Genomic DNA, 56033 nt, shown 5'->3' with positions numbered 1-56033 from the left:
GTCTCTTCGTCCACGCTATCGGGGTCAAGTTTGCCGCTGGCGACATCTTGGGCCAAGCGGTGCGTGGCGCGGGCCACCTCATCGCGGCCGCCATAATTGAGCGCGATGGTTAGATTGATGCGGGTGTTATGGGCGGTATGGGCCTCAAGCTCTCCCATGAGTTTGATCAGCTTGTCATCCAGCCGGTCGCGATCCCCAATGAACCGCACCCGCGCGCCATAGTCGCTAAGGCTGCGCATTTCCTTGGAAATATAGCGCCGAAACAGGGACATAAGCCCCGCCACTTCGACCTGCGTGCGCTTCCAATTCTCGGTCGAGAAGGCAAAGATCGTCAGATACTCCACCCCCACATCGGGGCAGCATTCGACGATCTCGCGCACGCGTTTGGCGCCGGCGTGATGCCCAAAAAGCCGGGGCCGCCCGCGTTGGGTGGCCCAACGGCCATTGCCGTCCATGATGATCGCCACATGGCGTGGCCCGCCGGGTATCGTTTGGGGCTGAATTTCGGCGGTGCTCATGTCTCGACCTTTTTCTTTCAAGTTCTGTTTCCCTGCGTCTTGGCGGGGTCAGACTTGCATGATTTCGGCCTGTTTCGTCTCAAGCTGTTCATCAATGAGCGTAATGAAACGGTTGGTCAGATCCTGCACTTCGCCTTCCCAGATTTTCTGGTCGTCCTCTGACATGGCGCCGTCGTTCTTGGCCTTCTTGATCTGGTCCATCCCGTCGCGGCGGATGTTGCGGATCGAGACGCGCGCGTGTTCGGCGTATTGGCCCGCGACCTTGGTCAACTGGGTGCGGCGCTCTTCGTTCAGCTCGGGGATCGGCAGCATGATGATGGTGCCGTTCAGCTGCGGGTTGATGCCCAGTCCGCTTTCGCGGATGGCCTTCTCAACCTTGCCAACGAGACCCTTGTCCCAGACGTTGATCGTGACCATGCGCGGCTCTGGCACGTTGACGGTGCCGACTTGGTTCACCGGGGTCATCTGGCCGTAAGCCTCGACCATCACCGGCTCCAGCATGGAGGCCGAGCCACGCCCCGTGCGCAGCGATGCGAACTCGGTCCGAAGCGACGCAATCGCGCCGTTCATCCGCCGTTCAAGATCATCGGTATCGAGCATAAATTCGTCTGACATGGCGAGCCTGCTTGTTGTTTCCTTGCGTTACGGCTTTCTAACGGTGGCGCGGCGCTTTCACAACTGCCCATTGTTGCGCCACCATACGCGCCCCGCGCCCCTGTTGTGAGAGACGCGGGCGGCATCAGGTCAATCGCCCCGCCGTGGGGCGATGCCTTGGAATGCGGGCGGAGTTACCCGACGCGGGTATAGGTGCCCTGCCCCGCCAAGATGCCTTGGAAGCCGCCCGGCTCATCCAGCGAGAAGACGATGATCGGCAGGTTGTTGTCCCGCGCCAGCGCGATGGCAGAGGCGTCCATCACGCCGAGCCGCTTTTGCAGCACGTCGTCATAGCTCACCAGATCATAGCGTTTCGCATCGTCGAACTTGGCCGGGTCCTTGTCATAAACACCGTCGACTTTGGTGCCCTTGAAGATCGCCTCGCAGGACATCTCATTGGCGCGCAGGGTCGCGGCGGTGTCGGTGGTGAAATAGGGGTTGCCGGTGCCCGCGGCAAAAATGCAGACCCGCTTCTTCTCAAGGTGGCGCACGGCGCGGCGGCGGATATAGGGCTCGGCCACTTCGTTCATGGTGATGGCGCTGATCACGCGGGTGTGGATGCCCAAGCCTTCGAGCGCCGATTGCATCGCCAGCGCGTTCATCACGGTGGCGAGCATCCCCATGTAATCCGCCGTGGTCCGCTCCATCCCCTGCGCCGAGCCTTGCAGGCCGCGGAAGATGTTGCCGCCGCCGATCACCATGCAGATCTCGACGCCCAGACTGTGCACCGATTGCACCTCACGGGCGATGCGTTCGACGGTTGGCGGATGCAGACCATAGCCGAGGTCACCCATCAGCGCCTCCCCGGAAATCTTTAGCATCACGCGGTTAAAGGAGACTTGGGGGGTGTCTTGGGACATCGGGCACACCTTACTATTTCACCAACCGGGGGAGATTTAAGCCTTGCGGCGGTGAAGGGTTTTCATTTCGCGCCAAAATGTCGCAAATACGCCCAAGGTTCAATGCGGGACGTAAGGAAGACGCAAAGAAATGCCGGATATTCCCAAGGCCCAGATGGACGCCCTGTTGCAGGGTTTGCCGCCCGAACGGCCGGTGTTGATCGCCGGGCCGACCGCCAGTGGCAAATCCGCCCTTGCCCTCGCCATTGCCGAGGCGCAGGGCGGTGTCATCGTCAATGCCGATGCCAGTCAGGTCTACGCCCCCTTGCGCATCATCAGCGCCCGCCCCTCGCCCGAGGAAGAGGCCCGCGCGCCGCATCTGCTTTATGGTCATCTGGCCGAAGACGCGCCCTATTCCACCGGCCATTGGCTGCGCGAGGTGGCCCCGCTGTTGGGCGGCGACCAGCGGGTGATCATCACCGGGGGCACCGGGCTCTACTTCTCTGCCCTGACGCAGGGGCTGGCCGAGATTCCGGCCACCCCGGTAGAGGTACGCGCCCAAGGCGACGAGATGGCACTCGAAGACCTGTTGGCCGGGCTGGATGCCGAGACCGCCGCAGGCATCGACCAACGCAACCGCGCGCGGGTGCAGCGCGCTTGGGAAGTGTGGCAGGCCACTGGGCGCGGCCTGTCGGACTGGCAGCGCGACACCGGCGCACCGCTTTTGCCGCTGGCGGATTGTCTGCCGATCGTCTTCGATGTCGAGCGGGATTGGCTGAACGCCCGCATCGCGCAGCGCTTTGACCTGATGCTCGAGCAAGGCGCCTTGGAAGAGGTCGCCGCCCTTCGCCCGCGCTATGACCCATCCCTGCCCGCCCATCGCGCCATCGGCGTGCCGGAACTGATCCGCCACCTCGACGGCGACTGGCCGCTGCACCGCGCCCGCGAGGCCGCCGTCGTCGCCACCCGACGTTTCGCCAAGCGGCAGCGCACTTGGATGCGCAGTAAGATGGCAGATTGGCAGCGGGTGACGCCGGAATAGCCGCCGAGCGGGCGGAATTTCTTGCGTTATCCCAACCCTCCGCTAGCCTGACGTTGAAGATTACCCTTGTAAGGTTTCCATTTCTCAACGAAAGCGCCCCGTGCCCGTGACAGAGATTCAGACCCAGACCTTGGCCCAGCTTTCGGCGGGGCAAGACTGGCGGCTGACCCTCGCGCACGACTGCGACCACCATCTTTTGATCTGGATCACCCGGGGCCAAGGGCGGCTGCTGCTCGATGGCCAACGCCGCGGCATCAGCCCGCATAACGCGCTTTGGATACCGGCGCGGTCGCTCTTCGCGCTGGAGCTGGGCTATCAATGTCTGGGCCATGCGGTGCTGATCCCCAAAGACAGTGACGAAAGCCTGCCCGAGACCCCGCGCCAATTGCGGATCCGCGACGGGGCCGCGCAATCGGAGATCGCAACCCTCATCGAACAGATCCAACGGGAGGTCCAACAGGCCCGCCCCCTGCACCAAGATGCGCTCAAAGCGCAGGTGGCGCTGATGTCGGTCTGGCTGCGCCGCCAGATCATGGCAGAGGCGCATACCGCCCCCCGGCCCAAGGCAGGCGACAGGCTCAGCGCGCGCTTCTGCGCCTTGGTCACGCAAGGCGCCCCCAAGGGCACCAGCATGGCCGAACACGCCGCAGCTCTTGGCGTGACCCCAACCCATCTGACCCGCGCCGTGAAGGCAGCTACCGGCAAATCCGCCGCTGACCTTCTGACCGAGCGCAGTTGCCATGCCGCCCGTCGCCTGTTGGCCGAGACCAATCACACAGCTGCCGAGATCGCCGCCACTTTGGGCTTCGGCTCTGCCGCCTATTTCACCCGTTTCATGCAACAGCACAGCGGCCTGCCCCCCAGCAAACTGCGCTGAGAGCCGGGCCGAAATGTCGTTTTCAGACCCTCAGGATGTCGCAAAAACTCATCCAAACTCCTCAGCCGAATGTTGACGCGCGGGTGATTTCCGTGCCTCATGGCTGAACCGCTCCGCACAGGGGCGGGGCAATGAACAAGCGCAGGCCGCCAGAAAGACCGCCAAAAGGTCTTCGGCACCCCAGCGCCACAAGGCAGAAAAACCTGCCACGCACAGAACCGGCGCCCCCAAGGCGCCGCACGAATTAAAAAGGCCAAAAGGCCGCATCGTCGGGCCAAGTCACCGCCCGACCCTGCTACAGGGGACCACATGGGACTATTCATTTTGCGCCGGCTGGGTGTGATGTTGCTGACGGCGCTCTGCCTGACGTTCATCGTTTTCTGGCTGACCAATCTCTATCCGAACCTCGAAAAACTCGCCAAGACACAAGGCAACTTCCGCATGTCGGACGAGGCCGTGGCCAGCTACCTCGAAGACCGCGGCTATTTGCAGCCCACGGTCGACAAGTTCGGCGAATGGCTGGGCGTGCTACCCGGCTGGGTCACCGAAGGCGACACGCCCGAGGAAACCTTTGGCCGCTGTTTCGCCCCCGGCACCCCGGTGGAAGAGCGCCCCACCCGCTGCGGCATCCTGCAAGGCGATTGGGGTTTCTCGACCGTCTTCAAAGAACCCGTGGGCGAGACGGTGCTCACCCGTCTGGCACTCACCGCCAAGCTGATGTTCTGGGTGCTGGTGCTGATGGTCCCCTCGGCGCTGATCGTCGGCGTGCTGGCGGGGATGCGCGAAGGCTCCAAGCTCGACCGCTCGCTCTCCACCTTCTCCATCGCCACCACGGCAACGCCTGAATATGTCTCGGGCGTGATCTTCATCGCGGTGCTGGCCTCCTCGCGCTTTGGCCTGTCGCCGCTGTTGGCCGACTGGGGCTGGATCGACAGCAAGACACTGTTTCTGGGCTCGGCCACTTCCGCCATGAAAGACGCGAACTTCTGGAACTTCTTCCTGCCGGTGCTGACCATCTCGCTCTACGGCATGGGCTATATCGCGCGGATGACGCGGGCCTCGATGACCGAGGTGATGACCGCGCAATATATCCGCACCGCGCGGCTTAAGGGCGTGAAATTCTCAGAGATCGTGCTGAAACACGCGCTGCGCAACGCGCTCATTGCGCCCTTCACCGTCATCATGCTGCAAATCCCGTGGCTCTTGAACGGCGTGGTGATCGTCGAGACCCTGTTTAACTACAAGGGCTTCGGCTGGCTGCTGGTGCAGGCGGCGGCCAATAACGACATCGAACTGCTGCTCGCGGTCTCGGTCGTGTCGGTGATCGTCGTCCTCGTGACGCAGCTGATCTCGGACATCGGCTATGTTTTCCTCAACCCGCGCATTCGCATTTCTTAACGGAGCTTGGACATGGAACCTTTGACATGGACCGGGTCGCTTGCGGGGCTCAATATCATCTTCCTCGGTCTCGCGGTGCTTCTGGCCTTGGCCGTGGCGGTGCAGATCGTCGTTTCCTTCTTTCCCGCCAGTGAGGCACGTCAGATCAACCCGGACGGCACCGTCGCCCGGCAAGGCGGGCTGGCGGGCGGGGTGAACCGGGCGGTGATCCTGCTCTTTGCGCTGCTGATCCTCGTCCTGCTGATCTATATCATCGCAGGCGCCTTCATGGGGCCACAGGCGGGCATCATCGGCGGCATGTCGCAGCAGATGCTGCCCGTGTGGATCGCGCTGATCCTGACCTTCGCGCTCTCCATCCACTTCAAGCGGCGGCTCGGCCTTTACGGCAAGCTGTTTGACAGCACCGTCGGCATGATCGGTTTCGCCATCGTCATGTTCTGGGTCTACACCGGTATCTTCGGCGGGCTGTTCGATCTGTTGGTGACGCATGACAGCCTCAGCCAGACCTCGGGGATGAAAAACAAACTGCCCGGCACGCCCCTGCGCAGCCCGGATGAAGGCGAATACCCTTGGTTCCTTTTGGGCGGTGACAACCTTGCCCGCGATGTCTTCTCTCGGCTGATCAAAGGGTCTTGGGTCGTGGTGCAGATCGCGCCGATGGCGACGCTCTTTGCCTTTATGGTGGGGATCACGCTGGGCCTGCCTGCGGGATACTATGGCGGGCGGTTGGATACGGTGCTGAGCTTTCTGGCGAACCTGATCCTCGCCTTCCCGGTGATCCTGCTGTTCTACCTGCTGGTCACGCCCGAGATCGTGCTGACCGGCATCCCGAACTACATGGCGGTGTTCCTATTCATCTTCCCGCTGATCTTCCTCGCCGTGCTGTTGAACGCGCGCTACTACACGCAACCTTCGTTCCGCACGCCGCTTCTGATCGTGGTGCTTGGGGTGGTCGGCTGGCTCTACCTGTCGCTGGTCTCCACCGACGGGGCGATCGTGGCGACGGACAGCTACCGCATTCCGGGCCTGCCGAGCATGATCGACCTCTTCGACATCGACCCCGGCGTGCTGGTGGTCTTCGTCTCGGTGGTCTTCGTGAACTCGCCCACGGTGTTCCGCATCGTGCGCGGCTTGGCACTCGACATCAAAACCCGCGACTACGTCGCCGCCGCCCAGACCCGTGGCGAAGGCCCGTGGTATATCATGCTGTGGGAAATCCTGCCCAATGCGCGCGGGCCGCTGATCGTCGATTTCTGCTTGCGCATCGGTTATACTACGATCCTTCTGGGCACGCTGGGCTTCTTCGGCCTCGGGCTGGAGAGCGAGAGCCCCGATTGGGGCAGCACGATCAACGCGGGCCGCCGCCTGCTGTCGCTCTACCCGCATGCTGCTATTGCGCCTGCGCTGGCGCTGCTGAGCCTCGTGCTGGGTCTGAACCTCTTGGCCGATGGCCTGCGCGAAGAATCCCTGCGCGACTAAGAAACATCCTCCGGGGGGCCAGCCCTCCCGGCCCCTTTTGATCGCCCGACCGGGAGAGCCAAATGCCAAAGACTGATTACGACGGTCCCATTCTTGAGATCAACAACCTGTCGATCTCCTTCTTCACCCGCCTGCGGGAGATTCCCGCCGTGATGGATTTCTCGGTCAACGTCCAACCCGGAGAGGCCGTGGGGCTGGTGGGCGAAAGCGGCTGCGGCAAATCCACCGTGGCGTTGGGCGTGATGCAGGATCTGGGTCGCAATGGCCGGATCGTCGGCGGCTCCATCAAATTCAAAGGCCGCGACCTGAGCGAGATGAGCACAGAAGAGCTACGCGACATACGCGGCAGCGAGATCGCGATGATCTACCAAGAACCGATGGCGAGCCTCAATCCCGCCATGCGGATCGGCAAACAATTGATGGAAGTGCCGATGATCCATGCCGGCATGTCCGAAAAGGAAGCCTACGCGCGCGCCTTGCAAGTGGTCACGGACGTAAAGCTGCCGGACCCCGAGCGCATCCTGAAGGCCTATCCGCACCAGCTTTCGGGCGGCCAGCAGCAACGTATCGTCATCGCCATGGCGCTGATGTCCGAACCCTCGCTCTTGATCCTCGATGAGCCGACCACCGCGCTCGACGTGACCGTCGAGGCGGCGGTGGTGGAACTGGTGAAGGATCTGGGCAAGAAATACGGCACCTCGATGCTCTTCATCTCGCACAACCTCGGACTGGTGCTGGAAACCTGCGACCGGATCTGCGTGATGTACTCGGGCGAAGCGGTCGAGAAAGGCTCGATCGAGGATGTCTTTGACGAGATGCAGCATCCCTATACGCAGGCGCTGTTCCGTTCGATCCCGCTGCCGGGGGCGGATAAAAACGCGCGGCCCCTGAAGGCCATCCCGGGCAATTTCCCCCTGCCCCATGAACGCCCGCCGGGCTGTAACTTCGGCCCGCGCTGCGACTATTTCGTCCCCGGCCGCTGCGACGCCGCGCCGATCCCGATGGAGAGCGTGCCCGGCAACGACCGGCATGAGACCCGCTGCATTCGGTTTCAAGAGATCGACTGGCAAGCGCCCTTGGAGCTGGCCGAGGTCAAGGAAAAGAGCGATGTCGGTGAGGTCGTCCTCAAAATGGACAAGCTCAAGAAATACTACCAAGTCGCGGCCAATGCCATGTTCGGCGGCGGCAATACCAAAGTAGTCAAAGCCAATGAAACCCTCAGCTTCGAGGCCCATGAAAGTGAAACCCTCGCCATCGTGGGCGAGTCGGGCTGTGGCAAGTCCACATTCGCCAAGGTGCTGATGGGGCTAGAGACGGCGACCGAGGGGCATATCTACCTCGACGGGCAGGACATCGGCGGCGTGCCGATTGATGACCGCACGACCAAGAATGTCGCCGATGTGCAGATGGTGTTTCAAAACCCCTTCGACACGCTCAACCCCTCAATGACCGTGGGGCGGCAGATCATCCGCGCCTTGGAGATTTTTCGCATCGGCAAGAATGAGAAAGAGCGCCGCCAGCGCATGCTGGAACTGCTCGACCTGGTGAAACTGCCGCGCGAATTCGCAGGCCGGATGCCGCGCCAACTGTCGGGCGGGCAAAAGCAACGCGTCGGCATCGCCCGCGCCTTTGCCGGGGATGCGCGGATCGTGGTGGCGGATGAGCCGGTCTCGGCCCTTGATGTGAGCGTGCAGGCCGCCGTCACCGACCTGCTGATGGAAATCCAGCGCGAGCAGAAGACGACGCTTTTGTTCATCTCCCACGATCTTTCTATCGTGCGCTATCTCTCGGACCGGGTGATGGTGATGTATCTGGGCCATGTGGTCGAACTGGGCGACACCGATCAGGTTTTCGCCCCGCCCTATCACCCCTATACCGAAGCGCTGCTGAGCGCGGTGCCGATTGCCGATACCAAGGTGAAAAAGAAACACATCGTGCTGGAAGGCGACGTGCCGTCGGCGATGAACCCGCCCCCGGGCTGCCCCTTCCAGACGCGCTGCCGGTGGAAGTCGCAGGTGCCCGGCGATCTGTGCGAACGCGAGGTGCCGCCGATGGTGACCATGGCCGAAGGGCATCAGATCAAATGCCACCTCTCGGCCCAGCAATTCGCCGAGATGGAGCCGGTGATTGAGACAGGCACGGCGGCGGAATGAAAAAGGCGCGGTTCCGAAGAACCACGCCTCATGCCTCAGGCTATCTAAGGGGGAACGGCCTGAGGTTATGACGATCCGGCCAGCATGGCCAAATCAAACCCGGATTTAGGGATCAACGGGCGAACCGGCAGTGTTCACATTGGCCAAACCTTCGGCCACGACATCCGCGAAGGTCGAGACGAGCGCCACGTAGAATTCAGTTTCGGACGGCTGCACGTTGACATAGCCTTCGGGCGCGATCTCATCGCCGCTATAGGCCGAAATCATGACCGGGAAGCTCAGGCCAGCGTTGTCGCCGGTGGGGCTTGTAATATCAACAACGCCTTCCAACTCGTTGAATTCCTTGCTGTCGGGCAGCATGGTCGCGCCGTTCAGAGAGATTTTGCGGATGTCGATCTTGATCTGCGGATCGGAGCCATCGCTGCTCATCGGCACGCGCTCTGCCACTTCGGCGCGCAGGTCTTCTTCCAGATCAGGATAGAAATCCATGGCATTGCTGTCAGCCGCGGCGGCGACAGAGGATTCGACGTCGATTTTCGAGACCATGATCTTGTCATCGGCGAAGGCAGAGCCGCTCAGCGCGATAACGCTTACACCAGCGGCAAGGGCGATGTTTTTCATATTCGTCAGCATGTCGTTCTCCTTTGATCTTTCCTCTCTGCGGCGAGAATGCCCCGCTGCAAAGTTTCTGATCAGAGAACACCACGATTGCCCCGGCGGTTCCCAAGAGGGCCGATGCCAGAGGGGCTTACGGGGGTGCAAATAGGCGGACAAACGCCCAAGCGCAGCGCTCACCCCATAAATATCAATGACTTAACTGCCCGTGATCACTTTAACGTAATTGCGGGTTTCCTTGTAGGGCGGGATGCCCCCGTATTTCTTCACCGCCCCCGGCCCCGCGTTATAGGCGGCCAGCGCCAGCTCCCAACTGCCGAAAGCGCGGTACTGCATCTTGAGGTAACGCGCCCCGCCTTCGAGGTTTTGCACCGGATCGGCGGGATCGACACGCAGCGCCCGCGCGGTCTGCGGCATCAACTGCGCCAGCCCCATCGCCCCCTTGTGCGACAGCGCCTTAGGGTTCCACCCGCTTTCCTGCTGCACCAGCCGCAAAAACAGATCGACCGGGATGCCGTGGCGCGTGGCCGCGGCGCGGGCATGGGTTAGAAAGGCCCCTTTGTAAGACCCGTTGTATTTCGGCACGTCCCATTTCGTCGGGGTGACAACCTTGGGCGGTTGCAGCCGCACGGAGGCGGAATATTGTTTGGATGCCCGATTATCGAGGATGCTTTTCTGCGAAGCGAACAGCCCCGCACGGTTCTTGCTGGCGAACATATCGGCAGCCGCTGGCGCTGCCCCCATCGCGATCATCCCGGCTGCCGTCAAACCCACCGCGGCCAGACCGGCCAAAAGTCCCGTCTTTCGCATATCTGCCCCCTACCGTTGCATTGCGCGCAGTATACTTAAATACGCCCCTTCTACCAGCCCCCGAAATCCCGGCCATTTCGCGGGCCGTGGCGATGGGCGGCGGGATGGAAAGCCGGTGTCATCCGGCGAACAAGCACGATATAAACAGCCGAATTGGGCGCGCTCGGATTCGCGCCCGACGCAATGACACAGCAATGACAAACGAGGGGGCAAGATGGCCGGCTCAGTGAACAAAGTGATCCTTATCGGCAACCTCGGGCGCGACCCCGAGGTGCGGTCGTTCCAGAACGGCGGCAAAGTGTGCAACCTGCGCATCGCCACCTCGGAGACATGGAAAGACCGCAACACCGGTGAGCGCCGCGAGAAGACCGAATGGCATTCGGTGGCGATCTTTCAAGAAGGGCTCGTCCGCGTGGCCGAGCAATACCTCAAGAAGGGCTCCAAAGTGTATATCGAGGGCCAGTTGCAGACCCGCAAATGGCAGGACCAATCGGGCGCAGACCGCTATAGCACCGAAGTCGTGCTGCAAGGCTTCGGCGGCACGCTGACCATGCTCGACGGTCCCGGCGGCGGCTCCGGCGGCGGCGGTGGTGGCGGCGGCTACGGTGGTGGCGGCGGTGGCGGCAACGACTACGGCTATGACAGCGGCCCGTCCTCTTCGGGCGGCGGTGGCGGCGGCGGTAGCCGTGACCTCGATGATGAGATCCCGTTCTGATTTAGACTATTGGGTGGGGCGCTGGAGCGCCCTGCCCGCCTTGAGCGACGGCTCAAGATTACCACCCAGCCCGGAATCAAGCCGAAGGCGCCGGGCCATCGCCTGCCCGCCCCACCGGGTAGGCGATGGCCCTCGGCTAGACAGCAGCCTCGCGCAGAGACACCTCTCAGGCCAACTGATCCGAAAATTACCTAGCCCGAATTTTAACTGCAGGCGATGGCCCTTTACGCGAAGCCGTAGCCTTGGGGCTTCAGCCGAGCGCATCCCGCAGCAGCCCAAGCACCTCGGCGTTCTCCACCTCGGCCCCCGCAAAGGCCTGCCCGATGCCGCGTGCCAGAACAAAGCGCAAACGGCCATCGACCACCTTCTTGTCTTGCCCCATCAGCCGCAGCAGTTCCTCGGCCTCGGGCAGATCGCCGGGAATGTCGCGCAGGTCGGTCTTCATGCCCATCTGCACCAAATGGGCGCGCAGACGGCTCGGGTCTTCCTGCGGGCAAAGCCCCAGCCGCGCGGAAAGCTCAAAGGCCAGCGCACAGCCAATCGCCACCCCTTCGCCATGCAGCAGCCGGTCGGAATAGCCCGTCGCGGCCTCAAGCGCATGGCCGAATGTATGGCCAAGGTTCAAAAGCGCACGGTCGCCCTGCTCTGTCTCGTCGCGCTCCACAATATCGGCTTTCATCTGAACCGACCGGCGCACCGCTTCGATCCGGGCGGCCATATCGCCCGCCGCAAGGGCCGGGCCCTTCGCCTCCAGCCAATCAAAGAACGCCGCATCGCCGAGCAGCCCGTATTTCACCACCTCGCCATAACCGGCAAGGAAATCCCGCTTGGGCATGGTGCCCAACACCTCGGTATCCGCCAACACGAGGCTGGGCTGGTGGAAGGCCCCGATCAGGTTCTTGCCTTGGCGCGCGTTGATCCCGGTCTTGCCGCCCACCGAACTGTCGACCTGCGCCAAAAGAGAGGTGGGGATCTGCACGAAACGCACCCCGCGCCGCAGCACGGCGGCGGCGAAACCCACCAGATCACCGATCACCCCGCCACCAAAGGCCACAACGATATCGCCGCGCTCCACCTGCTCATCAAGCAGCCAGTCCACGCAGCGTTGAAGATTGGCCCAATCCTTGGTCCCCTCTCCGGGGGCGAGTTCCAGCGCAGACATCGCGATGCCCTCGGCGGCCAATCCCTCCCGCAGAGATTGCAGATGCAGTGCGGCGACGCGGCTTTCGGTGATGACGGCCACCCGCTTGCGGCGCAGCAGCGGCGCGATCAGCGCGCCGGCATCCCCCAGCAAGCCCGCCCCGATAACCACGTCATACTCCCGCCCCGGCAGGGCGACGGAAACTGTCTCACGCATCCAATCTCTCCAAAACATCGGGCCTTGTCAGCAGCTTGTCGATCACCCGGTTGGCCATGGCGTCAATCGACAGGCGCGGGTCGCAGCGCACCGAAAGATCCGCCAACCGGTAAAGCGGCACCCGGTCGCGATAAAGCGCGGCCAGCGTGGCCTTGGGATCAGCCGTGCGGAGCAGCGGACGGCTGTCTTTGTAGCGCACCCGGTTCCACAGCAGGTCCAAATCCGCATCGAGCCAAAGCGCCACACCGTAAGCTGCGATATTGTCGCGGTTCACCTCGGCCAGAAAGGCGCCACCGCCGGTCGACAGGATGCAGCGTTCCTCGGCCAAAAGCCGCGCGATCACCTCGGTCTCGCGTTTGCGAAAGAACGGCTCGCCGTCGCGGGTAAAAATCTCGGGCACGCTGAGATTGGCCGCTGCTTCGATCTCCGCATCGCTGTCCAGAAAAGGCGCGCCCAGTTTGGCCGAGACCGCACGTCCCACCGCCGTCTTGCCCGCGCCCATCATGCCAACCAGCGCCACCGTCTTGTTCAGACGGTAGCGGGGCGGCGTTTCTTCGCCATTGGTCATGCTGTGCTTAATTCCGCTCATTTTTCTCTGAATGACGTGATCTTGCCGAAAAGGCCATATATAGTTTGGCAAAATAGCAGAATTCCGGGCAGGCATAAATCATGGGTAAACTTTTTAAGCTTTTGATATTTCTATTGATTGTCGGCTTCATCGGTCTCGTAGGCTATGCCTATGTCGGGCCTTTCTTTGGCGTGGATTTTTCGCCCGAACAGATTGAGACGCGCCAGCCTGTCACGCTGACAGCGGATTGAGCGGCGTGGCAAACGCCCTGTCCAAAGGCAAACGGGCCCTTTGTGCTGCGTTGATTTGCTCGGTCAGCGCCACGGCCCTGCTGGCCGAATCCGAAGAAGACCGCAATCTGGGCCGCGAATCGCGACAGGCGGCTCAGCAGCAAGAACAGCCCCCCGCGGCCAATGATCAGCCGCTTTCGGTGATCGACTGGCTGGGCGCGCAATCGCCGCCCGAAAACCGGCCAAAACGCCCGCCCAACCCGGGCCGGGTGCCGGAACCGCCCGTGGCCGACAGCGCCCTGCCGCCGCCCGTGCAGGTCACGCCCTTGGGCGATGGCGCGCCGCGCCGCATCGGGCTGGTGCCCGGCTCGGTCACCGGACTGCGCGGAGACATCTGGCTGGGCAGCGACGCCAGCGCGCTGATCGACCGTATCCGCGACCTGCCCGACCTGCATCTGCCCGCCGCGCAGGCGCTGCTCTACACCGTGCTTCTGGCCGAGGCGCAGGCCCCGCAGGGCGAGGCGCGCAACGGCGATCTTTTGGCGCTGGCGCGGGGCGAAAAGCTGATGGAGCTTGGCGCCCTCGACCCGGCGCTGTCGCTGATCGAACAGGCTGGGGTAACCACCTCGACCGCGCATTTCGACCTGTGGATGCAGCTTTCCCTGCTCACCGGGACCGAACATCGCGTCTGCGAGCGGTTGGTGAAATCGCCGCATCTGACCCGCGACTATGGCACCCGGATTTTCTGCAACGCCCGCGCCGGCAATTGGGAGAACGCGGCCCTGACCTTTGGCTCGGCCCAAGCGCTTGGGCTGCTGCCCGAGGCGCAGCTCGAACTCTTTGACCGTTTCCTGAACCCGGATTTCTACGAAGGGGCCGAACCGCTGCGCGTCCCGCGCCAGATGGACCCGATGACCTTCCGCCTGTTTGAAACCATTGGCGAGCCCTTGCCCTCTAACATCTTGCCGCGTGCTTATGCGGTGGCCGATCTGCGCGACATCGCCGGATGGAAGGCCCAGCTTGAGGCCGCCGAGCGGCTGACCCGCGCGGGCGCCCTGCCCGACAACCTGCTGCTGGGGCTTTATACCGACCGTCAGCCCGCCGCCTCTGGCGGGGTCTGGGACCGGGTTGCGGCGCTGCAACGGTTTGAAACGGCTCTGCGCACCGGCAGCGCCGAGGCGGTGGCCAAGACCCTGCCGCCCGCTTGGGAGGCGATGCGCGAAGCCTCTCTCGAAGTGGCCTTTGCCACACTCTTTGCCGAACCGCTCTCGACCATCCCGCTGGCGGGCCGTCCCGCGCGTCTGGCGCGGGATGTGGCGCTGCTGTCGCCCAATTACGAGGCCGCTGCGGCGCGGGTGATCGGCAAGTCCCCCGAGGACGAATTGCTGCGCGCCGTCGCCGTTGGCGATGCGCCCAAAGGCCCCGCTCCGGATGCGCCTTTGGCCGCTGCGGTTCACGATGCTTTCGCCGATCCCACCCCCCGCACCGACCTAATGGCGCTGGCGCGGGCCAAGGAGCTGGGCATGGCAATTTTGCGCCTACTGTCGCTCTTGCATGACGGGGCGAGTGGTGACACATCGGCGCTCCGCGACGCCCTAGCCACCCTACGCGCCCTCGGATTGGAAGACACCGCCCGACGTGCCGCCTTGCAGATTGTATTGCTCCAGCAATGATGATGTCCCAGACCCCGACCTTCCATTGGATCTCCAGCTTTCTGGAGGCCGCCGCCGCCGAACAGGGTGCCGCCACCAACACGCAGCTGGCCTATGGCCGCGACCTGAAGGATTTCGATTCCTTTCTCGCGCAGCGCAACCATGACTTCCTGACCGCCAGCCGCGGCGAGGTCGAAGATTACCTTGTCTATTGCGACGCGCAGGGGCTGGCCAAATCCACCCGTGCGCGGCGTTTGTCGGCGATCAAACAGCTTTACCGTTTCGCCTTTGAGGAAGGCCTGCGCGAAGACAACCCAGCGGTGCAAATCGCCGGGCCGGGGCAGGACAAACGCCTGCCCAAGATCCTGTCCGAGGAAGAGGTCGACCGGCTGCTTGATGCCGCGCGCAACTCTGGCCGGTCGCTGGCCGATCAACTGCGCAACACCTGCCTGATGGAGTTGCTTTATGCCACCGGCATGCGGGTCAGTGAATTGGTCAGCCTGCCGGTCAGCGCCGCGCGGGGCGATCCGCGCCTGCTGCTGATCGCAGGCAAGGGTGGGCGCGAGCGGCTGGTCCCCCTGTCAGAGCCCGCGCGCGACGCGCTGGCGGCATGGCTCGTGGTGCGCGACAAGGCGGATGAGGCGGCCCAAGCCAAGGGCAAACCGCCCGCGCTGCACCTCTTCCCGTCCCGCGGGGCGACGGGGCATTTGACGCGGCATAGGTTCTATCTGCTGATCAAGGAATTCGCCGTGACCGGCGGCGTGCCGCCCGAGAAAGTCACGCCCCACACCCTGCGCCATGCCTTTGCCACGCATCTGCTGGCCAATGGCGCGGACCTACGGGCGATCCAGACCATGCTGGGCCACGCCGATGTCGCCACGACCGAGATCTATACACATGTCTTGGAAGAGCGCCTCTCGGACCTCGTGCTGGAGCGTCACCCCCTCGCCAAGGACGGCACCCGCAATTCCGGCGGCAACACGTCTTCCGAAGGCCAGTAACCGCTTTGTAGCGCGTCTGCATAGGCGCGCGGCAAGCCTGCCTTGGCCATATCGGCCACGGCCCCGGCCACATCGTAGCTCAGCCGGTGAAAGCCCACCTCGCCCCCGTCGAGCAGCGCCACCCGAGTCTGCTGGCCGCCGTCATGGGGCGGCATGCCGATCACGCCTGCGTTGATCCAACGCCCGCGCGCTGTCTCGCGGATGAAGGGCAGACCGGAGTGGCCCGCGATGATGTGATCGACGGGGCCTGCGATGTCTTCCAGCGCCTGCCATTCTTCGTCAAACACCGCCGCCGCACTCTCAGACCAGATGAACCGCGCCACATCGCGCACCCCGCCGTGGATCACGCCATAGCGCTGGCCCTGATGGCGGAACACCGCCACATCCGGCAGCCGACCCATCCAGTCTTTCGCGCCCGCGTCCAACTGGCCTGCCGCGTGGGCATACCACGCGCCCGAAAGCATGTCGCAACTGCTGCCCGGCGCGAAGCCGCAGCCGCAATCCTCGGCCCCGCTGGCCAGTTGCACTTCGCAATTGCCTGCCACCACCGCGCAGCCAAGCGCCCGGATTGCCGCCACGCATTCGCGCGGCGCGCCGCAATAGGCAACAATGTCGCCGGTGCAGATCATCTGCCCCCCGTCGATGCCCCGCGCCGCGGCGAAAGCCGCCAGCGCCTCGACCGCCTGAAGGTTGGAATAGGGCCCGCCAAAAAGCAGCAACGGCCCGTCCAAAACCCCAAGCTCCGCGCAGTTGATTTTCGCCTGCATCGCACCACCCTGCCCCGTTGCAACCCTTGAATGACGCAGCCCCTGCGCCCATAACATTCGCAACACATAATGGATGGATTTAGACCTCATGGAAACGGGCCCCGCCCTTTTTGACACCGCTTTCTGGATCAGCACCGGAATTATCCTGTTTCTCCTTGTCCTGTCGGGCTTCTTCTCAGGCTCCGAAACCGCCCTGACCGCCGCCTCGCGCGGCAAGCTGCGCGCGCAGGCCGACAAGGGCGCAAGCGGCGCGATCCGCGCGCTCAAGATCACCGAGGATAATGAGCGGCTGATCGGCTCGGTCCTTTTGGGCAATAACTTGGTCAACATCCTTGCCGCCTCCATGGCGACAGCGCTCTTCACCCGGCTCTTCGGTGAAAGCGGCGTGGCGCTGGCGACGCTGGTGATGACGCTTCTGGTGCTCGTCTTTGCCGAGGTGCTGCCCAAGACCTATGCCATCACCAATGCCGAAACGGCGGCGGCGCTGGTCTCGCGCCCGATTAGCATCGTGGTGCTTATCTTCTCGCCGGTGGTGACGGCGGTGCGCTATTTCGTGCGCGGCGTGCTGCGGCTTTTCGGCGTGCAGATCGACCCCGACAGCAACATTCTGGCGGTGCGCGAGGAAATCGCCGGGGCGCTGCAACTGGGCCATTCCGAAGGCGTCGTCGAAAAGGAAGACCGCGACCGTATTCTGGGCGCGCTCGACCTGCGCGAACGCGCGGTCGAAGAGGTCATGCTGCACCGTTCGGGGATCGAGATGATCGACGCGGATTCAGACCCGACCGACATCATGGAGAAATGCCTGCAATCGAACCACACCCGCCTGCCGGTCTTTCGCGATGACCCTGAAAACATCATCGGCGTGATCCATGCCAAGGACCTGTTGCGCGCCATGTACAAGCTGATCGGCGGGCCCAACGGCGATGCCGCAGCGCTCAACGGGTTCAACGTGGCCGATGTGGTGATGAAACCCTATTTTGTGCCCGAAACCTCGACCCTGGACGAACAGATGCGCCAGTTCCTGCGCCGTCGCACGCATTTTGCGCTGGTGGTAGATGAATATGGCTCGCTCCAAGGGCTGATCACGCTCGAAGACATTCTCGAAGAAATTGTGGGCGAGATCACGGATGAGTTTGACCCCGATGCGGATCACCCGCTCAAGCAATCAGACGACGGGCATCTGATGGTCGAAGGCGCGATGACGATCCGCGACCTCAACCGCGCCACCGATTGGTCCCTGCCCGATGACGAGGCCAATACCGTGGCCGGGCTGGTGATCCATGAGGCGCAGATGATCCCCACCGTGGGGCAGGTCTTCTCCTTCCACAACTTCCGCTTTGAGGTGATCGAACGGGACGGCAACCGGATCACCCAGCTCAAGATCCGCCCCCTCTGATCCGGCTCAGGCCGGGGTTTCCACCGCTGCCTGCACGTCCTTGCAGGCGGCGGACCAGATGCGCGCCCGGTCGGGGCCGAAAGGCACCTCTTCAAATGCCCGGCGCAGGTGATCCTCTGCCGCGTCACGGGCGGCGGCAGACAGGCCGAGATCGGGGTGCTGCATCAGCCCTGTCAGCACCTCTTGCAAGACCATCTGCACATCGACGACCGAGGCGCCATCGCGCGCCAGCGCACCAAACCCGTCTTCGATCAGCGCGTCCGCTGGGATCGGCGGGATATGCAGGTTTGGCAGTGCGACCTTGCCGCCCGGTTTGGCCTCATCCGAGTAATAGGACAGCACGCGCCCGATGCGGGTGATCACGTCAATCGCCGTGCCGCCATCGTTGATCCCCGGCGACAGCGCCTTGGAGGCAACCTCGCCCAGCACCCGCAGGCCGAAACGCGGGTCTTGGTCGAAGGTGCGCAGATCGCCCAGTTGCACGGTCTCCAAAACCTTTTGCTCTAGACTGTCCCAATCATGTTCCGCGTCCTGCGGGCTGCCCCGCCGGGTGACCATGACCAGAGGCTCACCGACAAAGACGAAATCACCGATCCGCCGGGGCATATAGATCGCGACCCCATGGTCGCGCGCCTGCTGGTCCAGCGCCTCGGGGTAGATATGTTGGATATAGCCGCTCTCAGGGGCAAAGATCGGGCGGGCCTCATCGGGCACCGGACCGGTCAGGGGATGGCCGCCCATGCAGGGCGTCTTTAGACGCTCCTTGAACAATGAAGTGGTCACCGCCTCGATCTGGCGGGTGGTGTCGATCAGGCTGCCGAAGCTTTGCAGATGCAGCACCCAGCGGATCAGGAAGATCACGATGATCGCCAGCACCAGTACCGTGGTCAGGAACAGCACGAAAGAGCGTTCATCGACATAGATGCCCAACTCGCGCATGATGATCGCCACCAGCGCATAGACATAGGCGCCGATAAAGACCGCCAGCGTGTTCTGCGTGGTGCGGTCCTGAATGATCAGACGATGCGCCCGTGGCGTGAATTGCGCCGAGGAGGCCCGGTAGACCGTCACCATGATCGTGATCGAAAAAATGGTGACCGCCAGCATCGCATCGGCGATGATCTGCAACAGACGATCCGCCGCTTCGCCGGTCAACCTCGTGGCGACTTCCTTGGGCACCAAGGGCTCAAAAAGCTGAGTCAGCCCGAGAGCGACAAAGGCCAGCAGCCCCATAAAGACCACCCGCACCCAAAGTTTGCGTGAATATTCGCGGGCTTTGCGAAACAGCGTATGCGGGATCAGGTCTTTGATGTTCATGGGCCAAGGGTAGCACGAAAAAGCGCCCTGCCAACGGCGGCTTAGCGGGAATTTGCAGTCCGGCGCGGTGTAAAAAAGCTCTTATCCTCGCCCCCCGTGCCCGGTAGGTTGGGCGGCATGACGATAGCCTCTCTGCCCGTGATCCTCCTCGCCGCCGGTGCTTCCACTCGGATGCGGGGGCGTGACAAATTGATGGAAGACATCGGCGGTGAGCCCTTGCTGCGCCGTCAGGCACGACTGGCGCGGGGCATTGGCCCGGTCACCGTCGCCCTGCCGCCCCCGCCGCACCCGCGCTACACAGCGCTCAGCGGGTTGGACATCACGCCGCTGCCCGTTCCCGAGGCCGCAGAGGGCATGGCCGCCAGCCTGCGCCGCGCCTTTGCCGCCCTGCCGTTGGACACGCCCGCCGCCATGGTGCTGCTGGCGGACATGCCCGCGCTTGAGGCCCGCGATCTTGCCCGCCTCGCGGCTGCGGTGAACCTGACGGGCGAGACTCTGATCTGGCGCGCGAGCACGGCGGACGGCAAGCCCGGGCACCCCATCATCTTTGCCGCCGCGCTTTTCGATCAGTTGAAACAGCTGCGCGGCGATGACGGGGGCCGCGCGGTTGTGCGCGCTGCCGCAGACCGGATGCAGCTTGTGCCCCTGCCCGACCAGCGCGCACGGCGCGACCTCGACACGCCCGAGGACTGGGCAGCGTGGCGCGCAGAGCAGGAATGACCCGCAGATGAAAAAAAGGGGCGGTCGCCCGCCCCGTTTTCAAACTGTGTCACGCTCGGCTCTTGCCGGATTACTTCACCAGCAGGCTGGCCTCGTGCTTTTTCAGCGAACGACGCGCGGCGGTGTAGCCTTCGATCCCGTCCTTTGTCGCCAGTTCGGGGAACAGTTCAAAGATTTCCTGACGCTGCTCTTCACCGATACCGGCCAGCGACATGTCACCGGGCTGGAAGCTCTCGGTCCATGTCCCGTCGGAGAGGATCACCTCGTGACGGTCGAACATCACATGGATGTAGCTGGTGCCCGAAACCTCGACCACATCGATGCCTTCCATCCCGGTCAGATGTTTCGCCGCGACGAGCACCTCACGCTCTTCGAAGTAGAGCGCGGTCTTCTCGTTGGCGACCAAGACGCGGTGGTTGGGGCTGACCATCATGTCACGCTCGGGCAGATCATTGCCAAGCGCTCCCTTGCGGATCAGCACCGGCTTGAGATGCGCGGCCATTTCGAACTCGGCCCCGGTCATCTCACGCGCGCCGACCCAGCGGATCGTCTGGATGCCATTGTCGCGGGTGATGACCCGGTCACCGACCTGAAGCGCCTCGACCGGCACCTCACCGCGCGGTGTGGCGATCTTGGTCCCCGGTGTGAAACAGGGGATCACATTCTCGATCTCGACGAAGTTCAAACGCCCGGCATCGCTGCCATCTTGGTTGAAGTAGTCAACGAAACCGTCTTCGCGATCGTCGGAGGTATAGGTAATCTCCAGACGGCCACCTTCGGGGGCAGAGCCGCGCAGGTCGAGCGTGTCGTAATCCACGCCCGCGCTGCCACCGTCGACGTCATCGCCCGCGTTGACGTTGACGAAGCTGTCTTGATCGGCACCGCCGGTCATCACGTCGACGCCTGCGCCACCGTCGAGCAGATCGTCACCCCGACCGCCTTGCAGTTCGTCGTCGCCTTCGCCGCCCATCAGCGTGTCATTCTCACCGCCACCGTCGAGCAGGTCATCGCCTTCGCCGCCGACCAGCAGGTCGTCGTCCCGGTTGCCGCGCAGGGTGTCGTCGCCGGTGCCGCCGTCAAGCTCGTCATTGCCCTGACCGCCCGAGAGGCTGTCATCGCCCTGACCGCCCAGCAGCGTGTCGTCGCCGGTGTTGCCCGAGATGACGTCATCGTCGATCTGGCCGTCGATATAGTCATCGCCCGAGCCGCCGCGCAGCATATCCGCATCGTCGGCGCCATAGATCACGTCATTGCCCGCGCCACCGTCGACCGTGTCCATCCCGTTGTTCGGGTTGCGGTCGGGGGTGAAGGGGTTGGACGCGTCCTCTTCGTCGGGGATGTCGAGCACGTCGAGACCCAGATCGGGGTCGTTGCCCGCATAGATCGTATCGTTGCCAGCGCCGCCGAGCAGGCTGTCGTTGCCCTCGCCGCCGACGATCCGGTCGTCGCCGTCACCGCCGTCGACGATATCGTCGTCGATGCCAGCGTTGATCACGTCATCGCCGGTGCCGCCGGTGATGGTGTCGCGGTCATCGCCGGTGCTGATCGTGTCATTGCCCGCCCCGCCATCGACAGAGTCGCGGTCATTCTCTGGGTCGGCGTCGGGGTCAAAGCCCAGATCGTCGCTGTCGCTTTCCGGGTAGCCCAGATCGGGGGCGAGGTCATCGCTGCCGGTGGTGATCATGTCATCACCCTCACCGCCCTCGACCACGTCAGAGCCTGCGCCCGCCTCGACGATATCATCGCCGTCGCCCGCCAGAATTGTGTCGTCGCCGTCACCCGCGCGAACATAGTCGTCGTCGCCTTCGGCATCGGGCAGGATCGCGTCGTCATTGTCGATCATGTCGCCATCGGGGTCGCCGGTATAGGCGGTGTCGATCAAGTCTGCGCCCGCTGTGCCGTCGACATAGCCGTCACGGGTCGAACCGCCGTCGCCCACCGTCACGGTCACCGAGCCTTCGTCGGTCAGGCCGTCGGGGTCTGCCACGGTATAGGTGATCGTCGCGTCACCGGTGAAATCGTCATTGGCGACAAAGGTGATGGTGCCATCGTCATTGATGGTCACGGTGCCATCATCACTCGACGCATCTGTCACGCTCAGGGTGTCGCCGTCGACATCGGTGTCATTGTCCAGAACCGGGATCACGACCGGATCGGTGCCGGTGGTGTCGGCGGTATCGTCATTGGCGACGGGGGCGTCGTTCACCGGGTTCACGGTGACATTCACGGTGCCGGTGTCGGTGCCGCCATTGCCGTCATCCACGGTATAGGTGATCGTGGTCTCGCCGTTGAAATCCGGGTCCGGCGTGAAGGTCAACGTGCCATCGTCATTGATGACGACCGGGCCCGCCGGGCAGGTTGCCATGGTGACGGTCAGCGTGTCGCCATCGCTGTCGCTGTCATTGCCCAGCACGTCGACGGTGCCAGAGGTGTCTTCGTCGATCTCAAGCACATCGTCTTCGGCCACGGGCGCGTCATTGCTGCCGCCTTGGGGCTGGCCATCGTCGAAAACCAGATTGTCGATCGCGCCCGAGCCTTCGAAACGCACTTCGAAACGCGACACGCCATCGATGTTGAACTGAACGAAACGCTCACCGCCATCGCCGGTGGGCTGCACATAATGGTTTTGGATCACATCGCCATTGTCATCGTAAAAGATGACACGGGTGCCTTCCCCGCCGGTCTCTTCGATGTCTTTGAAGGTCACGCCCTTCATGCGCACCATGTCATCGAAGTCAAAAAACAGGCTGCCGCCGCCGGCGTTGTCGTCCGGGTCGCTCTGGTCGCCGTCTTCGGAGACGATCAACAGCCCCTCAAGCGTGTCGGAGGCCAGATCGCTATCGCCGCCCGTGGGGTTGCTGCTGTCAAAGATCATCGCATCGCCGGAGCCGCCGCTGGCCGAAACCGTAACGCCCAGGTCCGCATATTCGTCGTCAATGATGGTGCCTGCGCTGAACGCATTGAAATCAAGTGTTCTAATCATTGTGAAATCTCCTGAGCGGTGTTGCACGCGGCGCGCAACGCGGCCGTCTTGGAAGTGGATGCTTTTTCAATTTGAGGAATGGAGCGCCGAACGGCAGAGCGGTCGAACCGGGCATTTCTTGCCCCGCAGAAGGCCAGTGGCAGGGCCTGTCGCTTGTGTATCATCTCGTCTCTCCCTCCGTTCACACGCGCCCCGCTGGCAGAAATCCAGATCGAGCGGCACGCATCCTGCGCAACGAAGGGGAAGAGCCGGAACATGGCCCACAGCCGAGGCGCGGTGCGCTTCGGTATGTTGTGTTTACGGTCGCAAACTTGCGGCGTACCCACATTTCCCGCATCCCTGATGCGCTTAATGCGGCCGCCCCCGTGACCTACAGACTTCTATGCCCCCCAGTTGGGCACCTATAGGAATAGCCCTCCTATACGAATGGACAAAGCAAAAAATGTTTGAAAATTGCCGGAACCAAATGAAGTTTTGCCGCAATTCAGGTGGTTTAGCGCGACTTTTGGGCGCGATTGTTTCCAGCGCACCCCGCGCCGGAATCCCGATTCGCCATAGGATTAAGGTGAATTAACGCTTGCGCAGGACGGCTGCGCCGATCCCTCGGTCAAGACTGTTTCGCATTGTGCGACAATGCCGCCGCAAATCAGCCGCATCTGCGCCGCCTTGTTTTCGACATTCTTTTTGATTGCTTGTTCACCGGCTGGAACCAATCGCCCGCAAACCTGCGGAACTGGTGACGAAACCACGGGCGACCCGCCTTATTCCCGCCGAATCGATTCCTCGCGGCATTGAGCGCCCGCCGGGGCGAAAGCCGCGCGCGTTACGGGCGAGTCATGGTGAGCGCTCCGCCCCTCACCTCGCGCCAAGATTGACCGCGGAGAAAATGCAATTGCCACCCGCGAAGGCCACCCAAACAACCGCCCCATTCTGTTCGATCCGCCGCGCCAAAATGCGCCAAATCCGACCCTCAAAACGACATTTCAGATGCTGCAAACGACACCGCGCCGGGCGGGCGGAAACCTCAGCCATAGTAGGCTCTGCGCCCTGCACATGCGGCAGGGTGTCGCACCCCTATTTCACCCTATTGCAAAGCCCGCTCGGGTGGACCAAATGCGCGGCATGTTGATGTATGCTGTTCATAAGAGGCGCCCGCGCAAACCGGGCACGCTGCTGAACCGCCGGTAACCCCGGTCGAACAGGCCGATCCGCCTGTTTAGACCATCGGGGTTCCAACTGACTTTCCGGATCACACTCGGGATGAAACCCACACAACCGACCCGGCCCGGCCTTCTGGCACTGACCGTCGTCTCTTGCGGATCCTTCCCACTTCGACCTTTTTGATATGGAGCATGCCATGCATTTCCGCCTGCTGAAAAACACCAACCAGATCGCCGGGATGCCCGGAACCGCCTTTAACGGCAGCATCGGTCAAGTCGCCAATGCCGAAGGGCTGGCCCTTGTCGCCATGCTGCGCCGTGCGCTGCGCGACACCGCACGTCGCTGGGAGCGTAACCGCACGCTGTCGACCTTGAACGCGATGGACGACCGTCTGCTTCAGGATATCGGGCTGAACCGCAAAGACATCCCCCAGCACATCCGCGACATGGAAAGTTTTTCCCGCCGCTGAATGCTCTGGCCCGTGCCCCGCGTGAGGGGCCGTGCCGACCCTTAAAAATATGGCGTTCTGCATGGGAACGCCGCATATAGCGGCATCGCGTCAGGCCCGGCGCGGTGCCCGTTCTTGCGTCTTGCGCCCGGCAATCGTGTTGCACAGGGGCGCATGATTTGTTTTCATATCTCCAGCAAACCCGCCCATCGAAAGCTGCCGCGCCTATCGCGCGACCGGCTCCTTCTTGATGGAAAGGGGCAAAGATCAGCGGTGCGCGGCTGCGCGACACTGCGGATACAATAGAGGAGATATCACTATGAAACGCTATTTGCTTGGCACGGCCTTTGCCGTTGCAACCCCGATGGCCGCCGCCGCACAGGACTGTGGCGAAGTCTCGATCGCGGAAATGAACTGGGCTTCGGCGCAGATCGTCACCGCCGTCACCGAATTCCTGCTGACACAGGGCTATTCCTGCGACGTCACCGTGGTGCCTTCGGACACCACTCCCGCCGTGACCTCCCTGTCCGAGAACAACGAGCCGGACATCGTGCCCGAACTTTGGCCGAACTCCGCCGGTGACGCTTACAAAAAGCTGAAAGCGGACGGCAAGATTGTTGAACTCACCTCCGTGCTCGATCCCGGTGGCGTCGAAGGCTGGTGGATCCCCACCTATCTGGCCGAAGAGCACCCCGAGCTGAAGACCATCGAAGGCATCTTGGAAAACCCCGAACTGGTCGGCGGTATGTTCAACAACTGCCCCGATGGCTGGGGCTGCCGCGTGGTGAGCGACAACCTCGCGCGGGCCTATGACCTCGAAGGCAACGGCATCGAAGTCTTTAACCACGGCTCGGGTGAGACGATGGTGACCTCGATGGCGTCGGCTTATGAGAGCCAAGAGCCTTGGTTCGGCTACTATTGGGCGCCCACCACCCCGCTTGGCAAATACGACATGACCAGCGTCGATCTGGGCGAATATGACGAAGCCGCGCATAACGCCAACCAGAACGCCGACACGCCGGACCCCAAACCTTCGGCCTTCCCGACCGCGCCGGTGCTGACCGTCATGACCAAGGATTTCCACGACGAGAACCCCGAGATCGCGGAGTTCATCGGCAATGTGACCTTCAAGACCGACGAGATGAGCAAGCTGCTGGCTTGGCAGGGTGAAAACAACGCCTCCAACGAGGAAGCGGCGGTGTATTTCCTGCAAAACAACAAGGACGTCTGGGCCGAATGGCTGAGCGATGACGCCCGTGGCAACCTGTCCAAGCTGCTTGAGCAGTAAGACAGACTGACCGAAACGACGGGCGGGGAACTCATCAGGGTTTCCCGCCCTGCTGTTTCCGGCGGCGGAACCTGCGTCTTTTCACACCGACTGCGCCATGGCCCCGGCCCCGCGCAGTTCCTTTGCAAGGACATGGGTTCACCCTGCCGCCCCCTGCATCGGGCAGCCGACGACACGCAAGCGGCGCGTTCCACCGGCCCCCTCCCGAGAGACAAGACGGCCTTTGACGGCCGGGAAAGCGACAGATGGCAACTTACGATAACCTATTTGACAGCCTCGGCCTGCGCGACTGGTGCGGCGATGATCAGGGCGGCGGGCTCAGCTCCATGGCCGACCTCATGGGACAGGCCGGCGGCGACGCCGACACGACGCTCTGGGACACGCCCTTCCCCTCGCTCGACGCGCTGCACGACAGCTGCGAGGCGATCCCGCAATCGCGCGACCTGACCCAAGGCCTCGAACAGGGGTTCCTGTCGATCAAGGACAGTCTGAAGGTGGTGGTCGACCCGCTCACCCAACCCTTGAGCTGGGCGCTGGAGAACGCGCTTTGGCTCATGCAGTCGGTGCCGTGGTTCGTGATGATCCCGCTTCTGATGGCGATCACCTATGCCGTGGGCCGCTCGCTGAAGCTGGTGGGGCTGGTGGCGCTGGTCTTCGGTTTCCTCGCCTTCATCGACTTCTACGACCACACCATGCAGACGCTGGCGATCATCTTTGTCTGCGCCTTCATCTGCGTGCTTCTGGGTGTCCCCATCGGCATCGCCATGTCGCGCAGCGACAGGGTGCAACGCTCGATGATCCCGGTGCTGGACATGCTCCAGACCCTGCCGCCCTTCGTCTATCTCATCCCGCTCATTTTCCTGTTCTCGGTGACCGAGCCCAAGCTCTACGGTATCGCCATCATCCTTTATGCCATCGTGCCGGTGGTGCGCCTGACGGACCTCGGGATCCGTCTGGTCGACAAAGACGTGATCGAGGCCGCCGACGCCTTCGGCATGACCAACCGCCAGAAGCTCTTCAAGGTGCAGATCCCGCTGGCGCTGCCCAACATCATGGCTGGTGTGAACCAGACCATCATGATGAGCCTTGCCATGGTCGTGATCGCCTCGCTGGTCTCTGCCCCGGGTCTCGGCGTGCTGGTGCTGCGCGGCATTCGCAGCCTTGAATTGGGCGTGGGCCTCCTGTCGGGTCTCGGCATCGTGCTTCTTGCGATCATCCTCGACCGGGTCACCAAAGCCGCGCTTGCGCGGATCAACGCGGCGCAGAAGTGAGGCCAGACATGACAGACGACATCAAGATTTCCGTCCGCAACCTCTATAAGATCTTCGGCGACGACCCCAAAATGGCGCTGGAGAAAGTCCGCGGCGGCATGTCCAAGGCCGAACTTCAGGCCGAAACCGGCCATGTGTTGGGCCTCAATGACATCAACGTGGACATGCCTGCGGGCAAGACGACGGTGATCATGGGGCTCTCGGGCTCGGGCAAATCAACGCTGATCCGACACCTCAACCGGCTGATCGACCCCACGGCGGGCGAGGTCATCGTGAACGGCGAGAACATCCTTGACTATAACGAGCGTCGCCTGCGCCAGTTGCGCAAGCACGACATGTCGATGGTGTTCCAAAAGTTCGCCCTGCTGCCGCACCGCACGGTGCTGGAAAACACCGGGCTGAGCTGGGAGATCGAAGGCAAGAACCGCAGCAAATACGCGGCTGAAGCCACCAAATGGCTCAACCGCGTCGGGCTGGAGGGTCAGGGAGAGCAATATCCAGCGCAGCTTTCGGGCGGGATGCAGCAACGTGTGGGCATCGCCCGCGCGCTCACCTCAAACTCAGACGTGATGTTGATGGACGAGGCTTTCTCGGCACTCGACCCGCTGATCCGCACCGACATGCAGGATCTGCTGATCGAATTGCAGGAAGAACTGCATAAGACCGTGATCTTCATCACCCACGATCTGGATGAGGCGCTGAAACTGGCGGACCATCTGGTGATCCTCAAGGACGGCTTCATCGTCCAACAGGGCGAGCCGCAGCATATCCTGCTGAACCCCAACGATCCCTATATCGAAGCCTTTGTCAGCGACATCAACCGCGCGAGGGTGCTGCGCGTCCGCTCTGTCATGGAAAAGACCGATGTACCGCCCACGGAGGTCGCTGGTGAGGTTGATTTCGACGACACGCTGGAAAGCATCATTGCCGTTTCCGGCGGGGATACCACCAACAACTACCGCGTCATGCGCGAAGGCAAACAGGTTGGCGTGCTGCATATGCGCGATCTGGTGCGCGCGCTGGTGCCGCGTCACCCCGGCGAGGCGGCGTAATAACCTCGCGGCAACCTGACAGCCGCAAGACAAGACCAAGAAAGGGGCAGCACCCGGCCAAAGCGCCGTTGCTGCCCTTTTTGCAGGCGACCCTTACGTTTCGTCGCGAGAGCCTGCTTAAAAACAGCTACTTACGCGCCATTTCATTCTGTAAAACGGCGCTTTACCGCCGATCAAACTCCCTGCGTCCTATTGACACTCACCCCCACGATTGGCCTATGGGGGGTGAAATAAATACTGGGGTTCAAGATGCCGCAATCTGCTACGGCCAATATTCTGACTGTTCTCGACACCGATTTCAAAGGTATCATCGAGGAGTGGCTGGGAACGCAGGTCAAAGAAGGCGTAAAGCGTTCTGACCTGTTCTCCGATGCGGAGAGCCGTAACCAGAACCGCGAATTGCTCAAAGCCTTCTCCAAAGGTGTGCGCGATGGGGTCACCGGCGAGGATTTCGACTTTGACGATACCCAATGGGACGATCTGCGCGCCGTTCTGACCGATGTCAGCCGCGAGCGGGTCAACCGGGGCGTGACCCCGACCGAGATGGCGACCTTTGTGCTAGCGTTGAAAACGCCGCTGTTCAAACGGCTTGAGACGATGCTGGACAGCGACCATGCGATGCTGATCCGCGACGTGATGCTGGTCACCCGTTTGGTCGATGCCTTTGCCATCTACACGAATGAGATATTCATTCTCGAGCGCGAACAGATCATAGACCGCCAGCGCCAAGAGATGTTGGAGCTTTCAACGCCGGTCGTCGAACTTTGGGACCGCGTTTTGACCCTGCCACTGATCGGCACGCTGGATTCCGCCCGCGCCCAAGAGGTGATGGAGAACCTGCTGCAAACCATTCTGGAGCGGCAGGCCGAAGTGGTCATCATGGACATCACCGGCGTCGGCACCGTCGACACGCAAGTGGCGCAACACCTGCTGCGCGCCGCCGCCGCCGTGCGTCTGATGGGGGCGGAATGTATCATCAGCGGCATCAGCCCGATGATCGCCCAGACCATGGTGCAGCTTGGCATCGACGTGGGCACCGTCTCGACCCGGTCGAGCATCCGTACCGCCCTGTCGGATGCGCTGATGACCGTCGGCTATGTGATCAAGAAGACCGAGGGCCAATAAGGTGGCCGGTGTCACGTCGATTAATCTGGTCGAACATGCGCTCCTCGTTTCGATACAGGATGACATCACGGACACGGAGATTTTGGAGCTTCAGGATCGGCTGTCGAACAAGATATCCCAGAATCGCATCGATGGGGTGATCCTCGATATCTCGGCGCTTGAGATTGTGGACACTTTCGTTGGGCGGGTGATTGCGCAGTTGGCGGGGATCTCTCGCCTGCTGGCGGCGGATACCTATGTGGTCGGCATGCGCCCCACGGTGGCGGTCACGCTGGTTGAGCTTGGCATGTACTTGCCAGAAATCCGCACCGCCTTGAGCCTGACCCATGCCCTCACCCAGCTACGACGCGTTTGACGAAAAGGACCTTGGGGCGCAGGTTCTTCTCTCTCAGTTCAAACTAAAGACCAGCGGCGACGCGGTTACAGTGCGCCAAGCCGTGGCGCGCTATATGAAAGAACACGGCGCCTCGGCGCTGAATGTCACACGCTTCGCCACCGCCGTGAGTGAAATCGCGCGCAATGCGATCGTTCACGCTGGCGGCGGCGAATTTTCCATCTATGTCGATCCAAGGGCCAAGCGGCTGAGCGTGGTCTGTTGGGACAAGGGACCGGGGATCGAGGACGTGGCACTGGCCCTCACGGACGGCTATACCTCGGGCGGCGGGCTTGGCCGGGGCTTGGGCGGCGCGCAGCGGCTGGCTCAGAAGTTTGAAATTCGCACCGCCGTGGGCGGGGGCACCAGCGTGTTGATGAGTGTGAACCTATGATACAATGGGTCGAAGTGCAGGACCAAAGCGCCATCGCCGTGGTGCGCCGCGCCGCGCGCCGTCTGGCGGCGGAACACGGCTGGCCCAAACACCGGACCGATGAATTGGCCATTGTCGCCACCGAAGCCACCACCAACATCCTGCGCTACGCCGAAAAAGGCCGCGCCCTGATCACCGCCCCGCCGGAGGGCAAGGGCGACAGGATCGTGATGATCTTCACCGACCGCGGCCCCGGCATCAGCGATATGGATCACATGTTTCAGGACGGCATGAGCAGCGGTGGCTCCGCTGGGCTGGGCCTCGGGGCGATCCGCCGTCTGTCGAATGATTTCGATATTTTTAGCGGGCCCGAGGTGGGCACCACCATCGTTTGCACTTTTGTCAAAAACAGCACCCCCTGCCCGACCCATGGGGTCGAGGCCGTGGGCCTGCGGGTCTGTCACCCGAACGAAACGGAATGTGGCGACGATTACCTGCTGCGCAAGACGCCCAAAGCCACTGATATCCTGCTGTGCGACGGTTTGGGCCATGGCCCCGAGGCCGCAGCCGCAACGCTGGAGGTGACTGACGCCGTCAAAGCCACCCGCAGTTTCAACAGCGAGCCGGGCGCGGTGATGCATGAGGTGACCGAGCAACTGATCGGCAAACGCGGGGCGGTGGCAGCGCTTGTGCATATCGCGCAGCCGCAGATGGTGCTGCGCTATGCCGCTTTGGGCAATATCGCCACGCTGCGGGTCCGCGACGGTGAGGTCAAACGCGTGCCGGTGCGCGACGGGCGGATCGGCGCCCGCGCCACGCGGGGCTATGAAGAAAGCTTTGACCTTCAGCCGGGGGATCTGATGATCCTGCACAGCGACGGCTTGAAAACCCTGCGCGACAGCTATCTTCCACAGGGTCTATTGTGGAAATCTCCGCTTTTGATCGCTGGCTACCTGCTCGACCGGGCATTTCGCGGGCGTGACGACGCCTCCATCGTGGTCATACGCATTGCACGGGACGCGGACTGATGAAAGCAACCAATCTCACCTCGGTGAACCTTGAAAAGGGCGGCGATATCGCAGCCCTGCGCCAGATCGCCCTGACCCTGACCGAAGCCATGCGCTTTACCTCATTCGAGCGGACGCGCACCGTGACCGCCGCCGTGGAACTGGGCCGCAATGCGATAGAGCACGGCCAGAAAGGCCGCGCGCGCTTTTCGCTGACGGATATCAACGGCAAGCCCGCCCTTGGCCTGACGGTGATCGATCAGGGCCGTGGGATCGAAGAGGACAAGCTCGACCCCAACCGCGCCATCGTGTCGGAGACGGGCATGGGGCTGGGCCTGCGGGGCGTGCAGCGGATCGCGGCGCGTTTTGATGTGGACACCGGGCAAGAAGGCACGCGGATTCATGCGGAATTCCTGTTGCCCGAACCGCAATCCGCCGTCGAACAGATCAAGGCCGATGCCATGGCGGCTTTGGAGGCCTATAACGCCAAAGACCCGACCGCGGCATTGACCGAACAGAACCGCGAACTTAGCGAGGGCATCGCCGACCGCGACCTCTTGATGCAGGAGCTTCATCACCGCACGGGCAACAACCTTGCCCTGATCGTGGCGCTGATCCGGATGAGCAAGACCCAAGCCAAAGAGGATGAGACCCGCCAAGTGTTGCGCGAGTTGGAGACCCGCGTCGGCTCGCTCTCCAAGGCGCATGAGCTGATGCAACGCTCAACCGACAGCACCGACCTTGATCTGGCGGATATGCTGGATGAAGTCGCGAAAAACGCCGAACGCGCCTTTACCGGAGATCGTCAGAGCATCGCGATCAAGCTAATTTGCCCCAGCCTCAAGATGGACAACAAATTGGCCGTCGACATCGGGCTGATCGTGGGGGAGTTGATCACCAACGCCTATAAACACGCCTTCAAGGGGCGCGACAAAGGGGTGATCACCATCGAAGTCACGCAAGAGGATGACGAAGGTCTGACGCTCAAGGTCTATGACGATGGCGTCGGCCTGCCCGATGACGCCAAACGGCCCGAGAGGTCGGATTCGCTGGGCTGGCGCATGATCCGCACGCTGACCTTCCAGCACGAAGCGACGCTGAAGGTCGAAGGCCAAGACGGGCTTTGCGTCGAAATCAGCTTCCCGGCGCAGGGCTGAGCACACACCCTGCCCGCCCACCGGTTTCGGGCCGCCGCGCCCGTCTTTTTGATCAAAAATCACCTCTGAACTTTTCCGCCCCGTAAAATTGTCCTAGGCATATCGGGAGCCGGCGATTCCCGGACACTTCTAGGCGGCAAGAAAGACGCGCGCCTGGCCAATAACGGAGACAGAGCATGATCGAAAAACGTGATTTCTATATCGACGGCAAATGGGTCGCCCCGCTTGAGGGCAGTGAACATAAGGTCATCAACCCCTCGACCGAAGAACCCTGCACCGTGATCTCGCTCGGCGGGCCAAAGGACGTGGACGCTGCCGTGGCCGCGGCCAAGGCCGCCCTGCCCGCGTGGATGGCCACCGCCCCCGAAGAGCGCGTCGCGCTGATGGAGAAACTGGCCGAGGTCTATAAATCCCGGACCGAGGATATGGCCCAAGCGATCAGCACCGAGATGGGCGCACCCATCGAGATGGCGCGCAGTTCCCAATGGGGGGCGGGTTACACCCACCTGAAGAACTTCATCAAAGCGGCGAAAGATTTCAAATTCGTAAAGCCATTGGGTGATCACGCGCCGAACGACCGGATCATTCACGAAGCGGTTGGCGTCGTGGCGATGATCACGCCGTGGAACTGGCCGATGAACCAAGTGATGCTGAAAGTCGGCGCCGCTGTTGCCGCGGGCTGCACCATGGTGCTGAAACCGTCTGAGGAAAGCCCGCTGAGCGCGGTGATCTTTGCCGAGATGATGGATGAGGCAGGCTTCCCCGCCGGTGTCTTCAACCTTGTGAACGGCGACGGCGCGACCGTGGGCACCGCCCTGACCGGCCATGAGGATGTGGATATGGTGAGCTTCACCGGCTCCACCCGCGCCGGCATCGCGATTTCCAAGAACGCGGCGGATACGCTGAAGAAGGTCCATCTGGAGCTTGGCGGCAAAGGCGCGAACCTTGTCTTCGCCGATGCCGATGACAAGGCCGTCAAACGCGGCGTGCTGCATATGATGAACAACACCGGCCAAAGCTGTAATGCCCCCAGCCGGATGATGGTCGAGGCCAGCGTCTATGACCAAGCGGTCGAGACGGCAGCCGAAGTGGCCAATAAGGTCGAAGTCGGCCCCGCCAGCGAAGAGGGCCGCCACATCGGTCCCGTCGTGAACGAAGCGCAATGGGGCAAAATTCAAGACCTGATCCAGAAGGGCATCGACGAAGGCGCGCGTCTGGTCGCCGGTGGCACCGGTCGGCCCGAACATCTGAACCGTGGTTTCTATGTCAAACCCACGGTCTTCGCCGATGTGACGCCCGATATGACCATCGCCCGCGAAGAGATCTTTGGCCCCGTGCTTTCGATCATGAAGTTCGAGAGCGAAGATCAAGCCGTTGAGATGGCCAATGACACGGTCTATGGCCTGACCAACTATGTTCAATCCAGCGATGGCACCCGCCGGAACCGTCTGGCGACCAAGCTGCGTTCGGGCATGGTTGAGATGAACGGCGAGAGCCGTGGCGCAGGTGCGCCCTTCGGCGGCATGAAACGTTCGGGCAACGGGCGCGAAGGCGGCGTTTGGGGGATCGAGGACTTCTGCGAAATCAAAGCGGTTTCCGGCTGGTCCAACGACTGATCGCTTTTTAGCGTGAGTATGTTGCGGCAGGGCCAAGATTGGCCCTGCCGTTTGCATTTGGCGGTCAGATCGCCTTTTGGTTTACCCGTTTGGAAAGCTCCTCGGCGCTTTCCTTACGCTCGCTATAACGGTCGAGCAGATAATCCTTATTGTCGCGGGTCAGCAGGGTGAATTTCACCAACTCCTCCATCACATCGACCACGCGGTCATAGAAGGGTGAGGGTTTCATACGGTCATCCTCGTCAAACTCCAAGAAAGCTTTGGGGGTCGAGGATTGGTTGGGAATGGTCAGCAGCCGCATCCAGCGGCCCAAAATGCGCAACTGGTTCACCGCGTTGAAACTTTGCGAGCCGCCGCTGACCTGCATCACCGCCAAAGTCTTGCCTTGGGTCGGGCGCACCCCGCCGAGCGACAGGGGGATCCAGTCGATCTGGGTTTTCATGATCCCCGTCATCGCGCCGTGGCGTTCGGGCGAACACCAGACCATGCCTTCGGACCATGACACCAGATCGCGCAGTTCCTGCACCTTGGGATGCTGAGGCGCGGCATCGTCGGGCAGCGGCAGGCCCGTGGGGTTGAAGGTGCGCGTCTCGGCCCCGAGACGGGTGAGGATGCGGGCGGCCTCTTCGGTCATCAGGCGGCTGAAGGACCGCGGGCGGAGCGAGCCGTAGAGCAGCAGAATGCGCGGGCCGTGGGTGGCGCGCTCGGGCGACAGGAGGCGTGTGTCGTCGATGGGGTTGAAGTGGTCTTCTTCGATATTTGGCGTATCGGTCACGGGAATTTCCTTAGGCGGCAGAGGGTTATCGGGCGTGGTTCATTTGGCGGCGGGGAACCAATGCTGTGTGCGGTTGGCAAAGCCTACGAGGGAGAGCATGACCGGCACTTCGACCAGGACGCCCACGACGGTGGCCAAAGCCGCGCCCGACCCCAGCCCAAAGAGGCTGATCGCCACGGCGACGGCCAGTTCAAAGAAGTTCGACGTGCCGATCAAGGCGCAGGGGGCGGCCACGTTGAAGGGAATGCCCCAAGCCCGCGCGGCGCCATAGGCGATGAAGAAGATGCCGTAGGATTGCAGCAACAGCGGTACGGCAATCAGCGCGATCACAAGCGGGCGGTCGAGGATCACCTCGCCCTGAAAGCCAAAGAGCAACACGACCGTCAGCAGAAGCCCCATAATGGCAAAGGGCTGCACCCGAGCCTTGAAAGCGTCGACCGCCGCCTCACCGCCCTTAGCTACCAACCGCCCGCGGGTAAGGTAGCCGGCCAGCAGCGGCAGCATGACGTAAAGGCCGACCGAGATCAGCAGCGTGTCCCAAGGCACGGTGATGTCGGTCACGCCCAAGAGGAAAGCCACGATCGGCGCGAAGGCGAAGACCATGATCACATCGTTCACGCTGACCTGCACCAGCGTATAGGTCGCGTCGCCGCGGGTGAGGTTGGACCAGACAAAGACCATGGCGGTACAGGGCGCGGCCCCCAAGAGGATCACCCCCGCCAGATAGGCCTGCGCGTCATCGGGCGGGATCAGCCCGGCAAAGACATGATTGAAGAACAGCACCCCAAGCGCAGCCATGGTGAAGGGTTTGATCAGCCAGTTGACCACCAGCGTCACCACCAGCCCTTTGGGCTTGTCCCCCACCTGCCGCAGTGCGCCGAAATCGACGCCGACCATCATCGGAAAGACCATGGCCCAGATCAGCACCGCCACCGGCAGGTTGACCGAAGCGACTTCGAGCGCCGCCAGCGCGCCAAAGATGCCGGGAAAGAGATTGCCCAGCAAAAGCCCCGCCCCGATGGCCAGCGCCACCCAGAGCGAAAGCCAGCGTTCAAAGGCCCCAAGGCCAGCGGTTGCGGGATCAGCGGTATCGGTCATGGCGGTCTTTCGTGTTGGGGGTTCGGGGGTTAGCAGCAGGTCAACTCATCCAGCAGCGGTTGGCACAGTTCAGGCTGGCCGCCGCAGCAGTCTTCCAAGAGAAAGCCCAGCAGCGCGCGCAGCCCGTTCATATCGGCGAAATATCGAATGCTGCGCCCTTCGCGCTTGCTGCGGATCAGCCCCGCGCGGGCCAGCACCGAGAGGTTGGCCGACATCGTATTCTGCCGCACGTCGAGCACGACGCCGATCTCGCCTGCGGACATGCCTTTGCCGCCCGCTTTGATCAGCAGGCGAAAGACGTCCAGTCGGGTCTGTTGACCTAAGGCGGCGAAGGCTTGAAGGGCGTTCTCATTATCCATATATCATGAATTATTGATATAATATCGCACGGTCAACCCCGCCCCGCCAATCTTTGTGCAACGAAGCGCCGCCCCGTGCGTTAATCTCGCGCCCCCCGCAGGCTTGATAGGGAAGAGATAGGATGCTTGATTGGATTGCAGAGAATTCCGGCACGTTGCAAGTGGCAGTGAGCCTTTTTACGGCAGTGGTCTGGCTCGCCTATCTGCATATCCTATGGCTCAACTTCCGGCGGCAGCGGCAGCCGGTGATCCTGATCAACCGCTCTATCGCGCGGGATGAGAATGCCCATTGTTTCGTGACGAATATGGGGGCCGAGCCGATTTACCTGCTGGAGGTCATGGCGCGGGTCGTGACGGAGGAGAAAACCTATCACGTCAAGGTCACCGAACGCGAAGAGGTGGCACTGAACGATGTGGAGAACCCCCTGACCCGCACCAATCAGGGGCCGATCAAAAGCGGTGATTTCATCGACATCGGCAGCTTTCTGGACCTATTGCGTCGCGCCGAGACGCGCATCGGGACCGAGGGGCTTTTTGACAAGGTCCGGCAGATGGACCTCACGGTCGCTGCCGCGGATGGGCATACCACAAGGCTGATCGCCGCGCGGCATGAGTTCCGGGCGGAATGGAAAGACGGCAAACCCTATTTCGTGCCGGAGCGGATCATGGCGCGTCAGATCCGCAATGTCTTTCAACGGCGCAAGATCACCACGATGCTGGAAGAGCAGATCGAATAGCGCCTCGTGGGGGCTACAGCCGCTCCAGCCCTTCGGCGATTTCGCGGGCAATGGCATGAGCGTCGATCCCCTCCCGCTCGGCCGAGACGCGCAGGCCCAAAAGATCGCTCTGATAGCGCCGGGCCAGCGCCTTTGGATCATGCGCCGCGCCGATCTCCCCGTCTCGCTGCATCTGCGCGAAAAGCGCCGCGAATTGCTCTTCCATCCCCATAAGATGCGCGCTGGCCCGTTTCGCCAACGGGTGGCCATGGGCCTGAAGCTCCAGCAGCGTTTTGGACAGCATGCAGGCTTTCGCCGGAGCCTCCTCCCGACAGATCGCCAGTTCGGGATAGCGTTTCAGCGCCGCCATCGGACCGTGCGCTGCGACCAATTCGGCCAGACGCCCGGCCCCATCTTCGGCATATTTGTCCAAAGCGATTTCAAACAGCGCCTCTTTCGATCCGAAGGCCGCGTAGAAACTGCCGGGCTTCATCTTCAGCACCGCTTCGAGGTCTTTCAGCGACGTGCCCGCCCAGCCCTGACGCCAGAACAGATCGCGGGCGCGGTCGATCAACTCGGCTCGGTCGTGGTTCGGTTTGCGAGGCATGTGATCACCATATGTTGAACGGTCACTCAAATATATACTTGAGTGATCGCTCAAGAAAGCCTAAATGACGGATATCGACGATTTACAAAGGTAGAAACCATGACATTCCCGTCCCACGACCAAAACACCGCGCCCGAAGCCTCCAAGCCGCTGCTGGAAGAATCGCAAAAGGCCTTTGGCCGCCTGCCGGGTCTGCACAAGGTGCTGGCCGAAAGCCCGCAGGCCTATGAAGGCTATCAGGTGCTGCACAAGCTCTTCACCGAGACCGAGTTCGACGCCGAAGAGCTGACCGTTGTTTGGCAGTCGATCAACGTCGAGAACGAGTGCCATTACTGCGTGCCCGCCCACACCGGCATCGCCAAGATGATGAAGGTCTCGGACGAGATCAGCGACGCGCTGCGTAATGAAACGGCCCTGCCGACGCCCAAACTCGAAGCGCTGCGGACCTTTACCGTGCAAATGGTGCGCAACCGCGGCTTCGTTTCCGACGCACAGATGCAGGCGTTTTTCGACGCAGGCTATGGCCACCGCGCGGTGCTGGACGTGATCCTCGGCATGGCGCAGAAAACCATCTCCAACTACGTCAACCACGTTGCCGAAACCCCGGTGGATGAGGTTTTCCAGCCGCTGGCATGGAAGCGCGGCGCCAAGAAGCTCGACGTATAATTTAAAGGCGCGCCCATAGAGGCGCGCCTTTTTCCACCAGCGTTTAGGCCCGCCGTCCTTTACCGGGCAGTCTTCCAACGGTCGAGCGTGAGGGTCACCATCGCCTCATCAAGGTTCACCGTCACCTCGCCGTCTTGGATCATCACCTGAAGCTTCATCGCCCGGCTGGCCAGTTCCGCCAGCGCCTTGGTGTCACCCTCGGCCAGGTTCACCACGTCCAGATTGTCAAAACGGGTGGTGCCGTTCTTGACCTTATCCCACCAGACCTCCGCCGTTTTGCCGCCATAGGGGTAGACCACGACCTTCGCCGCCTTGTTGCAGGACTGGCGCAGGACCTTCTCACTCGGCAAGCCGAGCGTGATCCAAACGTCCAACTCGCCGCTCAGACTCTTCTGCCAGATGTCCGGCTCATCATCCGTAGAGAGGCCCTTGGTCATCTCCAGATGCTCATGGGCGTTAAGGGCAAAGGCCACCAGCCGCACCATCAGGCGCTCATCGGTTTCCGAAGGGTGTTTGGCGATGGTCAGCTTATGGGTCTCATAATAATGACGATCCATGTCCGAAACCGAAAGCTCGACTTTGTAGATGGTGGCATTCTGCGCCATGATATGTCTCGTTTTCCAAGGTAGGCGCTGCCTACGCGTTTGGGCCGACCGGGGAAAGGGAATTTTCACTGGGCTCTGCGCGGGTCCGGCGGGTAAAAACCCGCCAATTTTGCGCAAAATTGACGCTATTTGGCCCGGTGCAGCGCCCAAAAGGCCAAGCATCTTCGCCAGCGCGCCGTTGTGCGGCGGGGGAAGTCATCCTACCCTACCTGCATGATCGACCGTCGCACGCTTCTCTGGGCCCTCGGCTCTACCGCTTTGACTGCGACAGCGGCGTTTTCGCGAGAGGCGGGTGGCGCCCTACGCGGGTTCAACCTGATCGAGACGCCGAACGCCCCCTTCGGCAGCCCCGCCGCCGCCCAAAGCATCACGCGGCTACGTGACACAGGCGCGACGGCGGCGACGGTGATCCCCTTCCTGTGGCAGCCTTCACCCAGCTCCAGCGCCATCGTTATGGGGGATGCACTGCCCCATGACAGGATCGCCGCCGGGATCGCGCAGCTGCACGCCGCGGGGCTCGCCGCCATCGTCAAGCCCCATGTTTGGGTGCCCGAAAGCTGGGCCGGCGCGATAGCCCCCGAGCCGGACAGCGCAGACGCATGGCATGCCGCCTATGCAGAGGTTCTACGCGCCATTGCCGTCACGGCAGAGCGCAACGGCGCCGACGTGCTCGCCCTAGGCACCGAATTGCGCGGCGTATCGGGGGCGGCGCAATGGGGCGACACCATCGCCGAGATACGCGCGCTTTTCAGCGGAAAGCTCACCTATGTCGCCCATGGCGCCGACGAGGCCGAGAAGATCGCCTTCTGGCCCGAACTGGATGCCGTGGCGGTATCCCTCTACCCCGTTCTAGGCGCCCCGGACGCGCCTGCCGATTGGGACCGCGCCATCGCCTTAGAATTGGACCGGGTCGCCGCCGTGGCGCGAAAATATGCAAAACCCATCTGGATCGCGGAAATCGGCCTCCGCTCCGCCGAAGGCGCGACCGCGCGCCCATGGGAAAGCGCCGAAGAACGCGCCGCCCCCGCCGATATGGCGCTTCAGGCCGAGGTGCTGGAACGCTGGCTGCGGGCCCTTGAGGCCCGTGGGATTCAAGACGTCTGGATCTGGCGTTGGTTCACCGACCCCGACGGCGGCGGCGCGGGAGACACTGATTTTACGGTGCAGAATAAGGTGGCGCAGGAGGTGATCGCAGGGTTTTGGCGCGAAAAATGAACGGGCTTAGGCGGCGCAAAGCACCGGGATCATTCATACGAATATGCGGAAAACCTTCTGGAAAAGGTGGTACCCAAGGCCGGACTCGAACCGGCACGCCTCGCGGCGGGGGATTTTGAATTGCGTAGAACTGAATACCTTACAGCAGGTTAGCCGAAGTCTGCCCCCCCTACCAAAACAAGAACGAAACAGGATTGGGGGGCACTCAACTTCGACCAATAGCTCCGCTTCGCTGCGTATTGTGCCGTGCCGGGTATGAGCGTAGGAATGGAAACAATGTTGAGGATTTTCATGCAACGATCCGCCCAAGAACAAGCTTGTACAGCGGAAGAGCTGGTGGCAGCTTACAGCAATCACATTTGCTGCCAGCAAACCTAGATTTATCAACTGGATTTTTATGAAGATCGTTATTTTAGGCACATCAAATTCAGTCTTGGGCCAGAAAGGTTTTGTTAGAGCGCTTCGGCAACGACATGAAGTCATCAACCTATCTACTGGCCGCGTAGGTGTAGCGTTTCACTTAAACCGGATTATTGAACATTACGAAATGATCGAATCCGCTGACCTACTGATAATTGACCATTATATTAATGACGTGAGCCGCTTCGGAGCCCACCTCGGTGACCAGTATATTTCTGATTTGAATGTGCTTTTCGACTGTCTGCGCTGCATGAATACGCATGTTATAAACCTTTTATTCCCTTTCATAGCCAAAGAGCATATGGACTTACGATTCCATGAAGTCGCCGTAGAGGGTATGCGCAATCGCAATCTGAGCTTCGTTGATCTGCACGAAATTGGCTTAAAGAGACAGCATTTTCGGGATGAGGTACATTTAACGATCGGCGCATCCTATCTCATGGGAATGATCTTAGCTCGGGAAATTGCTCGGCTGGAGAACGTGCCTAAACCCAGTGGCGGAGCAATTCACGAAAACCCATTTAAACGATATTCCATCTCCGAATTGATCCCCAACACACCTTGCTTAAATCACCGAAACCGACTTATGTCATTCGATTACCTGCCGCTTACCAGCGACCTACACCTCCCCTTTCACCCCGAAGAAAGCCTTTACGGAGTAGGCTACTTCACTCCCAAAGACCATGAGGCCAATCAGGGGATTTCTATCGGGGCAGACAATATTGGCCTAGATAGCTTGCCATCGAACTATTTTCACGAAAATATCGAAACAACGACAAAAGGCTCGGTCAAACTTCGGCCCGTCCTCGGAGAGGACATAAAACTAGAATCTGCAATGGGACGCGGTATCCTGAAGGGAAAATTCGAACCGCCTTACCTGGTCGATTTAACAACTCGACGGCACGACATTGTATTTGCCGGGACCCCGTCACGAGGCATAAACTTAGAAATAGACATGTCAGGCTTTCTTGATGCCTTAGATTATGGCGTTCCGACTTTCCTTCAACCTTCTCTAGCTGATTTGGTCCGTGATCAAGCATTGCGGGAAGAAACAAAAGATGCTGCCAAGGCATATGCATTGATGCAACTAGCAGCTACACTTCGTCCAGACGGCCCGTTGATAAAACAAAAGTTAAAGGAATACGCAGATCAAATCTCTCAAAACCCTAACCATAGGACTAGTCACGGTCTTCCTTCTGAAGTGAGACCCAACTTGGCGATGAAGGCCTACGGCAGGGTAATAAACCTATTCCGTACAACTAACTAAGGGCACCCATGTCTAATCCTTTGATGATAGGGCAACCCACACAGCGGGGATTTTTGAGTTCGCCCGATTAAGTTATTTAACAAACCCTTATACAGCTTCAGCCCCCGACACAAAAGCAGAACAAGTAGCGAATGGGGGGCAAGGGTAAACGTGCGTGAGCTAGACACTCTTAGGCCAGCTTAAACCTGTAGGAGCAGCACAAATACACCGATAAAGCGTTTGCACGCCAGAATGTCGCTTAGAGAACCGCGATAGATCGCAACTCGAATTTTCCCGTAATGGTTGACGGCGCCTTCCCTAGTTCGTAGCACTACACGCAGATATAATAGGAAAGTGCTTCATCATGTCTGAAAAGACAGCTAGTCAAAGAACAGAAGCTGCATCAGACCCAGTAGCGGCCGAAACTCAAATCACCCTTCACGCATGGAACTTCCGTGGGTTCAAGCGTGTCGAAATTCCCCTAGACGGAACAATATTTCTTGTAGGCGACAACAGTTCGGGGAAAAGTTCGATCCTGCACTTAATATCCTGCATTCTCCGCCATGACCTCAAGGGTATACCTTTTCTCGACGATGATCTCGCAGTAAGATATCCGCGCGCTCTTTTGCGGTGCGCGTCTTCCAACTATCGAAAGCGGTGTATGCCGCCTCAATGGCTTGAGTTGTTTCAGCCCCCCCAAAGACGGGACACTTGCGATAACCTCTCCTGTAGACGGCGAAGTAACATCAAATGCGCCCGAGCCGGCCCCGATCCATGCGCCATCCACAAAGCACTCGGTGGACAATAGGCTAGGATCGGCAAGGCGTGAAATGAGGGATGCTGAAGTATTCATTAGTATTCTTCCATCAGTTTGGAGATTATTGCGCTCCGATATGGCTCGGTGTGGCCGAGACCTTGTCCCAGACATCCGTCACGCCAGCCTCAAATGCGGCATATTTTGCGACTTGGTCCTCATCAAAATTGAACCCAAGGCCCGGCGTTTTGGGCAGCAAAACATCACCATCTTCAAACTGTAGCTGCGTGTCGATCAATTCGCGGAAATTCAGCACCATTTCGTCGGTGAAGAACTCCACATATTTGGCAGAGGTGCTTGAGGCAACGAGGTGAACGTGGATGTCATGGAACCAATGTGGGTTGACCGTCATACCATATAACGCGGCCGTGTCCGTCATGCGCCGCCACTCGGTAATTCCGCCACACACAAGCATCATGTTGCAAGACCGTGATATTGTCTTGATCCATGAGCTCCTTCAAACGCCAGCGCCCTGTCTCGATTTCGCCGGTGGCAATCGGGATTGACGTCAGGTTGCCAAGACGGCGATGGTTGTCGATATCATCAGGGATGAACGGCTCTTCAATCCATTCAGGATTATAGGATTCATATGCCTTACAGTGCAGCTCAGCCGTACGAAGGTCGGACCACGCGTTGTTCGCGTCCAACATCAGCGGGATATGCTCCCCAATTGCTTCTCGCGCTGCTTTCACACGGACTGCCTCTTAGGCAACTCCATATTTGCCAACTTTGATTTTCACAGCCTTGAAGCCCGCCTCGACATAGCCCCGCACCTCATCGGCGAGTTCTTTCGGGCCTTTCCCATCGATTTAATATCCACCTGAGGCATAAGCAGGTACCCGATCAACAGCATCGACACCTGACGACCCTATGTTGGGTCTGTTTGTTGATATCGAGCGTGCAGATTTGATTGCGTTCTTGAAGTTGATGGAGCTGGATGGCCCCGTTTCCCGCAGGGCGACGTCGCTGGGCGTAGCGCCTGCTGAGCTGCATGGCGACATGCGCGATGCGGTCCATCGTTTGATGCGCGCGCTGTGTTCAGATGCGGCCAGCCAAGCGCTTGGGCCTGGCATCCTGCGTGAGATCCTTTTCATGCAATCGAGGGCCCACATGGGCCCTCCCTTCGTGCGCTGGCACAAGAGGACACACATCATAGTCGCGTTTCTCAAAGTATTGTTACGATCCGCGAGAATTATGCTGACCCGCTCAGAGTCGAGGTCTTGGCCCGCAATGCGGGGATGAGCGTGCCGGTATTTCACCGCGCATTCAAGGCCATCACTGGAACGTCCCCGCTCCAATATTTGAAAGCCACTCGATTAGGTCGTGCCAAAGGTCTCATTCTCGCCGAGGGTCTGCCCGCAAACGAAGCCGCCCGCCGTGTAGGCTATGACAACCCCTCTCATTTCAGCCGTGAGTTCAAGAAGCACTTCAGCGTAAGCCCAAGAGATGCCCGCAGCGCAGGCTACATGCCCATCGATATTTAAGCATATGTTTAGCGCCATGCCGTGGAGCAGCCATTCGGTTGAGAAATATCCAACGGCCGGTCTGGGCCGTCTGTGGCGACGGCCCAGCGGTTTAGATTTCGATAGCTTCGGCGATCACCAGCGCATCTTCAAGCTCGACGCCGAGGTACCTGACAGTGCTGTCCATCTTGGTGTGACCCAACAGCTGTTGGACCGCCCTCAGGTTGCCTGTTTTCTTGCAAATCTGCGTGACTTTCGTTCGCCGCATCGAGTGCGTGCCATAGGCGCTTGCCTCCAGACCAATGGATGTCACCCAGTCACGCACAATGCGCGCGTACTGGCGGGTCGAGATGTGAAGCCGTTCGTGAAAACGCCCAGGCCATAGGTATTCGGCTCCGACCATCAGCGGTTCCCGCATCCATCTTGCCAGCGATGCACGGGTGCCTTCGGAGATTTCGAAGCGCACAGGTTTCTGGGTCTTGCTCTGAAGAACCGACGCGCGTTCCTTGATTTGGCCGGATGCCATAACATCAACCACCTTCATTTTGACCAGATCGCAGCCGCGCAGCTTGCTGTCGATGGCAAGATTGAAGAGGGCCAGATCACGGTGGTTCTCGGCCAATTCCAGCCGCCCCCTGATCGCCCAGACGTGTTTGGGCTTGAGCGGCCTTTTCTGGCCGACGATCCGGCCTTTGTTCCAGGCTGGGCGTAAGGCGCGGATGGCCGGTAAGTTTGATGTTTCCATGACGGATCCTCCGATCCACCACGCCCTCCCACATCGACAACCCGACGTTGACAAGACATCATACCATATGATGCTTCGCCGCATCCGAGGTCGGCTTTGAGCCCAAATTGACGATGGTTTGCTGGCAGGGCATTGTCACCGAGCAAAGCCAAGTAGGTGGTGGATTGGAATGAAACTGGTGGCTCGATAACTTCTTGTCTTTGCAATCCCGGTGCTGGCTTCATTGCTCTTATTTTATGGCGGCCTCCCTCTCAGAGCAGAGGCCCATCAGATCTCCCACAAAATTTTGAGCTTAGCGCTGTCCTCAAACGAGCAGGACAAAGACGCTGCCTTCATAGCTCTCGGGAATAGTGAACACGCCAAAGTCTTCAGGATATTTGAGTATTTGGCTGTTTTCACCGTCCTGTTCGCCGGCTTCGTTTGCGCCTTGATTGTGCCGCCAAATCTCTCTTCAGAACAAAAGCTAAATTTGCTTACAGCGACGGTCGTGGGGCTTTGCGCCGCAAAATTTGTAATCGGTTTCGGGTTTCTGAACTGGCTGGATTTTGGGAAGGCGGCGGCGGCCGGATCGGTGCTCGCAGGCTCACTCGTTTGGCTGCGAATTGCTGTCATGCATCAGGAGAACCGCTGACCCGGACGGCAGCTTTGTCCGCTTAGCGGACCAACACGATATGCGGCCCCCCCAAATTAAACGGTCTATTGAACAGCTTTTTGTTCAATCGAAGCGGAGCCGAAAAATTGCAAATACTGCCAGCAGAGCGCAGATGAATGCTGCGAAGAGATAGGGCGTGTGAAGCGCCTCAAGTCGCCCGATTGCAGGCGTAAGCGCTGCGACCAGCGCCCCAGATCCCATGGCACCGAATGGCATCGCGCCCCATCCGAAAAATCTGTAAACCGAATTAACCCTGCCCAGCAATTCATCTGGGATCAGACGTTGGCGGTAGCTGACCGTGACCACATTCCAAAGCATACCTGCTGCGGCTTCGAGAAATAGCGCGATCCCTGCCAAAGCAGGGGATGCAAAAAAACCGAGGATGAGGTTGATGATAGTAAATGTGCAAAGCGCTGCAAGGAGGCTGCGCTTCATACCCAATCGCCCGGCCAGAACAGGCGCGAGAAAACCGCCCGCGACACCGCCCATAGCACCGACTGTCAGCAACAACCCGTATCCCGTCGCGGAAAGATGCAGCACTTCCTGCGCATAAAGCACGAGAACCGTCATTCCTCCGATGAAGACTGCATTTATTGCTCCCAGCATGATGGCAAGCCGCAGAATTATAGGGTTGCGCCGCATCCATCCAAACCCTTCCAACAAGGCAGGCAAGAAACGGGAACTGACAGCAGCGCTTCTTGGAGGTAGAGCGATCAGCCAAATTAGAATAGCGGACAGTGCATAGATCGACGCATTGACACCGAAGGGAAAGGCGACGGCTGAAGCAATCATCAGACCCGCCACGGGCGGCCCGATAAACTGGCCGCAAACTTGCTCGGCGCTCCACATCTGACCATTCGCCCGCTCCAGATCGGCATGAGTAACGATGGAGGGCAGAACGGTCTGCGCGGCATTATCACGGACAACCTCCGCAGAGCCAAACAGGAAGGCGATAACCGTGAGCGACAGGATTGCGGCAAATCCCGACCCCGTTGGTGGCATGGATGTTTGCGAAACGATCATCAGAACGGTGAAAACCATTAGGGCAACACGCACCAGATCGGCGCGAAACATCAACAAGCGTCGGTCAGCACGGTCAGTCCAGACCCCGACAGGCAGCGAGAACAAAAGCCACGGCAGCCGTTGCGCTGTGGCGACCCCTGCAATGAAAAGCGGATCACTCGTCAACATTGTCGCCAGCCATGGCAGTGCAACCATCGCGATTCCGTCGCCCAAATTGGACACCGAACTGGCAGAAAGCAGCAGGCGATAGTTGCGGTTGGATATGATCAGCGCTTTTGACAAAAGAGAGGCTCCGCGTGCAGTTTTTCGTAAACCATAGTGGAGGAAAGGAAGGTTTGTAACTGTCGCTCTCTGTGTCGATACAGATCATTCAAAAACCACCATCTGGTGCAGCTGCAGTGCGGCATCGGCATGGCGGATGGCAGACGGCTTTGAGTCCATTCGAACCGATGCTCCGTAGAACATGAACGGCAACTCCCGGTGTTTCGAATGTTGCCAAACGCTCCTCCGCGATCTGCTGCTGACCTCTAAATGTCAGTAGGGCTATCGCCGAGGAGGTAACGTGGCCCGGTGCCTCGATTGGCGGCCACATCTTCCGTGTTGTGCAACATACATGCCTTAAGAGACAGGCAGCCGCAGCCGATGCAACTATCGAGCTTGTCGCGAAGGTCGGTTAGCCCTGCAATGCGTTCGTCGAGCGCGGCCCGAAAGCTTTGGCCGAGGCGTGTCCAATCCGCCTTGGTCGGTGTCCGACCCTCTGGCAGGGAAGAAAGCGCCTCCCGGATATCCGAGATGGAAAAGCCGAGCCGCTGAGCCACCATCACAAAGGAAAGGCGCCTGATGTCCGCTCGCGTGAAGACACGATGTCCAGCTGCCGTGCGCTGCGGCTGGACGAGCCTCTGGTCCTCATAGAAACGGATAGCTGAGACCGAGAGGCCCGTGCGAGCTGCAATCTCACCAATAGGAAGGGATGTAGACGTCTTAGTCATTGATCTCAATATTACTTGAGGTCTTATAAGTTGTCCATTCCTTGATTCGAATGGACGTCCAATGGCCACATCTAATTCCCTAACCGCCTCTACCGGCCTTCGACGTCTGATTGCTGCTGCGGGCATGACCAACCTCGCGGATGGCATCGCGCTGCTCGTCTGGGCATGGATGGCAAGCTTACTCACTCGGGATCCAGTCCTCGTGGCGGTGCTTCCCGTCGCGATCCGACTGCCGTGGTTCCTGTTTTCGCTCCCCGCCGGGTTGGTCACTGATCGCATGGACCGACTGCGCTTGATGCGGTTGATGGACATGGTGCGTATGGCAGCCTTCGCCGGTGCCGGCTTATCCACGTGGCTCGTTCTGCCGCTTGCGCCCGCCACTGAAACGGGGACGGCCGAGCCTGTTCTTTTTACCACGTTGGTCATCTGTGCTTTGTTAGTCGGGACGGCTGAAGTTTTTCGAGACACCGCCGCGCAAACCATCCTGCCCACCCTGGTGTCATCCCGAGGGCTGGAACGCGCCAACGCGCGGCTCTACGCCGCAGAGTTGACCGGCAACGCTCTGCTTGGTCCCGCCTTTGGGGCGATACTAATTGGCGCATTTGTCTGGTTGCCGTTCGGAGCAAACGCCGTGCTCTTCCTCGCTGCGCTCATCGTCTTATCGGGCCTGCGCGGGGATTTCGCACCCCCCGTCCGGACCCGACGAAACTGGCGCGCCGAGCTGTGCGAAGGACTGACTTTCCTGCGTGATGCCCCGTTCCTCCAAGTGCTTGCGGTCGTCACCGCGACATGGAACCTATGCCATCAGATGGTGGTGATCGGCCTCATCCTGCACGTCCAAGAGAACCTTGGTCTTGATGCCACCATTTACGGCCTGATCCTTGGCGCAGGGGCTGTCGGCGGTGTAGCGGGCGGCTTCGTCGCCGAGCGCGCCATTGCTCGGATCGGAGCCGGCACCGCGGCGCAGTGGTCCACTCTAGCCTCCGCCATCTGCTTCGCATCCATCGGTCTTGCGCCGAACGGTTGGGCGCTCGCCATTGTTCTTGTTCTCTTCGAGTTCCAAAGCGTGTTCTGGAACGTTGTCTCCATCTCTTACCGTCAACGCGTCATACCCAATGCGCTCCTCGGCCGGGTTAACGGCATCTACCGGCTTCTGTCATGGGGCATGATGCCGATCGGACTGCTCCTGTCGGGCGTGACCGTGCGCCTCGCAGAGATCGTCGCCGATCGCGATCTCGCCCTGCTGGCACCCTTTGCCCTCGCAGGGCTGCTGACCGCCGTCCTTACGGCGGGGATTTGGAAAGCGCTGATCGAGGGGTTTGGCAACGAGCGATCCCCATGATGAGCCAGCGCTCCTCCTAAACGTCCTACCGAATATGATCGACTGAAGCGGACGTTATTGCACAGCGCAGCAGACCGTCGAACTGACCGCGTGAGTGTCAGAGTTCTCCGCAGTTGGGCATAAGCTGGGCCGGCAAGATCGGCCCAAACCGGACATACATGTAGTACGCAGCTAAGGTCAGCTTTTGGGAGCCCTTGCGAAGCCCGTTCAGTCGCAAACGTCCAGATAAATTGGTGAAAATGTCGACCGCCACTCAGAAGGTGCATCGCAAGCAACCGAAGAGAGATTTTAATTTCTTAAGGCGGTCTCATACCACCAAGATGAAAGAGCACTCGCACCCCCGGGAAAGCTGACACAATATTTGGGTTCCTTCACCGATTAGAAAGTATTCGATGATTGACGATATAGGCTTGGAGACGTGCCATAGGACTTGCGAAACTCACGGTGAAAATGCGCAGAATCTGCAAACCCTGCGTCAGCTGCAACTTCGGCGATCCTGTCCGTGGTATGCGTCAATCGCCAAAGCGCGTAGCTGAGCCGCATTGAACGGAAATACTGAGACGCTGTTTGCCCCATTGCCTGATTAAATCGCCGATCAAGTTGACGGACACTGATTCCAACCTCGGCGGCCAGGACATCCATTGATGGCGGCATATTGATTTTTTGCTCCATTAGTGCTGCGCAGCGCCGTACCACCTCATCTTTCACATCATGGGTGCTCTTTGAGAAGTGCGCTTGGGGAAAAGTCCCCGCGCGCTGGCCTTGCATCATCATATGTCGGATGGCCTGCTGTGCATACTCACTGCCGCAGTGGCGATGGATCAGGTGAAGTGCGAGATCCGAGGCCCCGGTCGACCCTGCGCAAGTGATCCGCGCCCCGGCGTCCAAAAATATCCGGTCAGTAAAGGCTTCGATCCGCGGAAATTGATCATGGAATTCGTCAGCTACGTTCCAATGCACGCAGGCCGGATAGCCCTGCATCAGCCCTGCCCGCGCGATGTTAAATGTCCCTGTACAGAGCCCGATTAAAGGGACACCAGCCTCTGTAGCTTCGGAAAGATATTGATCCAGCCATTGGGGCTGGGACCTAATACGGTAACCATTGCCACCGCAAACCGCGATGTAGTCGACCTCTTCCGGATTTATCAAAGGCGCTGTTGCTGTAATGGTCAGCCCGCAACTGGCCGCAACCTTGCCCTTCCCCATAACTTCCCAACCACAGGCAACCTGTCGGCTGCGGCCACCATGATCAGCGGCAAGGCGGATCGCTTCGACGAATCCGGAGAAGGCGTTGAGGGTGAAGCTATCCAACAGCAAAAAACCAACACGAAGTTTCTGTTCAGTACGGCGCATCACATCTCCATAAACGGTAGCGTTATGACCAGAGGGCAGTGAATTCGAACAAAAATGTCTGAATTATCCACCTATCTGTCTAATCTATTCTATCGAGGGGGTCCATCGCTGTCTAACGTCATATACAGCCCCACCGTATACAACGGGGTACAGAGAGGGAGACTCAAGATGAACCGCAGAACTTTTGCCGCCTTTGCTTTAGCCGCTTCGGTCAGCGCATTGGCAACCCTGCCTGCACTGGCCCAAGATATCAATTTTCGTGTCAATGTTCCCGGCAACGAAGACGGGATCGCATTCCGCTCGGTTGAGCATTTCAACGAGGTTCTGAAGGACAAAAGCGGCGGAAACCTCGGCACCAAATTGTTCCATTCCAGCGCGCTCGGCGATCAGGAAAGCTCGATCGAAGCGATGCAGTCCTCGATCCTTGACATGGCCACAATCGAAACACCGATCACCGCCGTCGCTCCTGAACTTGGCGCAACCGCCTTGCCCTATATCTTTTCCAGCCGCGAACACGTGAAAGCGGCAATGGATGGCGAAGCAGGCCAAATGATCGAAGCGATGCTTGCCGAAAAAGGCTTGCGGGTGGTTGGCTTTTTGGAAGGCGGCTTTCGCCAGGTCACTAATAATGTCCGCCCGATCACGACCCCCGAAGACCTGAAAGGCGTCAAAATTCGCACCCCGGGCAGCGCCTTGCGCATTGCGATCTTCAATCACTATGGCGCCAATGCCTCCCCTCTGCCGTTCAGCGAACTCTACTCGGCGCTCCAGACCGGCGTTTATGATGGGCAAGAGAATCCAGTGATCTGGGCACAAAGCACCAAATTTTACGAAGTGCAAAAGTACCTATCTCTTACCAATCACCTCTATACGGTCACCTACCTCCTAATGGCCGAAGACAAATTCCAATCCTTGACCGAAGACCAGCAGGCCGCTGTGCTCGCAGCAGGTGAGGCCGCCGAGGCACGTTCAGTTGAACTGGGCATCAAAGCCGACGCTGAGATTGTCAGCTTCCTTGAGGAAGCAGGCATGGAAGTGAACGATGCTGATGTTGAGGCCTTCACCGCGCAATCCGGCCAAATCTGGGAAGATTGGGCAGCCGAGCAGGGCCCCGATGCACAAAAGCTGATCGATCTGATCCGCGCCGCAGATCAGTAAGGCCAGCCCAGAGGAGATAGCCATGATTAACCGCATACTCGAAGCGATCATCTCAGCCCTGCTGCTCGCGGCCGTCGGTGTGGCTTTTCTGGCGGTAATCTACCGCTATCTCCTCGACAACGCGCTCAGCTGGAGCTTTGAGGTTTCGCTGGCGCTGCTGACCTATATTACCTTCTTAGGAAGCTATCTGGCGCTGCGGCGGGGTGCGCATCTGAAGGTCGATGTCTTTGTGCGCAACCTGCCCTTCTGGGCGCAAGGCGTTCTCTACGTCATCAACCAGCTACTTATCGGTGGCGTGGGCTGGATCATGGCGTGGTATGGCGGGCGGCAGGTTATCCGCTTTGCCGGGCAGACTACCAATGTTTTGGAAATCTCTAGCAGCTGGCTTTATGCGGCGATCCCCATTGCAGGCGCGCTAATCTGCCTTGATGCGCTGATACAGATTGCCCGCAGCCTGCCGCGCATTCGTCAGGGGCTTGACCCCGACAGCCGCCACGGCGCCGACAACAGCCCTTTCGATCTTTGACCCGAGGATAACCGACCATGGAACTGCTTTTAATCCTCTGCATCCTTTTGGGGTTGATCGGCATCGGCCTGCCCATCGCATTTGCGTTGGTTTGCATCGCCATCGGCATCTTCTGGATGGGAGACATCGACCAGTTGATCGTCGCTCAGCGCCTTTACCGCGGGGTGCAAAGTTTCCCATTGCTTGCGGTGCCGCTTTTCATCCTTGCCGGTCAAATCATGAGCCGTTCTGGCATCTCTGGTCAACTCATCGAATTTGCGAAGACCCTCGTTGGTCAGATGCGCGGCGGTCTGGCGGCGGTTAATGTCGTCACCTCCATGTTCTTTGCAGGGATGAGCGGCACATCGATGTCCGACACCGCCGCCGTGGGCGGGATGATTATCGACCCTATGATCAAGCGCGGCTACAGCCGCCCCTTCACCGCAGCCGTCACTGCCGCGTCTTCCACCATCGGCATCATCATTCCGCCCAGCGTGCCCATGGTCATTCTGGGGGCCTATCTTGGCATCTCCACTGGTGCGCTCTTTGCTGCGGGGCTGATGGCGGGCGTGCTGCTGGGCGTGGCTCTGATCATTGTGGCATGGATCATCTCGGTGCGCGAAGGCTACCCAGTTGAGGCACCTTTCAGCGGCAAACGCATGGTGGTTGCCTTTGGCAAAGCGCTTCCCGCGCTGCTAATGCCGACCATCATCCTTGGGGGCATTTTGGGTGGTATCTTTACCCCGACAGAAGCCTCTGCCGTGGCTGTTGTTTATGGCATCTTTGTTGGCATGTTCTACTACCGTACCCTCAAGCTGCGTGTACTCTATCAAACCTTCTGCGAAGCCGCAGTTCTATCAGGCGCAGTGATGTTGGTGACTGCAACTGCGCATGTTATGGGCTTTGCCTTCACGTTTGAACAATTGGCCGACAGCATTCTCGCGCCGCTCGCACAGATGGACATGTCACCCATTCTGTTCCTCATCATGCTGAGCGCGATCATGATCATCGCGGGCACCTTTTTGGACGGGATTGCGATGATCTTCATCATCGTGCCATTGTTCCTTCCCGCTGTAAAACTACTGGGGATTGACCCAATCCACTTTGGCATGGTCGTTGTCCTTTGCTGGGGCATCGGCCAACAGACGCCGCCAGTTGGGGCCGCGCTGTTTATCACCAGCGTCATCGCGAAGGTCGATATCTTGACCCTAACCCGGGCGAACCTGCCCTTTATCGCGGTGATGTTCCTTGTTTTGGGTGCCGTGATCGCCTTCCCCGATCAACTTGTGCTGCTGATCCCACGCGCCCTCGGACTCTAACACTTTTTCACTTTTCAAGAAAAACCACAGGAGGACTCTGTCCAATGATGACCAATAACCGTTTCGTCGATGTGATCTATACACATACCGATGGCGAACCCACCTGCATCATCCACGGGGGCATCCCCTATCCCCACGGGCTGAGCGTTACCGAAAAACGTCAGTTTATCCGAGACAACTATAACTTTGTGCGAACCGCCCTTCTGCGTGAGCCACGTGGCCACCACGATATGGTCGGCGTCTTCGTTACCCCGCCCTCCAGCCCCGACTATGATGCCGGTATGCTTTGGTGCGACGGCGATGACTTCATGGAGATGTGTGGTCACGGCACAATCGCACTGTCTATGGCACTGGTCTCACACGGGCTGGTGCATGACGCGGGCGGCGATGTGACGAAAATCCGCTTTGAGACACCGGCGGGTGATGTGACCTCTGAAGTTGGCCGCGAAAACGGTCAAATCGCTTGGACCAAATTCCAAAACGTCCCTGCCTTTGTTTTGGAACAAGATGTGCCGATCACCCTGCCGGGCTATGGCGAATTGAAGGCTGACATCACCTTTGGTGGCAACTTCTTTGCTGTCGTTAAATGGCCAGACGGGGTACGCCCGATCGGCCCCCAGAACGGCAAGCTGCTGTCTGAGATGGGTGTGCTGGTGAAGGATCAGATCAACGCCAAGATGAAGATTCAGCACCCGACTGAGAAGCATATTCAGGGACTGAACTTCACTACCTTCTGGCAAGAGCCTGACCACGCGGACAGCCTTTACCGCAACGTGCATGTCTTCAGCGACGGTAAGCTTGATCGCTCGCCCGGCGGCACAGGCACTTCGATGATGATGGCGATGTTCGAAGCGCGTGGGCAGATGAAGATCGGTCAAACCATCAAATCCGAAGGGCTGTTGGGCCAGGGGCGTTTCGAAGGCCAGCTTTTGGGCGAAACCATGCTGGGGAACCAACGCGCTGTCATCCCTACGGTTAAAGGCACCGCGAAAGTTATCGGCTATGCCAAATGGTTGATCGATGAAACCGACCCTGTCGGCCGCGGTTTTACCATCACCTAAAGGCATAGTCGTGACGGTTGGCCGCCGCAGCTTACGTGGCGGCCTACTGTTTCATAGCGTGTGGAAAGTCTCCATACTCGCCATGAGATTTACGTCACTTCACAGATAGTTGCGCAACACATTTGGACCCGCTGCAACAAACCTCAGCAGGTCGTTCTGCATGCTAACGTCGGCGTACATGCGCTTCAGCCGCCGGTTCTCCTCGGCCATCGCCTTCATCTCGCTGATGAGGCTGGCATCCATGCCGCCATACTTCGCCCGCCACTTGTACCGCGTGGCGCTGCTCATCCCGTGCTCGCGGCACAGCTCGGCGGCAGGCACGCCACCGTCCATCTGCCGAAGCACGCCCATGATCTGGGCCTCGGTGAATCGTGTCTTCTTCATCGGAATCTCCTCGTTCATCCTGCCGAGAAAATTCTACTTCCGCATCCCCTTAAGATCGGGGGGGGGGATTACCGGACGAATGACGGCTTCTGACATTCGACACCTATCTCCTGCCAAAGGTTGAAGGGGTGATGGTTGCAGAAAGTGCCTAGTTTTGTCGGCCCGCGTCCGATCCCATGCCAAAACCTCCGCAGCTTGTCCAGTATTGATGCATTCTGTCGGATACAGTACGGATATATCGGAGCTAAGCCAGATGGGGGCCGATTATGGATGCAGTTGACCGGATAATCTGCGCAGTCGTGCAGCGCGACGGACGCGCGTCGAGCACGGTGATTGCCAAGGCTGCGGGCGTGCCGACTTCGACCGCCAATGATCGCCTGCGTAGGCTTGCCGCGAATGGCACGATCCAGGGCTGGCACGCGGCACTCGATCCGCTCCGGGTCGGCGCAGGTCTCGCGGGCTTCGTTTTGATGGACATGGGCTATGAGGGAGAGGCCGAAGCCGTTGAGGCCCTTTGTGCCCGGCCTGAAGTGATGGAGCTGCATCACATTTCGGGCGCACATTCCTACCTGCTGAAACTTCGGGTGCAGGACATGCACGCCGTACAGGATTTCTTAGCGGAGGTAGTGAAGCCGCTCGCAGCAGTCCGCCACACCGAAACGATTTTTGCCCTGAAAACCCACAAAGAAACGGCGGCGATGGGTGTCGAGCCCGCAGCCGATGGAGAATGAGATGATTGAAGTATTGTTAAAAGGCGTTGGCGTCGGCGTAGCCGTTGCAGCGCCCGTGGGCCCAATCGGCCTATTGTGCATTAAGCGTACACTCGCAAATGGAAAAGCCTCTGGCATGGCCTCGGGGCTGGGAGCTGCGAGCGCCGATGCTGTTTACGGGTTCATGGTTGCAGCGGGCCTTACAGCAACGGGCATTTTGATCAGCTATGCCGAACCTATGGAGATATTTGGCGGGTTGTTGATTGCAATCCTCGGTGCGCTGTCCATTCGAGCATTCCTAAAGGGGACTGGGGCCGAAGCAAAACCAGCTGACGCCAAAGGCGCGAGGGGACTGGTTCCGGCGTTTGCGACCACCTTCGCTCTTACGATTTCGAACCCGATGACCATCTTGGCCTTTGTGGCGCTCGTTGCAGGTATTGGGGCCTCTGCCGCGGCTTCGCCTGGTGCCGCATATGTGCTGGTTCTTGGGGTTTTCGCGGGTTCTGCGCTTTGGTGGCTCTTTCTTGTGACCGCAGCCTCCACTGCGCGGTCAAAGATCACGCCGAGTGCCACTCGGTGGCTCGACCTAATATCTGGCCTTGTCCTCCTGATCTGGGGCTGCTGGATCGCTTTGGGGGCGCTGGCATGACACAGCGCAACGACGCCCGAATGTTACGCGCGTTAGTCTTCAGTGGCCCCGGGTAATTCATCAATGCGGACATTGTACGCCATGTCGCCAACGGTAGGTTTGTCCGCTCATTGCGGGTCATGTCCCAGGGAGAGGTGTAACTTCTGGTAGCGCTTTTGGTGGCGTCCGCGCCCTTCATGAGGCGCCGTAGGACGTCA

At 60.3% G+C, this 56033-nt stretch carries 54 protein-coding genes and 3 pseudogenes (1 of these 57 running past the window's edge); 36 read left to right on the top strand and 21 right to left on the bottom strand.

Annotation, left to right across the window (positions count from 1 at the left end; all coding sequences use genetic code 11):
* The 3 genes from uppS to pyrH form a co-directional block, all read right to left on the bottom strand.
* Positions 1-518, bottom strand: the 5' portion of a protein-coding gene (gene uppS / locus ACGYLO_RS16290) for a polyprenyl diphosphate synthase (RefSeq protein ID WP_067261562.1). 220 nt of this gene lie to the left of the window's left edge; only the first 518 of its 738 coding nucleotides appear in the window; it begins with the start codon at positions 516-518; the stop codon falls past the left edge of the window.
* A 48-nt stretch (positions 519-566) separates the two neighbouring features.
* Entirely contained in the window at positions 567-1133 is a 567-nt protein-coding gene (gene frr, locus ACGYLO_RS16285) for a ribosome recycling factor (RefSeq protein WP_067261561.1), read from the bottom strand.
* A 173-nt stretch (positions 1134-1306) separates the two neighbouring features.
* Positions 1307-2032, bottom strand: coding sequence for a UMP kinase (pyrH, locus tag ACGYLO_RS16280; protein WP_067261559.1), 726 nt, complete (start codon positions 2030-2032; stop codon positions 1307-1309).
* 130 nt (positions 2033-2162) lie between these two features.
* Here pyrH and miaA point away from each other — a divergent pair, with 130 nt between their 5' ends.
* The 5 genes from miaA (at position 2163) to ACGYLO_RS16255 (ending at position 8960) form a co-directional block, all read left to right on the top strand.
* Positions 2163-3053: a tRNA (adenosine(37)-N6)-dimethylallyltransferase MiaA gene (gene miaA, locus ACGYLO_RS16275; protein WP_271687462.1), complete on the top strand. Its 891-nt coding sequence runs from the start codon at positions 2163-2165 to the stop codon at positions 3051-3053.
* 106 nt (positions 3054-3159) lie between these two features.
* Positions 3160-3930 (top strand): AraC family transcriptional regulator, encoded by a 771-nt coding sequence (locus ACGYLO_RS16270; RefSeq protein WP_271687464.1) that lies wholly within the window; start codon positions 3160-3162, stop codon positions 3928-3930.
* Between the two features lie 309 nt (positions 3931-4239).
* Positions 4240-5328: an ABC transporter permease gene (locus tag ACGYLO_RS16265; protein WP_271687465.1), complete on the top strand. Its 1089-nt coding sequence runs from the start codon at positions 4240-4242 to the stop codon at positions 5326-5328.
* A 12-nt stretch (positions 5329-5340) separates the two neighbouring features.
* Positions 5341-6807, top strand: a complete 1467-nt coding sequence (locus ACGYLO_RS16260) for an ABC transporter permease (protein ID WP_271687466.1) — start codon at positions 5341-5343, stop codon at positions 6805-6807.
* A 62-nt stretch (positions 6808-6869) separates the two neighbouring features.
* Positions 6870-8960: an ABC transporter ATP-binding protein gene (locus tag ACGYLO_RS16255; protein ID WP_271687467.1), complete on the top strand. Its 2091-nt coding sequence runs from the start codon at positions 6870-6872 to the stop codon at positions 8958-8960.
* Between the two features lie 105 nt (positions 8961-9065).
* Here the strand turns inward: ACGYLO_RS16255 and ACGYLO_RS16250 are convergent, their stop codons facing one another.
* Both ACGYLO_RS16250 and ACGYLO_RS16245 read right to left on the bottom strand, forming a co-directional pair.
* The gene (locus ACGYLO_RS16250) at positions 9066-9593 is read right to left on the bottom strand and encodes a hypothetical protein (RefSeq protein ID WP_209218906.1); all 528 of its coding nucleotides are present in this window, start codon (positions 9591-9593) and stop codon (positions 9066-9068) included.
* A gap of 180 nt (positions 9594-9773) precedes the next feature.
* Positions 9774-10319, bottom strand: a complete 546-nt coding sequence (locus tag ACGYLO_RS16245) for a lytic transglycosylase domain-containing protein (RefSeq protein WP_271689979.1) — start codon at positions 10317-10319, stop codon at positions 9774-9776.
* Between the two features lie 280 nt (positions 10320-10599).
* Here ACGYLO_RS16245 and ACGYLO_RS16240 point away from each other — a divergent pair, with 280 nt between their 5' ends.
* Positions 10600-11100, top strand: coding sequence for a single-stranded DNA-binding protein (locus tag ACGYLO_RS16240; protein WP_271687469.1), 501 nt, complete (start codon positions 10600-10602; stop codon positions 11098-11100).
* A 250-nt stretch (positions 11101-11350) separates the two neighbouring features.
* On the opposite strand, the gene aroB is transcribed toward ACGYLO_RS16240, so the two are convergent.
* Together aroB and ACGYLO_RS16230 are read right to left on the bottom strand one after the other, a co-directional pair.
* Complete coding sequence (gene aroB / locus ACGYLO_RS16235) at positions 11351-12457, bottom strand: 3-dehydroquinate synthase (protein WP_271687471.1); 1107 nt, start codon at positions 12455-12457, stop codon at positions 11351-11353.
* A complete protein-coding gene (locus ACGYLO_RS16230; RefSeq protein WP_271687472.1) occupies positions 12450-13046 on the bottom strand; it encodes a shikimate kinase in 597 nt (198 codons plus the stop codon). Before ACGYLO_RS16230 ends, aroB begins: the two co-directional genes overlap by 8 nt.
* Positions 13047-13126: 80 nt before the next feature.
* On the opposite strand from ACGYLO_RS16230, the gene ACGYLO_RS16225 reads away from it, so the two are divergent.
* From ACGYLO_RS16225 to ACGYLO_RS16215, 3 genes are read left to right on the top strand one after another with little or no spacing between them, the layout of a single operon-like run.
* Positions 13127-13276 (top strand): hypothetical protein, encoded by a 150-nt coding sequence (locus ACGYLO_RS16225; RefSeq protein WP_007120408.1) that lies wholly within the window; start codon positions 13127-13129, stop codon positions 13274-13276.
* 5 nt (positions 13277-13281) lie between these two features.
* On the top strand, positions 13282-14928 hold the full coding sequence (locus tag ACGYLO_RS16220) for a hypothetical protein (protein ID WP_331618938.1): 1647 nt from the start codon (positions 13282-13284) through the stop codon (positions 14926-14928).
* Positions 14925-15908, top strand: coding sequence for a site-specific tyrosine recombinase XerD (locus tag ACGYLO_RS16215; protein ID WP_271687475.1), 984 nt, complete (start codon positions 14925-14927; stop codon positions 15906-15908). Before ACGYLO_RS16220 ends, ACGYLO_RS16215 begins: the two co-directional genes overlap by 4 nt.
* Here ACGYLO_RS16215 and ACGYLO_RS16210 read toward each other — a convergent pair.
* Positions 15845-16675, bottom strand: a complete 831-nt coding sequence (locus ACGYLO_RS16210; RefSeq protein ID WP_271687476.1) for a metallophosphoesterase — start codon at positions 16673-16675, stop codon at positions 15845-15847. The genes ACGYLO_RS16215 and ACGYLO_RS16210 overlap by 64 nt on opposite strands.
* A gap of 88 nt (positions 16676-16763) precedes the next feature.
* Here ACGYLO_RS16210 and ACGYLO_RS16205 point away from each other — a divergent pair, with 88 nt between their 5' ends.
* Complete coding sequence (locus ACGYLO_RS16205) at positions 16764-18071, top strand: HlyC/CorC family transporter (RefSeq protein WP_271687478.1); 1308 nt, start codon at positions 16764-16766, stop codon at positions 18069-18071.
* A gap of 6 nt (positions 18072-18077) precedes the next feature.
* Here ACGYLO_RS16205 and ACGYLO_RS16200 read toward each other — a convergent pair whose 3' ends face one another.
* Positions 18078-19388, bottom strand: coding sequence for a DUF2254 domain-containing protein (locus ACGYLO_RS16200; protein WP_271687479.1), 1311 nt, complete (start codon positions 19386-19388; stop codon positions 18078-18080).
* A 117-nt stretch (positions 19389-19505) separates the two neighbouring features.
* Here ACGYLO_RS16200 and ACGYLO_RS16195 point away from each other — a divergent pair, with 117 nt between their 5' ends.
* Complete coding sequence (locus ACGYLO_RS16195; RefSeq protein WP_271687481.1) at positions 19506-20108, top strand: NTP transferase domain-containing protein; 603 nt, start codon at positions 19506-19508, stop codon at positions 20106-20108.
* Positions 20109-20178: 70 nt separating this feature from the next.
* Here the strand turns inward: ACGYLO_RS16195 and ACGYLO_RS16190 are convergent, their stop codons facing one another.
* Positions 20179-23091, bottom strand: a complete 2913-nt coding sequence (locus tag ACGYLO_RS16190) for a Hint domain-containing protein (protein WP_271687482.1) — start codon at positions 23089-23091, stop codon at positions 20179-20181.
* Between the two features lie 1357 nt (positions 23092-24448).
* Between ACGYLO_RS16190 and ACGYLO_RS16185 the strand changes: the two genes are divergently transcribed.
* The 10 genes from ACGYLO_RS16185 (at position 24449) to ACGYLO_RS16140 (ending at position 33962) form a co-directional block, all read left to right on the top strand.
* Positions 24449-24721: a DUF1127 domain-containing protein gene (locus ACGYLO_RS16185; protein WP_169306066.1), complete on the top strand. Its 273-nt coding sequence runs from the start codon at positions 24449-24451 to the stop codon at positions 24719-24721.
* Positions 24722-25019: 298 nt separating this feature from the next.
* Positions 25020-25988, top strand: a complete 969-nt coding sequence (locus tag ACGYLO_RS16180) for an ABC transporter substrate-binding protein (RefSeq protein ID WP_067268365.1) — start codon at positions 25020-25022, stop codon at positions 25986-25988.
* A 245-nt stretch (positions 25989-26233) separates the two neighbouring features.
* A complete protein-coding gene (locus tag ACGYLO_RS16175; RefSeq protein WP_271687485.1) occupies positions 26234-27259 on the top strand; it encodes a proline/glycine betaine ABC transporter permease in 1026 nt (341 codons plus the stop codon).
* Between the two features lie 8 nt (positions 27260-27267).
* Positions 27268-28311: a glycine betaine/L-proline ABC transporter ATP-binding protein gene (locus ACGYLO_RS16170; RefSeq protein WP_271687487.1), complete on the top strand. Its 1044-nt coding sequence runs from the start codon at positions 27268-27270 to the stop codon at positions 28309-28311.
* Between the two features lie 249 nt (positions 28312-28560).
* A complete protein-coding gene (locus ACGYLO_RS16165) occupies positions 28561-29436 on the top strand; it encodes an STAS domain-containing protein (RefSeq protein WP_271687490.1) in 876 nt (291 codons plus the stop codon).
* A gap of 1 nt (position 29437) precedes the next feature.
* Positions 29438-29791 (top strand): STAS domain-containing protein, encoded by a 354-nt coding sequence (locus ACGYLO_RS16160; protein WP_271687493.1) that lies wholly within the window; start codon positions 29438-29440, stop codon positions 29789-29791.
* On the top strand, positions 29763-30203 hold the full coding sequence (locus tag ACGYLO_RS16155; RefSeq protein WP_271687494.1) for an ATP-binding protein: 441 nt from the start codon (positions 29763-29765) through the stop codon (positions 30201-30203). The genes ACGYLO_RS16160 and ACGYLO_RS16155 overlap by 29 nt, the downstream gene beginning before the upstream one ends.
* Positions 30200-31210 (top strand): SpoIIE family protein phosphatase, encoded by a 1011-nt coding sequence (locus ACGYLO_RS16150; protein WP_271687495.1) that lies wholly within the window; start codon positions 30200-30202, stop codon positions 31208-31210. The genes ACGYLO_RS16155 and ACGYLO_RS16150 overlap by 4 nt, the downstream gene beginning before the upstream one ends.
* Complete coding sequence (locus tag ACGYLO_RS16145; RefSeq protein ID WP_271687496.1) at positions 31210-32346, top strand: sensor histidine kinase; 1137 nt, start codon at positions 31210-31212, stop codon at positions 32344-32346. Before ACGYLO_RS16150 ends, ACGYLO_RS16145 begins: the two co-directional genes overlap by 1 nt.
* A gap of 176 nt (positions 32347-32522) precedes the next feature.
* The gene (locus ACGYLO_RS16140) at positions 32523-33962 is read left to right on the top strand and encodes an aldehyde dehydrogenase family protein (RefSeq protein WP_271687498.1); all 1440 of its coding nucleotides are present in this window, start codon (positions 32523-32525) and stop codon (positions 33960-33962) included.
* Positions 33963-34026: 64 nt separating this feature from the next.
* Here ACGYLO_RS16140 and arsH read toward each other — a convergent pair whose 3' ends face one another.
* Genes arsH through ACGYLO_RS16125 form a run of 3 tightly spaced genes read right to left on the bottom strand, consistent with a single transcriptional unit; the run spans position 34027 to position 36194 of the window.
* Complete coding sequence (gene arsH, locus ACGYLO_RS16135) at positions 34027-34737, bottom strand: arsenical resistance protein ArsH (protein WP_271687499.1); 711 nt, start codon at positions 34735-34737, stop codon at positions 34027-34029.
* A gap of 39 nt (positions 34738-34776) precedes the next feature.
* Positions 34777-35835 carry an ACR3 family arsenite efflux transporter gene (gene arsB, locus ACGYLO_RS16130; RefSeq protein ID WP_209218922.1) on the bottom strand — a complete coding sequence of 353 codons (1059 nt, stop codon included), beginning with the start codon at positions 35833-35835 and terminating at the stop codon, positions 34777-34779.
* A 29-nt stretch (positions 35836-35864) separates the two neighbouring features.
* On the bottom strand, positions 35865-36194 hold the full coding sequence (locus tag ACGYLO_RS16125; RefSeq protein WP_271687500.1) for a helix-turn-helix transcriptional regulator: 330 nt from the start codon (positions 36192-36194) through the stop codon (positions 35865-35867).
* A gap of 122 nt (positions 36195-36316) precedes the next feature.
* On the opposite strand from ACGYLO_RS16125, the gene ACGYLO_RS16120 reads away from it, so the two are divergent.
* Complete coding sequence (locus tag ACGYLO_RS16120) at positions 36317-36931, top strand: hypothetical protein (protein WP_271687502.1); 615 nt, start codon at positions 36317-36319, stop codon at positions 36929-36931.
* A gap of 13 nt (positions 36932-36944) precedes the next feature.
* Here ACGYLO_RS16120 and ACGYLO_RS16115 read toward each other — a convergent pair whose 3' ends face one another.
* A complete protein-coding gene (locus ACGYLO_RS16115) occupies positions 36945-37517 on the bottom strand; it encodes a TetR/AcrR family transcriptional regulator (protein WP_271687503.1) in 573 nt (190 codons plus the stop codon).
* A 99-nt stretch (positions 37518-37616) separates the two neighbouring features.
* Between ACGYLO_RS16115 and ACGYLO_RS16110 the strand changes: the two genes are divergently transcribed.
* Positions 37617-38183 (top strand): carboxymuconolactone decarboxylase family protein, encoded by a 567-nt coding sequence (locus ACGYLO_RS16110; RefSeq protein WP_271687505.1) that lies wholly within the window; start codon positions 37617-37619, stop codon positions 38181-38183.
* A gap of 59 nt (positions 38184-38242) precedes the next feature.
* On the opposite strand, the gene ACGYLO_RS16105 is transcribed toward ACGYLO_RS16110, so the two are convergent.
* Complete coding sequence (locus ACGYLO_RS16105; protein WP_271687506.1) at positions 38243-38788, bottom strand: YaeQ family protein; 546 nt, start codon at positions 38786-38788, stop codon at positions 38243-38245.
* Between the two features lie 258 nt (positions 38789-39046).
* Between ACGYLO_RS16105 and ACGYLO_RS16100 the strand changes: the two genes are divergently transcribed.
* From ACGYLO_RS16100 to ACGYLO_RS16090, 3 genes are all read left to right on the top strand, one after another.
* Complete coding sequence (locus ACGYLO_RS16100) at positions 39047-40003, top strand: glycoside hydrolase family 113 (RefSeq protein WP_276154317.1); 957 nt, start codon at positions 39047-39049, stop codon at positions 40001-40003.
* A 397-nt stretch (positions 40004-40400) separates the two neighbouring features.
* Positions 40401-41690 carry a hypothetical protein gene (locus ACGYLO_RS16095; protein ID WP_271687508.1) on the top strand — a complete coding sequence of 430 codons (1290 nt, stop codon included), beginning with the start codon at positions 40401-40403 and terminating at the stop codon, positions 41688-41690.
* A 343-nt stretch (positions 41691-42033) separates the two neighbouring features.
* Positions 42034-42477, top strand: a complete 444-nt coding sequence (locus ACGYLO_RS16090) for an AAA family ATPase (RefSeq protein WP_366512168.1) — start codon at positions 42034-42036, stop codon at positions 42475-42477.
* 70 nt (positions 42478-42547) lie between these two features.
* Here the strand turns inward: ACGYLO_RS16090 and ACGYLO_RS16085 are convergent.
* Positions 42548-43133: pseudogene (locus tag ACGYLO_RS16085) on the bottom strand (enolase C-terminal domain-like protein).
* A gap of 208 nt (positions 43134-43341) precedes the next feature.
* On the opposite strand from ACGYLO_RS16085, the pseudogene ACGYLO_RS16080 reads away from it, so the two are divergent.
* Positions 43342-43725, top strand: a pseudogene (locus ACGYLO_RS16080) (AraC family transcriptional regulator N-terminal domain-containing protein); the annotation flags it as partial.
* Positions 43614-43967, top strand: coding sequence for a helix-turn-helix domain-containing protein (locus ACGYLO_RS16075; protein WP_394374207.1), 354 nt, complete (start codon positions 43614-43616; stop codon positions 43965-43967). The pseudogene ACGYLO_RS16080 and the gene ACGYLO_RS16075, both read left to right, overlap by 112 nt.
* Before the next feature lie 91 nt (positions 43968-44058).
* On the opposite strand, the gene ACGYLO_RS16070 is transcribed toward ACGYLO_RS16075, so the two are convergent.
* A complete protein-coding gene (locus ACGYLO_RS16070) occupies positions 44059-44691 on the bottom strand; it encodes a tyrosine-type recombinase/integrase (RefSeq protein ID WP_271687511.1) in 633 nt (210 codons plus the stop codon).
* Between the two features lie 211 nt (positions 44692-44902).
* Here ACGYLO_RS16070 and ACGYLO_RS16065 point away from each other — a divergent pair, with 211 nt between their 5' ends.
* Positions 44903-45322, top strand: a complete 420-nt coding sequence (locus tag ACGYLO_RS16065) for a hypothetical protein (RefSeq protein ID WP_271687512.1) — start codon at positions 44903-44905, stop codon at positions 45320-45322.
* Positions 45323-45406: 84 nt separating this feature from the next.
* On the opposite strand, the gene ACGYLO_RS16060 is transcribed toward ACGYLO_RS16065, so the two are convergent.
* Positions 45407-46648 (bottom strand): MFS transporter, encoded by a 1242-nt coding sequence (locus ACGYLO_RS16060; protein WP_271687513.1) that lies wholly within the window; start codon positions 46646-46648, stop codon positions 45407-45409.
* A gap of 245 nt (positions 46649-46893) precedes the next feature.
* Positions 46894-47355, bottom strand: a complete 462-nt coding sequence (gene soxR, locus ACGYLO_RS16055; protein WP_271687514.1) for a redox-sensitive transcriptional activator SoxR — start codon at positions 47353-47355, stop codon at positions 46894-46896.
* 61 nt (positions 47356-47416) lie between these two features.
* Between soxR and ACGYLO_RS16050 the strand changes: the two genes are divergently transcribed.
* Positions 47417-48697 (top strand): MFS transporter, encoded by a 1281-nt coding sequence (locus tag ACGYLO_RS16050; RefSeq protein ID WP_276154316.1) that lies wholly within the window; start codon positions 47417-47419, stop codon positions 48695-48697.
* A 378-nt stretch (positions 48698-49075) separates the two neighbouring features.
* On the opposite strand, the gene ACGYLO_RS16045 is transcribed toward ACGYLO_RS16050, so the two are convergent.
* Positions 49076-50050: a GlxA family transcriptional regulator gene (locus tag ACGYLO_RS16045; RefSeq protein ID WP_271687518.1), complete on the bottom strand. Its 975-nt coding sequence runs from the start codon at positions 50048-50050 to the stop codon at positions 49076-49078.
* Positions 50051-50104: 54 nt separating this feature from the next.
* Here ACGYLO_RS16045 and ACGYLO_RS16040 point away from each other — a divergent pair, with 54 nt between their 5' ends.
* Genes ACGYLO_RS16040 through ACGYLO_RS16025 form a run of 4 tightly spaced genes read left to right on the top strand, consistent with a single transcriptional unit; the run spans position 50105 to position 54093 of the window.
* Positions 50105-51208 (top strand): TRAP transporter substrate-binding protein, encoded by a 1104-nt coding sequence (locus ACGYLO_RS16040; protein ID WP_394376872.1) that lies wholly within the window; start codon positions 50105-50107, stop codon positions 51206-51208.
* A 22-nt stretch (positions 51209-51230) separates the two neighbouring features.
* A complete protein-coding gene (locus tag ACGYLO_RS16035; RefSeq protein ID WP_269343369.1) occupies positions 51231-51734 on the top strand; it encodes a TRAP transporter small permease in 504 nt (167 codons plus the stop codon).
* A 17-nt stretch (positions 51735-51751) separates the two neighbouring features.
* Positions 51752-53032, top strand: coding sequence for a TRAP transporter large permease (locus ACGYLO_RS16030; protein WP_271687520.1), 1281 nt, complete (start codon positions 51752-51754; stop codon positions 53030-53032).
* A gap of 44 nt (positions 53033-53076) precedes the next feature.
* The gene (locus ACGYLO_RS16025; protein ID WP_271687521.1) at positions 53077-54093 is read left to right on the top strand and encodes a proline racemase family protein; all 1017 of its coding nucleotides are present in this window, start codon (positions 53077-53079) and stop codon (positions 54091-54093) included.
* A 141-nt stretch (positions 54094-54234) separates the two neighbouring features.
* Here the strand turns inward: ACGYLO_RS16025 and ACGYLO_RS16020 are convergent.
* A pseudogene (locus tag ACGYLO_RS16020) lies at positions 54235-54477 on the bottom strand (transposase); the annotation flags it as partial.
* A 266-nt stretch (positions 54478-54743) separates the two neighbouring features.
* Here ACGYLO_RS16020 and ACGYLO_RS16015 point away from each other — a divergent pair.
* Both ACGYLO_RS16015 and ACGYLO_RS16010 read left to right on the top strand, forming a co-directional pair.
* Positions 54744-55208: an Lrp/AsnC family transcriptional regulator gene (locus ACGYLO_RS16015; protein ID WP_271687522.1), complete on the top strand. Its 465-nt coding sequence runs from the start codon at positions 54744-54746 to the stop codon at positions 55206-55208.
* 1 nt (position 55209) lies between these two features.
* Positions 55210-55836: a LysE family translocator gene (locus ACGYLO_RS16010; protein WP_271687523.1), complete on the top strand. Its 627-nt coding sequence runs from the start codon at positions 55210-55212 to the stop codon at positions 55834-55836.
* Positions 55837-56033: the final 197 nt, after the last annotated feature.

It is taken from the genome of Sulfitobacter sp. 1A13353, assembly GCF_043557255.1.
Classification (GTDB): domain Bacteria; phylum Pseudomonadota; class Alphaproteobacteria; order Rhodobacterales; family Rhodobacteraceae; genus Sulfitobacter; species Sulfitobacter faviae.
The sequence above is the reverse complement of the archived record's forward strand: the minus strand, read 5'-3'. Positions and strand labels throughout refer to the sequence as shown.

Bases quoted from the DNA above. Each gene is read 5' to 3' on its own strand.
- frr (WP_067261561.1), bottom strand. From the start codon at position 1,133: ATGTCAGACGAATTTATGCTCGATACCGATGATCTTGAACGGCGGATG.
- pyrH (WP_067261559.1), bottom strand. From the start codon at position 2,032: ATGTCCCAAGACACCCCCCAAGTCTCCTTTAACCGCGTGATGCTAAAG.
- miaA (WP_271687462.1), top strand. From the start codon at position 2,163: ATGCCGGATATTCCCAAGGCCCAGATGGACGCCCTGTTGCAGGGTTTG.
- ACGYLO_RS16265 (WP_271687465.1), top strand. From the start codon at position 4,240: ATGGGACTATTCATTTTGCGCCGGCTGGGTGTGATGTTGCTGACGGCG.
- ACGYLO_RS16260 (WP_271687466.1), top strand. From the start codon at position 5,341: ATGGAACCTTTGACATGGACCGGGTCGCTTGCGGGGCTCAATATCATC.
- ACGYLO_RS16255 (WP_271687467.1), top strand. From the start codon at position 6,870: ATGCCAAAGACTGATTACGACGGTCCCATTCTTGAGATCAACAACCTG.
- ACGYLO_RS16250 (WP_209218906.1), bottom strand. From the start codon at position 9,593: ATGCTGACGAATATGAAAAACATCGCCCTTGCCGCTGGTGTAAGCGTT.
- ACGYLO_RS16245 (WP_271689979.1), bottom strand. From the start codon at position 10,319: ATGGGGGCAGCGCCAGCGGCTGCCGATATGTTCGCCAGCAAGAACCGT.
- ACGYLO_RS16240 (WP_271687469.1), top strand. From the start codon at position 10,600: ATGGCCGGCTCAGTGAACAAAGTGATCCTTATCGGCAACCTCGGGCGC.
- aroB (WP_271687471.1), bottom strand. From the start codon at position 12,457: ATGCGTGAGACAGTTTCCGTCGCCCTGCCGGGGCGGGAGTATGACGTG.
- ACGYLO_RS16230 (WP_271687472.1), bottom strand. From the start codon at position 13,046: ATGAGCGGAATTAAGCACAGCATGACCAATGGCGAAGAAACGCCGCCC.
- ACGYLO_RS16225 (WP_007120408.1), top strand. From the start codon at position 13,127: ATGGGTAAACTTTTTAAGCTTTTGATATTTCTATTGATTGTCGGCTTC.
- ACGYLO_RS16215 (WP_271687475.1), top strand. From the start codon at position 14,925: ATGATGATGTCCCAGACCCCGACCTTCCATTGGATCTCCAGCTTTCTG.
- ACGYLO_RS16210 (WP_271687476.1), bottom strand. From the start codon at position 16,675: ATGCAGGCGAAAATCAACTGCGCGGAGCTTGGGGTTTTGGACGGGCCG.
- ACGYLO_RS16205 (WP_271687478.1), top strand. From the start codon at position 16,764: ATGGAAACGGGCCCCGCCCTTTTTGACACCGCTTTCTGGATCAGCACC.
- ACGYLO_RS16200 (WP_271687479.1), bottom strand. From the start codon at position 19,388: ATGAACATCAAAGACCTGATCCCGCATACGCTGTTTCGCAAAGCCCGC.
- ACGYLO_RS16195 (WP_271687481.1), top strand. From the start codon at position 19,506: ATGACGATAGCCTCTCTGCCCGTGATCCTCCTCGCCGCCGGTGCTTCC.
- ACGYLO_RS16190 (WP_271687482.1), bottom strand. From the start codon at position 23,091: ATGATTAGAACACTTGATTTCAATGCGTTCAGCGCAGGCACCATCATT.
- ACGYLO_RS16185 (WP_169306066.1), top strand. From the start codon at position 24,449: ATGCATTTCCGCCTGCTGAAAAACACCAACCAGATCGCCGGGATGCCC.
- ACGYLO_RS16180 (WP_067268365.1), top strand. From the start codon at position 25,020: ATGAAACGCTATTTGCTTGGCACGGCCTTTGCCGTTGCAACCCCGATG.
- ACGYLO_RS16175 (WP_271687485.1), top strand. From the start codon at position 26,234: ATGGCAACTTACGATAACCTATTTGACAGCCTCGGCCTGCGCGACTGG.
- ACGYLO_RS16170 (WP_271687487.1), top strand. From the start codon at position 27,268: ATGACAGACGACATCAAGATTTCCGTCCGCAACCTCTATAAGATCTTC.
- ACGYLO_RS16165 (WP_271687490.1), top strand. From the start codon at position 28,561: ATGCCGCAATCTGCTACGGCCAATATTCTGACTGTTCTCGACACCGAT.
- ACGYLO_RS16155 (WP_271687494.1), top strand. From the start codon at position 29,763: ATGCCCTCACCCAGCTACGACGCGTTTGACGAAAAGGACCTTGGGGCG.
- ACGYLO_RS16150 (WP_271687495.1), top strand. From the start codon at position 30,200: ATGATACAATGGGTCGAAGTGCAGGACCAAAGCGCCATCGCCGTGGTG.
- ACGYLO_RS16145 (WP_271687496.1), top strand. From the start codon at position 31,210: ATGAAAGCAACCAATCTCACCTCGGTGAACCTTGAAAAGGGCGGCGAT.
- ACGYLO_RS16140 (WP_271687498.1), top strand. From the start codon at position 32,523: ATGATCGAAAAACGTGATTTCTATATCGACGGCAAATGGGTCGCCCCG.
- arsB (WP_209218922.1), bottom strand. From the start codon at position 35,835: ATGACCGATACCGCTGATCCCGCAACCGCTGGCCTTGGGGCCTTTGAA.
- ACGYLO_RS16125 (WP_271687500.1), bottom strand. From the start codon at position 36,194: ATGGATAATGAGAACGCCCTTCAAGCCTTCGCCGCCTTAGGTCAACAG.
- ACGYLO_RS16120 (WP_271687502.1), top strand. From the start codon at position 36,317: ATGCTTGATTGGATTGCAGAGAATTCCGGCACGTTGCAAGTGGCAGTG.
- ACGYLO_RS16115 (WP_271687503.1), bottom strand. From the start codon at position 37,517: ATGCCTCGCAAACCGAACCACGACCGAGCCGAGTTGATCGACCGCGCC.
- ACGYLO_RS16110 (WP_271687505.1), top strand. From the start codon at position 37,617: ATGACATTCCCGTCCCACGACCAAAACACCGCGCCCGAAGCCTCCAAG.
- ACGYLO_RS16105 (WP_271687506.1), bottom strand. From the start codon at position 38,788: ATGGCGCAGAATGCCACCATCTACAAAGTCGAGCTTTCGGTTTCGGAC.
- ACGYLO_RS16095 (WP_271687508.1), top strand. From the start codon at position 40,401: ATGAAGATCGTTATTTTAGGCACATCAAATTCAGTCTTGGGCCAGAAA.
- ACGYLO_RS16090 (WP_366512168.1), top strand. From the start codon at position 42,034: ATGTCTGAAAAGACAGCTAGTCAAAGAACAGAAGCTGCATCAGACCCA.
- ACGYLO_RS16070 (WP_271687511.1), bottom strand. From the start codon at position 44,691: ATGGAAACATCAAACTTACCGGCCATCCGCGCCTTACGCCCAGCCTGG.
- soxR (WP_271687514.1), bottom strand. From the start codon at position 47,355: ATGACTAAGACGTCTACATCCCTTCCTATTGGTGAGATTGCAGCTCGC.
- ACGYLO_RS16050 (WP_276154316.1), top strand. From the start codon at position 47,417: ATGGCCACATCTAATTCCCTAACCGCCTCTACCGGCCTTCGACGTCTG.
- ACGYLO_RS16045 (WP_271687518.1), bottom strand. From the start codon at position 50,050: ATGCGCCGTACTGAACAGAAACTTCGTGTTGGTTTTTTGCTGTTGGAT.
- ACGYLO_RS16040 (WP_394376872.1), top strand. From the start codon at position 50,105: ATGTCTGAATTATCCACCTATCTGTCTAATCTATTCTATCGAGGGGGT.
- ACGYLO_RS16035 (WP_269343369.1), top strand. From the start codon at position 51,231: ATGATTAACCGCATACTCGAAGCGATCATCTCAGCCCTGCTGCTCGCG.
- ACGYLO_RS16030 (WP_271687520.1), top strand. From the start codon at position 51,752: ATGGAACTGCTTTTAATCCTCTGCATCCTTTTGGGGTTGATCGGCATC.
- ACGYLO_RS16025 (WP_271687521.1), top strand. From the start codon at position 53,077: ATGATGACCAATAACCGTTTCGTCGATGTGATCTATACACATACCGAT.
- ACGYLO_RS16015 (WP_271687522.1), top strand. From the start codon at position 54,744: ATGGATGCAGTTGACCGGATAATCTGCGCAGTCGTGCAGCGCGACGGA.
- ACGYLO_RS16010 (WP_271687523.1), top strand. From the start codon at position 55,210: ATGATTGAAGTATTGTTAAAAGGCGTTGGCGTCGGCGTAGCCGTTGCA.